Annotated in this window: 53 protein-coding genes and 3 riboswitches (1 of these 56 running past the window's edge); of the genes, 15 read left to right on the top strand and 38 right to left on the bottom strand. The window is 36.8% G+C overall.

Going from position 1 to position 57,671, the window contains the following annotated elements; translation table 11 throughout:
• Positions 1–1,074 carry the 5' portion of a transcriptional regulator gene (locus BAQ49_RS23235; RefSeq protein ID WP_071747227.1) on the bottom strand. It extends 204 nt beyond the left edge of the window, so only the first 1,074 of its 1,278 coding nucleotides appear in the window; its start codon is at positions 1,072–1,074; the stop codon falls past the left edge of the window.
• Between the two features lie 93 nt (positions 1,075–1,167).
• Between BAQ49_RS23235 and BAQ49_RS23230 the strand changes: the two genes are divergently transcribed.
• Positions 1,168–2,277 carry a mandelate racemase/muconate lactonizing enzyme family protein gene (locus BAQ49_RS23230; protein ID WP_071747226.1) on the top strand — a complete coding sequence of 370 codons (1,110 nt, stop codon included), beginning with the start codon at positions 1,168–1,170 and terminating at the stop codon, positions 2,275–2,277.
• 14 nt (positions 2,278–2,291) lie between these two features.
• A complete protein-coding gene (locus tag BAQ49_RS23225) occupies positions 2,292–2,987 on the top strand; it encodes an N-acetyltransferase (RefSeq protein ID WP_071747225.1) in 696 nt (231 codons plus the stop codon).
• Positions 2,988–3,239: 252 nt separating this feature from the next.
• Here the strand turns inward: BAQ49_RS23225 and BAQ49_RS23220 are convergent, their stop codons facing one another.
• Positions 3,240–3,947, bottom strand: a complete 708-nt coding sequence (locus BAQ49_RS23220; RefSeq protein ID WP_071747224.1) for a M48 family metallopeptidase — start codon at positions 3,945–3,947, stop codon at positions 3,240–3,242.
• A gap of 95 nt (positions 3,948–4,042) precedes the next feature.
• Positions 4,043–4,561 (bottom strand): YehS family protein, encoded by a 519-nt coding sequence (locus BAQ49_RS23215; RefSeq protein ID WP_071747223.1) that lies wholly within the window; start codon positions 4,559–4,561, stop codon positions 4,043–4,045.
• Positions 4,562–4,966: 405 nt separating this feature from the next.
• Between BAQ49_RS23215 and BAQ49_RS33755 the strand changes: the two genes are divergently transcribed.
• The gene (locus tag BAQ49_RS33755; protein WP_244159138.1) at positions 4,967–5,149 is read left to right on the top strand and encodes a hypothetical protein; all 183 of its coding nucleotides are present in this window, start codon (positions 4,967–4,969) and stop codon (positions 5,147–5,149) included.
• A 98-nt stretch (positions 5,150–5,247) separates the two neighbouring features.
• On the opposite strand, the gene BAQ49_RS23210 is transcribed toward BAQ49_RS33755, so the two are convergent.
• From BAQ49_RS23210 to rlmD, 3 genes are all read right to left on the bottom strand, one after another.
• Positions 5,248–7,266, bottom strand: a complete 2,019-nt coding sequence (locus tag BAQ49_RS23210) for a GAF domain-containing sensor histidine kinase (RefSeq protein WP_071747222.1) — start codon at positions 7,264–7,266, stop codon at positions 5,248–5,250.
• Between the two features lie 323 nt (positions 7,267–7,589).
• Positions 7,590–8,579 carry a tRNA dihydrouridine synthase gene (locus tag BAQ49_RS23205; protein WP_071747221.1) on the bottom strand — a complete coding sequence of 330 codons (990 nt, stop codon included), beginning with the start codon at positions 8,577–8,579 and terminating at the stop codon, positions 7,590–7,592.
• Between the two features lie 161 nt (positions 8,580–8,740).
• Complete coding sequence (rlmD, locus tag BAQ49_RS23200) at positions 8,741–10,117, bottom strand: 23S rRNA (uracil(1939)-C(5))-methyltransferase RlmD (protein ID WP_071747220.1); 1,377 nt, start codon at positions 10,115–10,117, stop codon at positions 8,741–8,743.
• Positions 10,118–10,238: 121 nt separating this feature from the next.
• A riboswitch (purine riboswitch) is annotated at positions 10,239–10,340 on the top strand.
• Positions 10,341–10,542: 202 nt separating this feature from the next.
• Between rlmD and BAQ49_RS23195 the strand changes: the two genes are divergently transcribed.
• The gene (locus tag BAQ49_RS23195; RefSeq protein WP_071747219.1) at positions 10,543–11,739 is read left to right on the top strand and encodes a NupC/NupG family nucleoside CNT transporter; all 1,197 of its coding nucleotides are present in this window, start codon (positions 10,543–10,545) and stop codon (positions 11,737–11,739) included.
• Positions 11,740–11,786: 47 nt separating this feature from the next.
• Here the strand turns inward: BAQ49_RS23195 and BAQ49_RS23190 are convergent, their stop codons facing one another.
• The gene (locus tag BAQ49_RS23190) at positions 11,787–12,494 is read right to left on the bottom strand and encodes a hypothetical protein (RefSeq protein WP_071747218.1); all 708 of its coding nucleotides are present in this window, start codon (positions 12,492–12,494) and stop codon (positions 11,787–11,789) included.
• Positions 12,495–13,034: 540 nt separating this feature from the next.
• Here BAQ49_RS23190 and BAQ49_RS23185 point away from each other — a divergent pair.
• Positions 13,035–14,117, top strand: a complete 1,083-nt coding sequence (locus tag BAQ49_RS23185; protein WP_071747217.1) for a polysaccharide deacetylase family protein — start codon at positions 13,035–13,037, stop codon at positions 14,115–14,117.
• Between the two features lie 116 nt (positions 14,118–14,233).
• A complete protein-coding gene (locus BAQ49_RS23180) occupies positions 14,234–15,463 on the top strand; it encodes an aminopeptidase (RefSeq protein WP_071747216.1) in 1,230 nt (409 codons plus the stop codon).
• Positions 15,464–15,594: 131 nt separating this feature from the next.
• Here BAQ49_RS23180 and BAQ49_RS23175 read toward each other — a convergent pair whose 3' ends face one another.
• From BAQ49_RS23175 to BAQ49_RS23130, 10 genes are all read right to left on the bottom strand, one after another.
• The gene (locus BAQ49_RS23175) at positions 15,595–15,918 is read right to left on the bottom strand and encodes a DMT family transporter (RefSeq protein WP_071747215.1); all 324 of its coding nucleotides are present in this window, start codon (positions 15,916–15,918) and stop codon (positions 15,595–15,597) included.
• Positions 15,919–15,965: 47 nt separating this feature from the next.
• On the bottom strand, positions 15,966–17,417 hold the full coding sequence (gene gabD / locus BAQ49_RS23170; RefSeq protein ID WP_071747214.1) for an NADP-dependent succinate-semialdehyde dehydrogenase: 1,452 nt from the start codon (positions 17,415–17,417) through the stop codon (positions 15,966–15,968).
• Entirely contained in the window at positions 17,410–18,777 is a 1,368-nt protein-coding gene (locus BAQ49_RS23165; RefSeq protein ID WP_071747213.1) for a sigma-54 interaction domain-containing protein, read from the bottom strand. Before BAQ49_RS23165 ends, gabD begins: the two co-directional genes overlap by 8 nt.
• Positions 18,778–18,892: 115 nt before the next feature.
• Entirely contained in the window at positions 18,893–20,257 is a 1,365-nt protein-coding gene (gene gabT / locus BAQ49_RS23160; protein WP_071747212.1) for a 4-aminobutyrate--2-oxoglutarate transaminase, read from the bottom strand.
• A gap of 154 nt (positions 20,258–20,411) precedes the next feature.
• On the bottom strand, positions 20,412–21,158 hold the full coding sequence (locus BAQ49_RS23155; protein WP_071747211.1) for an HAD family hydrolase: 747 nt from the start codon (positions 21,156–21,158) through the stop codon (positions 20,412–20,414).
• Between the two features lie 194 nt (positions 21,159–21,352).
• Positions 21,353–22,258, bottom strand: coding sequence for a diacylglycerol kinase (locus BAQ49_RS23150; protein ID WP_000977668.1), 906 nt, complete (start codon positions 22,256–22,258; stop codon positions 21,353–21,355).
• Positions 22,259–22,768: 510 nt separating this feature from the next.
• Positions 22,769–24,196 (bottom strand): Asp-tRNA(Asn)/Glu-tRNA(Gln) amidotransferase subunit GatB, encoded by a 1,428-nt coding sequence (gene gatB, locus BAQ49_RS23145; protein ID WP_071747210.1) that lies wholly within the window; start codon positions 24,194–24,196, stop codon positions 22,769–22,771.
• A gap of 14 nt (positions 24,197–24,210) precedes the next feature.
• Entirely contained in the window at positions 24,211–25,668 is a 1,458-nt protein-coding gene (gatA, locus tag BAQ49_RS23140) for an Asp-tRNA(Asn)/Glu-tRNA(Gln) amidotransferase subunit GatA (RefSeq protein ID WP_000051449.1), read from the bottom strand.
• 14 nt (positions 25,669–25,682) lie between these two features.
• Positions 25,683–25,973 (bottom strand): Asp-tRNA(Asn)/Glu-tRNA(Gln) amidotransferase subunit GatC, encoded by a 291-nt coding sequence (gene gatC, locus BAQ49_RS23135; RefSeq protein ID WP_000086999.1) that lies wholly within the window; start codon positions 25,971–25,973, stop codon positions 25,683–25,685.
• Positions 25,974–26,114: 141 nt separating this feature from the next.
• A complete protein-coding gene (locus tag BAQ49_RS23130; RefSeq protein WP_001254393.1) occupies positions 26,115–26,351 on the bottom strand; it encodes a YiaA/YiaB family inner membrane protein in 237 nt (78 codons plus the stop codon).
• A gap of 231 nt (positions 26,352–26,582) precedes the next feature.
• On the opposite strand from BAQ49_RS23130, the gene BAQ49_RS23125 reads away from it, so the two are divergent.
• From BAQ49_RS23125 to BAQ49_RS23110, 4 genes are all read left to right on the top strand, one after another.
• Entirely contained in the window at positions 26,583–27,065 is a 483-nt protein-coding gene (locus BAQ49_RS23125; protein WP_071747209.1) for a MarR family winged helix-turn-helix transcriptional regulator, read from the top strand.
• Between the two features lie 75 nt (positions 27,066–27,140).
• The gene (locus BAQ49_RS23120; RefSeq protein WP_084667546.1) at positions 27,141–28,322 is read left to right on the top strand and encodes an ArsA family ATPase; all 1,182 of its coding nucleotides are present in this window, start codon (positions 27,141–27,143) and stop codon (positions 28,320–28,322) included.
• Positions 28,315–28,506 carry a DUF3926 domain-containing protein gene (locus BAQ49_RS23115; RefSeq protein ID WP_071747207.1) on the top strand — a complete coding sequence of 64 codons (192 nt, stop codon included), beginning with the start codon at positions 28,315–28,317 and terminating at the stop codon, positions 28,504–28,506. The genes BAQ49_RS23120 and BAQ49_RS23115 overlap by 8 nt, the downstream gene beginning before the upstream one ends.
• A gap of 58 nt (positions 28,507–28,564) precedes the next feature.
• Positions 28,565–29,032, top strand: a complete 468-nt coding sequence (locus BAQ49_RS23110) for an HXXEE domain-containing protein (protein ID WP_071747206.1) — start codon at positions 28,565–28,567, stop codon at positions 29,030–29,032.
• A 170-nt stretch (positions 29,033–29,202) separates the two neighbouring features.
• On the opposite strand, the gene BAQ49_RS23105 is transcribed toward BAQ49_RS23110, so the two are convergent.
• From BAQ49_RS23105 to BAQ49_RS23095, 3 genes are read right to left on the bottom strand one after another with little or no spacing between them, the layout of a single operon-like run.
• Complete coding sequence (locus tag BAQ49_RS23105) at positions 29,203–30,057, bottom strand: MetQ/NlpA family ABC transporter substrate-binding protein (protein WP_071747205.1); 855 nt, start codon at positions 30,055–30,057, stop codon at positions 29,203–29,205.
• 21 nt (positions 30,058–30,078) lie between these two features.
• Positions 30,079–30,744 (bottom strand): methionine ABC transporter permease, encoded by a 666-nt coding sequence (locus BAQ49_RS23100; protein ID WP_001261864.1) that lies wholly within the window; start codon positions 30,742–30,744, stop codon positions 30,079–30,081.
• Positions 30,734–31,753, bottom strand: coding sequence for a methionine ABC transporter ATP-binding protein (locus tag BAQ49_RS23095; protein WP_071747204.1), 1,020 nt, complete (start codon positions 31,751–31,753; stop codon positions 30,734–30,736). The genes BAQ49_RS23100 and BAQ49_RS23095 overlap by 11 nt, the downstream gene beginning before the upstream one ends.
• A 123-nt stretch (positions 31,754–31,876) precedes the next feature.
• A riboswitch (SAM riboswitch) is annotated at positions 31,877–31,982 on the bottom strand.
• 229 nt (positions 31,983–32,211) lie between these two features.
• Here BAQ49_RS23095 and BAQ49_RS23085 point away from each other — a divergent pair.
• Positions 32,212–32,757, top strand: a complete 546-nt coding sequence (locus BAQ49_RS23085; RefSeq protein WP_071747203.1) for a cysteine hydrolase family protein — start codon at positions 32,212–32,214, stop codon at positions 32,755–32,757.
• A 308-nt stretch (positions 32,758–33,065) separates the two neighbouring features.
• Here BAQ49_RS23085 and pruA read toward each other — a convergent pair whose 3' ends face one another.
• The 6 genes from pruA to pcrB form a co-directional block, all read right to left on the bottom strand.
• Entirely contained in the window at positions 33,066–34,613 is a 1,548-nt protein-coding gene (gene pruA / locus BAQ49_RS23080) for an L-glutamate gamma-semialdehyde dehydrogenase (protein ID WP_071747202.1), read from the bottom strand.
• A gap of 153 nt (positions 34,614–34,766) precedes the next feature.
• Positions 34,767–35,537 carry a TSUP family transporter gene (locus BAQ49_RS23075; RefSeq protein ID WP_071747201.1) on the bottom strand — a complete coding sequence of 257 codons (771 nt, stop codon included), beginning with the start codon at positions 35,535–35,537 and terminating at the stop codon, positions 34,767–34,769.
• 95 nt (positions 35,538–35,632) lie between these two features.
• Positions 35,633–36,829, bottom strand: coding sequence for a CamS family sex pheromone protein (locus BAQ49_RS23070; protein WP_071747200.1), 1,197 nt, complete (start codon positions 36,827–36,829; stop codon positions 35,633–35,635).
• Positions 36,830–36,845: 16 nt separating this feature from the next.
• Positions 36,846–38,855, bottom strand: a complete 2,010-nt coding sequence (ligA, locus tag BAQ49_RS23065) for an NAD-dependent DNA ligase LigA (RefSeq protein ID WP_071747199.1) — start codon at positions 38,853–38,855, stop codon at positions 36,846–36,848.
• 15 nt (positions 38,856–38,870) lie between these two features.
• Positions 38,871–41,114, bottom strand: coding sequence for a DNA helicase PcrA (pcrA, locus tag BAQ49_RS23060; RefSeq protein ID WP_071747232.1), 2,244 nt, complete (start codon positions 41,112–41,114; stop codon positions 38,871–38,873).
• A 12-nt stretch (positions 41,115–41,126) separates the two neighbouring features.
• The gene (gene pcrB, locus BAQ49_RS23055; RefSeq protein WP_071747198.1) at positions 41,127–41,816 is read right to left on the bottom strand and encodes a heptaprenylglyceryl phosphate synthase; all 690 of its coding nucleotides are present in this window, start codon (positions 41,814–41,816) and stop codon (positions 41,127–41,129) included.
• A gap of 296 nt (positions 41,817–42,112) precedes the next feature.
• Between pcrB and BAQ49_RS23045 the strand changes: the two genes are divergently transcribed.
• The 3 genes from BAQ49_RS23045 (at position 42,113) to BAQ49_RS23035 (ending at position 43,740) form a co-directional block, all read left to right on the top strand.
• Positions 42,113–42,490: a YgaP family membrane protein gene (locus tag BAQ49_RS23045; protein WP_000812335.1), complete on the top strand. Its 378-nt coding sequence runs from the start codon at positions 42,113–42,115 to the stop codon at positions 42,488–42,490.
• A gap of 223 nt (positions 42,491–42,713) precedes the next feature.
• On the top strand, positions 42,714–43,559 hold the full coding sequence (locus BAQ49_RS23040; protein WP_071747196.1) for an SPFH domain-containing protein: 846 nt from the start codon (positions 42,714–42,716) through the stop codon (positions 43,557–43,559).
• A gap of 16 nt (positions 43,560–43,575) precedes the next feature.
• Positions 43,576–43,740, top strand: a complete 165-nt coding sequence (locus BAQ49_RS23035; RefSeq protein WP_001085172.1) for a type II toxin-antitoxin system antitoxin — start codon at positions 43,576–43,578, stop codon at positions 43,738–43,740.
• A 34-nt stretch (positions 43,741–43,774) separates the two neighbouring features.
• Here BAQ49_RS23035 and purD read toward each other — a convergent pair whose 3' ends face one another.
• From purD to purE, 12 genes are all read right to left on the bottom strand, one after another.
• The gene (gene purD, locus BAQ49_RS23030; protein ID WP_071747195.1) at positions 43,775–45,046 is read right to left on the bottom strand and encodes a phosphoribosylamine--glycine ligase; all 1,272 of its coding nucleotides are present in this window, start codon (positions 45,044–45,046) and stop codon (positions 43,775–43,777) included.
• Between the two features lie 221 nt (positions 45,047–45,267).
• Positions 45,268–46,803 carry a bifunctional phosphoribosylaminoimidazolecarboxamide formyltransferase/IMP cyclohydrolase gene (gene purH, locus BAQ49_RS23025; RefSeq protein WP_071747194.1) on the bottom strand — a complete coding sequence of 512 codons (1,536 nt, stop codon included), beginning with the start codon at positions 46,801–46,803 and terminating at the stop codon, positions 45,268–45,270.
• A gap of 24 nt (positions 46,804–46,827) precedes the next feature.
• Positions 46,828–47,415, bottom strand: a complete 588-nt coding sequence (gene purN, locus BAQ49_RS23020; protein WP_071747193.1) for a phosphoribosylglycinamide formyltransferase — start codon at positions 47,413–47,415, stop codon at positions 46,828–46,830.
• Complete coding sequence (gene purM, locus BAQ49_RS23015) at positions 47,412–48,452, bottom strand: phosphoribosylformylglycinamidine cyclo-ligase (RefSeq protein WP_071747192.1); 1,041 nt, start codon at positions 48,450–48,452, stop codon at positions 47,412–47,414. Before purM ends, purN begins: the two co-directional genes overlap by 4 nt.
• Positions 48,453–48,554: 102 nt before the next feature.
• On the bottom strand, positions 48,555–49,970 hold the full coding sequence (gene purF, locus BAQ49_RS23010) for an amidophosphoribosyltransferase (protein ID WP_071747191.1): 1,416 nt from the start codon (positions 49,968–49,970) through the stop codon (positions 48,555–48,557).
• Positions 49,955–52,174, bottom strand: coding sequence for a phosphoribosylformylglycinamidine synthase II (gene purL / locus BAQ49_RS23005; protein WP_071747190.1), 2,220 nt, complete (start codon positions 52,172–52,174; stop codon positions 49,955–49,957). The genes purF and purL overlap by 16 nt, the downstream gene beginning before the upstream one ends.
• Positions 52,158–52,841 carry a phosphoribosylformylglycinamidine synthase subunit PurQ gene (gene purQ, locus BAQ49_RS23000; protein ID WP_071747189.1) on the bottom strand — a complete coding sequence of 228 codons (684 nt, stop codon included), beginning with the start codon at positions 52,839–52,841 and terminating at the stop codon, positions 52,158–52,160. The genes purL and purQ overlap by 17 nt, the downstream gene beginning before the upstream one ends.
• On the bottom strand, positions 52,838–53,092 hold the full coding sequence (gene purS / locus BAQ49_RS22995) for a phosphoribosylformylglycinamidine synthase subunit PurS (RefSeq protein WP_000278821.1): 255 nt from the start codon (positions 53,090–53,092) through the stop codon (positions 52,838–52,840). The genes purQ and purS overlap by 4 nt, the downstream gene beginning before the upstream one ends.
• Positions 53,085–53,804 carry a phosphoribosylaminoimidazolesuccinocarboxamide synthase gene (gene purC, locus BAQ49_RS22990; RefSeq protein WP_071747188.1) on the bottom strand — a complete coding sequence of 240 codons (720 nt, stop codon included), beginning with the start codon at positions 53,802–53,804 and terminating at the stop codon, positions 53,085–53,087. Before purC ends, purS begins: the two co-directional genes overlap by 8 nt.
• A gap of 88 nt (positions 53,805–53,892) precedes the next feature.
• Complete coding sequence (purB, locus tag BAQ49_RS22985; protein WP_071747187.1) at positions 53,893–55,200, bottom strand: adenylosuccinate lyase; 1,308 nt, start codon at positions 55,198–55,200, stop codon at positions 53,893–53,895.
• Positions 55,197–56,348, bottom strand: coding sequence for a 5-(carboxyamino)imidazole ribonucleotide synthase (purK, locus tag BAQ49_RS22980; protein ID WP_071747186.1), 1,152 nt, complete (start codon positions 56,346–56,348; stop codon positions 55,197–55,199). The genes purB and purK overlap by 4 nt, the downstream gene beginning before the upstream one ends.
• Entirely contained in the window at positions 56,345–56,830 is a 486-nt protein-coding gene (gene purE / locus BAQ49_RS22975) for a 5-(carboxyamino)imidazole ribonucleotide mutase (RefSeq protein WP_002010008.1), read from the bottom strand. Before purE ends, purK begins: the two co-directional genes overlap by 4 nt.
• Positions 56,831–56,940: 110 nt before the next feature.
• Positions 56,941–57,042, bottom strand: a riboswitch (purine riboswitch).
• A gap of 265 nt (positions 57,043–57,307) precedes the next feature.
• Between purE and BAQ49_RS22970 the strand changes: the two genes are divergently transcribed.
• Positions 57,308–57,589 (top strand): hypothetical protein, encoded by a 282-nt coding sequence (locus BAQ49_RS22970; protein ID WP_071747185.1) that lies wholly within the window; start codon positions 57,308–57,310, stop codon positions 57,587–57,589.
• Positions 57,590–57,671 lie beyond the last annotated feature (82 nt).

The following is a 57,671-nucleotide window of genomic DNA, read 5'->3' as shown; positions in this document are numbered from 1 at the left end:
ACTAAATTGAATAATTTTTGACAAGTTTGCAGGACTAAGCTTCGTTTCCTTTGCTATTTTCATTAATTCAGGATTATCGTTTTTTAAACTTTGTACTCTCTGTTCTTTCGGGAACGGACCAAATAATTCTTTATCACTTGTTAGTATATAAAAACAGCGTTCTATCGGATTATTTTTTGCGAAACCTTGAGCAATTTTTGCATTTTGTTCCGCTTCATTTACTGTTTTTCCGTAACCAAATCCAATAGATACCGCTCCTTCTACACTTGTAAATACGTTATCTATCATATTTGTTTTTATAATCGATTCGATATCACCACGAGTTGTATACAAAATGAAAGTCATGTCATCAACTTGTTTGAATGAACCACGTAATTCTTTTGAAATAACATCTAGTTGTTCAATTAAATCTTTTCGTAGTTCTAAAGAAGAAATCATACAAGCACCAACAGTAGCTGAATGGCTTTTTGCTAACTCAGCTTTTATTTTTGCATCTTTTAACCCATGTATAATTGATTGCGTCGGATCTATCATACGCTCTGAGGGAATACCTATTTTTTGAAGTTCGTCGTAGACAGCATGAATACTAGTTAGAGCTAAATCAGCCTCTCCGGCTTGATATTTATCTACGTGAAAATCGATGATTCTACTTATTTCATCTTTACTCCATAACATATTTTCATAATCCAACACTTGTGGATTTTCTTTTATACCGATATCATGGAACACATTCGTAATAAACGAACGGTCTACTAAATCAATTGAAATTTTATGAGGTTGAATACTTTGATGATATATTATAGAAAGGAGTGAAGATGCAACAGTTGTCTCGTCTTGCTGTAAGTACGTACTTGGAATTCGTAATTGTTCTCTTATTTCTTTTGCCATATAATAAGGTAGGGCACCGGAGAAAAAGATAACATCACAAGGTTTTAAACGCTTTAATATTTCAGAAGATTCTGCCGGATGAAGGTAAATATATGGATCAATCTCTATCTCTTCTAGTTTATGAGCAATAGGTAAAAGATTCTCCATAAAATCTTTTGAACCGACAACTGCAATTTTTATTATCATTTTCTCTAACTCCTCATCATTAATTAACGACTATTTAACGTCAACTATATCAAATGTACAAAACTATTGTAAACAGGAAGGGGTCTTTATTCAATGAAAATTACAACTATTCATCTTTATGCAATTCGTTTACCACTTCGCGATCCGTTTGTTATTAGTTATGGTTCTTATTCTGATATGCCTTCTATTATCGTCAAAATGGAAACAGATGAAGGTATTATCGGTTACGGCGAAGGCGTTGCCGATGATCACGTTACAGGTGAATCATGGGAAAGTACTTTCCATGTTTTAAAACATATACTTGCTCCTGCTCTAATTGGGCAAAATCCAATGAATATCGAAAAAATACACGACATGATGGACAATACAATTTACGGTGTTCCAACAGCGAAAGCTGCAATTGATATTGCTTGTTTTGATATAATGGGCAAAAAACTAAATCAACCTGTATATCAATTAATTGGCGGGCGCTACCATGAAGAGTTTCCTGTCACTCACGTCTTAAGTATCGCCGATTCAGAAGACATGGCTGAAGAAGCTGCCTCTATGATTCAGAAAGGTTACCAATCTTTCAAAATGAAAGTCGGTACGAATGTAAAAGAAGATGTAAAACGAATTGAAGCTGTACGTGAACGTGTAGGAAATGATATCGCGATTCGCGTTGATGTAAACCAAGGCTGGAAAAATAGCGCAAACACATTAACAGCACTTCGTTCATTAGGACATTTAAACATTGACTGGATTGAACAACCTGTAGTAGCAGACGATATTGACGCAATGGCCCATATTCGTTCTAAAACAGACCTTCCGCTCATGATTGATGAAGGATTAAAAGGCTCTCGTGAAATGCGCCAAATTATTAAATTAGACGCAGCTGATAAAGTGAATATAAAACTAATGAAATGCGGTGGCATATATCCAGCTGTAAAACTCGCTCATCAAGCTGAAATGGCAGGCATTGAATGCCAAGTTGGATCGATGGTCGAATCATCTGTTGCCTCTTCCGCAGGATTCCATGTCGCTTTCTCAAAAAAAATCATTACTAGTGTCGAACTTACAGGTCCATTAAAATTCACGAAAGACATCGGAAACCTACATTACGATGTACCATTTATTCGCTTAAACGAAAAACCAGGACTCGGCATTGAAATAAACGAAAATACATTACAAGAATTAACCGTCTTTCAAGACGTTGTACGCTAAAGGAGGACTAACACATGACGATTCTTTACGAAGGAACATTAAAACAAAACAACGATCCATTTCACGTTACATTACTATCTTTAGAACATATGGAACAAATTTTATCATTACAAAACGTTGTAGTTGAAGCGCTAGAAGATAAAGGTCGTTTACAACCACTCTCGCTAGAAGAATTTCAATACATTCTAGAAGGAAATGGCATGATGATTGGTGCCTTTATAGAAAACGAGCTCATCGCATTTCGTGCCCTACTCGTCCCTCCTATCGATGATGAACATTTAGGGCTTGATATTGGCCTATTAGAAAGTGAACTACACCGCGTTATCTATCAAGAAATCTCAAACGTTCATCCGAACTGTCGCGGAAATGGTATGCAAAAAATATTAGCGGCAGTTATAATGGGTGAATTACAAAAAGAAGACAGCAAATACGATTACGTTTGCTGCACAGTTGCGCCTTTTAACATTCCGAGTTTAAAAGATAAGTTTGCGCAAGGAATGGAGATTGCTGCGCTGAAGGAGAAGTACGGCGGGAGTATGCGATATGTTTTTGTGAAGGAGTTGCGCGGGGATAAAGAAAGCAATTGGACGGATATTAAAGATGTTCCGATGAGTGATGTTAGTGAAAAGCAATCGTTACTTTCGGAGGGGTATCGCGGGTATGAGATGGAGAAAACAAACGATACTTTCATTGTGAAGTTTGGACGATAATTTATATACAAAAAGAAAAGGATGTCACCTATTCAAAAATTTGAATGGCGACCTCCTCTTCTCTTTTGATGAACTGTACCTTGGTAAATGAAATTATATGAGCGATTTTTTGAATATATCGACCACAACTTCAAATATATCAGCGATTTTTAAAATATGTCGACCACAACTTCAAATATATCAGCGATTTTTGAAATATATCGACTTACCGACAAAGATTGACAATAATCGCAACCTATATAATCCACATTACTAAACCGTCATCTTCCAACTCGATAACGCTAACCAGTTTTCCATTTCCTTATAATCAGGCATTATCTTCCCGACAAGACGCCAAAAAGATCGATCATGATTTAAATGGACCATATGACACATTTCATGAACAACTACATAGTCAATTACCTGCTGTGGTGCCATTGCTAGCTTCCAATTAAACGTTAACTGCAAGTTCGAATCACAAGTTCCCCATGTACGGCTACTATCTGTAATACGAATAGAACGCGGTTTTGTTTTAAAGTTATTTTGATGTGCTTTAATACTCTTCTCTACTAACGCCTTGCACTGCTTATAGTAAAATCGTTTTAAAGCTTGCTGTATTTTCTCATCCTTAAGCTCTTTCACATAAATGTGGAGCTTATCTCCTTCAAAAATCGCATTGTCTTGCTCAATACTTATATCCTGAGAAATCTGTATCGGATACGTGTTTCCTAAATACAGAAACCCCTCTCCTTGATCATAAGCCTTTTCCTGTGGACCACGCACTCTCTCTTGCATTTCCTTACGTGTTTTCTGAATCCAATCCCATTTCTCCTCTAGCAACTGGACTAAGTATTCAACAGGTGTACCTTTTGGAGCCTGCACTTCCACATTTCCATACGAATCTACAAAAAGACGCACGGACTTTTTCTTCTTATAAGTTATATGAAAATTAATTGTCTCACCTAAATATGTATGTACCATTTCATCACCTAGCATATTATTTTTACAAATAAAAAAGAGTAGGATACGAACGTCCTACTCTATCTATTATATCATTTACTGCTTTAACGAACTTATTATCCTCTATACTTTACACCTAATCCCTTAATGAAATTCCTTGCGTATCTATCGCCACACTCTTTGTAATTTTTATGGCCTTTTTTTCTTAACAGAGCGCCTAACTCTCCTTTTGTTACCGTAACGCCTACGCTATCTAATATATCAAGTACATCTTCACTCGTTAATGAAAGTGCAATTTTCATTTTCTTTAAAAGAAGGTTATTGGCACTCTCCTTGCTCTGTACAGGTGCCGGTTGTCCTGGTTTCGGATCTTGCTTTCCTCTTTTTAAAGTAATAAATCCATTTAAAAATGCCTCTAACATCATCATATCGCATGTTAGTATGTACTCATCTTCGATTACATCGTCATTTTCAACTTCATGTTGCGGCGCTCTCTTTATTTTTGTAAGCATATCAACTACATCTTCTTTCGTTACTTCCATCCCGCCAAGTTTAAAGATTTCCACCATATCTATATCTCTTATATCTAAAGCATATCTTACTCTTTTTAATATATCGTTGTTGCTCATTGCCATTGTTTTTCCTCCTGAAATGTTGATTATAATAATGCTTTTAGCATGTGTAAATTAATGTCGTTAAGTTACTACTTTAACATTTTAGGGGGAGGTTTTGTAGTCTTAGGTGGATTAATATACTTTTGGGGATGATTTTAAAACAGCAACATATGTTGTTTAGGCACTTTGAATTATCCATTTAAGCCCAATCGAATTATAATGCTACTAGAGTTAATATGGGAGTGAATCAATATTGAATTATCTAATTGGTTATAAAGATGCTGAATGAAACTTCGGACATGAGGATCCAATGCTAACAGAATATACATATGGAGAGTCAGGATCTGATACTTAAAAGTACAAAAGGGAGATTTTCTATCCTTTCATAAAACAATACATAACAAGCTCTATATAACCGCATATTATGTGGTCGAAGAATTCGCGCTTATAAAAGATATCAAACTATGTAAAGAAGAATTAAAATCAAATACCGTAAAAGGTATTTTAGTTGGCAATAGGATAACTCCTTCCTTTGAAGATGATATTAATAAAGCAAAAAAGGATGGGATAATCGTACGAAATTACGGATGGGGATTTACAATTAATTAACACACTTGAAAATGGACTAACCTGATATAGGTTAGTCCATTTCTTTTTATACAACTCTAAATTTGTGATACGGTTCACCTTAACTAATCTAAACGAGGTTATTGTTTATTATTTATATAATTAAATTTAACAAAAAAGATTGTGCCTTCCGATCCTGTTTGAATTTCTATTTTTGCATTATGACGGGCAGCAATGGCATAACATATGCCTAACCCCAATCCAGTTCCATTATCTTTGGTTGTATAAAATGGAGTACCCAGTTTCTCTAATACTTCAGGCTTGATACCTTTTCCTTGATCTCGCACTGCAAGCACCACACAATTTTGACCTTCCTTGTAAGTGCTAATGGTTAGTACTTTCCTTGTGCTCATCGCTTCTAAGCCATTACGATATAAGTTTATTAATAATTGCCGTATCTCATTACGGTTTAAAAGTAATTCCGGAATGTCATTTGTATCAACTTGAATATATTTATTTTGATTATACGTATCAACCTTTATTAAAGGAATAATGTCGTGAATAATTACATTTAAATCTAACATCTGCAAATCTGATTTCCTTGTATTACCCATTGAGAGAAATTCAGTAATAATAGAATTGGCACGATCAAGTTCTTCAATCATTAATTTAAAGTACTTATTATGTTTCTCATAGGTGTTCTCTTCTTTTAATAACTGCAAAAATCCCCGTACTGCTGTCATTGGATTTCTAATCTCATGACTGATACCTGCTGCCATTTGCCCTATTAACTCTATGTTGGATAACCTTTTCAATTCCTGCTCATATTGCTTTTTTTCCGTTATGTTTTTAAAAATACAACAAATACCATCATCATACGGGTATGCAATAACCTCGTGCCAATATTCATCAGAGGTAGAAAGAAATTCGAAATGAACTGTAGTTCGCTCTGACATTGCACGATGAAATTCCTTATACATAACTGTGTCGACGCTACTCCGGAAAATTTCCCATACATTCTTGCCTAATACATCTTTTGCTGTTTTTCTTTGTGGAAAATATTGATGCTTATTTACGTACGTAAATTCCCATTTATTATTCAAAGTAAAGAATCCATCCGTAATACTTTCAATCACACTTGTAACTTTTTCATTAGCAGCAGCTAGTTCTCTCGTTCTCTCTTCCACCATGCTTTCCAATTGATCCATATATAACAAGTTTGATAACGTAGGAGCTGTGGCATCAACGATAGATTTTGCCAGTTGAATTTTGGAATTATCGTAATTGTGAGTTTTTCCCTCTTTGCCAACGACGATTACCCCTAATACTCCTCCCATTGAAACCAATGGAATCATCAGTAGACCCTTACTATCTATATTTTTTGTTTGAATAACCTCTTGGATCTTGGCTTCATAGCTTTTCTCCATCCAATCCGCTTCTGTCCAATTGCAGTCCTTGCTTAACTTCGTTGTTTTAATCGTTGTTTTGTCTAGCGGGTCTAAAAGGTGGACGCCCATGTTTTTACTCTCTAAAATCTGTCCTAGGTAAAAAAAACATTTATCAAAACTCTCCTGTATCGAGGAACACATTGATAAATCACGGGTAACATTTAGTAACAGCTGCTTCTCGGCAATAAGGTTTTCCTTTTGTGTTAAATTATTTGCGTTTTGAATTGCGACCGCAGCCATATTTACATACGCTTCAACACTTTGAATTTCTGAATCTGTTAAGTTCATTGGAGCTCCATAATCAAATAAAAAAACCAGACCAAATAACTCCTGCCCAAATGAGATAGGCAGAGCTAATAAGGATTTAATTTTGAACGCATCAACTGGTCTCGGATCTGGTCGATGATCCTTTGAGGTATCAGGGATATAGATGGTTTTTTGGGTTTCAATAACCTCTTTTGCCAGTAAGTCTATTTCAGGATCAATTACCTGAGTATCGAGCGTTACGCCATTTATGGTCTCTGGTTTTCCTGCAAACCCTCTAAATGTTCCATCTTCCTGGGGTAAATAAATTCCAACAGCGTTGCACCTAACAATCTCCTCTGATATCGCCATTGTTACACGCTGCAATACTTCACGTAGTTCTAATTTTGTATTTATTATTTTTGTTATATTCGCGAGCCTAGAATATCTCGTCTGATCACTTAACATTCACATAGCCTCCAATTATAGGCATAATAAAGTAAAACTTTAATCAGCCCTCACCAATCGGGCTTTTACGGGTAGCACGACTCCCACCTAACTTCTTTGCACTAGCTGAATTTTGAGGTGGGAGTTTTACTACCCGGCAAATAGCGGGATAAAATAAACATGATAATATCAGTGAAAATCAAGACCAACCATTTTCTCCTGTATTCTTTGCTTACCCTTGTTTTACATAGAATACATCACTTACTTATGATACGGTTCACCTTAATTAAAATGAAACAAACACTAATTAAATCGCTATCCCCCATCCCGCTAACTTTCAAAAGTTACAATGTTTCACTATCTCCATCCTTATCAACACTAGCCTCAAACTTATCAAGCAACGCACGCACTTCATCAGTCGATTTCGTGCTCATCAATTGATTTCGTAGTTCAGCAGCTCCAGGGAAGCCTTTTACATAAATTTTGAAGAAGCGATGAAGCCCTGTAATTGAGCGTGGCAGTACTTCTGCATATTGATCTTGAAGATCAAGTTGTAGTCTTAGAAGATCAAGATGTTCTTTACTACTATGTTCTCTTGGCTCTTTTTCAAAGGCAAATGGATTTTTGAAGATGCCTCGTCCGATCATTACGCCATCAATGCCGTATTTTTCGGCAAGTTCCATTCCAGTTTGACGGTCAGGAATGTCTCCATTGATTGTTATTAACGTATTTGGTGCGATACGGTCACGTAATTTTTTAATTTCTGGAATTAGCTCCCAATGCGCGTCTACTTGGCTCATTTCTTCTCTTGTACGTAAATGAATAGAAAGGTTCGCAATGTCTTGTTTGAAAATATGCGTTAACCAATCTTCCCACTCACTTAACTCTTTAAAGCCAAGTCGTGTTTTTACGCTGACAGGTAGTCCGCCCGCTTTTGCTGCTTGAATAAGTTCTGCTGCAACATCTGGACGTAGAATAAGGCCACTACCTTTTCCTCTCGATGCTACATTTGGTACTGGGCAGCCCATATTAATATCGATTCCTTTAAATCCTAGCTCTGCCATGCCAATACTCATTTGACGGAAATATTCAGGATTGTCTCCCCAAATATGTGCCACAATTGGTTGTTCATCTTCTGTAAAAATTAAACGACCACGTACACTTTTCATACCTTCTGGATGACAATAGCTATCCGAGTTTGTAAACTCTGTGAAGAATACATCTGGACAACCAGCTTCACTTACTACGTGACGGAAAACAACGTCTGTCACATCTTCCATTGGTGCAAGTACGAAAAATGGTCGTGGTAAATCACGCCAAAAATTATCTATCATTTCAAATTCAAATCCTCTCACTATGAATACAATTTCAAACTCTCAATTTATAATTTTTGAAAATCAGCAATATTTATTTTAACTAAAATCGTTTCTAAATGGTATTTTTATAAACCAAAAAGCAGATGGTATAGATTTTTTCTATATCAACTGCTTTTTTATTATACCAACTTAAGCCAAGCCACACACTCTACATGAGTCGTATGCGGGAACATATCAACAGGTTGTACTTCCTGCGTTTTATATCCGCCTTCTTCTAGTACTTTTAAATCACGTGCTAATGTTGCTGGGTTACATGATACGTATACGACGCGTTTTGGCTTCATGTCGATGATTGTGTTTAGTAGTGCTTCGTCACAGCCTTTACGCGGTGGATCTACGACCATTGTGTCAGCAATTACGCCTTCTTTGTACCATTTTGGAATGACTACTTCTGCTTCTCCTACGCCAAATTCAGCGTTTGTCATGTTGTTTAGTGCTGCGTTACGGTTTGCGTCTTCAATTGCTTCTGGGACGATTTCAACGCCGTACACTTTTTTTGCTTTTTGCGCTAGGAATAAGGAGATTGATCCGATTCCGCAATAGGCATCGATTACTGTTTCGTTACCGTCTAACTTTGCGTATTCTAACGTTTTATCGTATAGTACTTTCGTTTGTTCTGGGTTTACTTGATAGAATGAACGTGCCGAAATCGCAAATTTAATGTCACCGATAAAGTCATAAATATATTCTGATCCGTACAGTACTGTCGTTGTGTCTCCGAAGATTACGTTTGTACGCTTCGGGTTTACGTTTTGAACAATTGATTTTACTTCTGGGAATTTCGCAGCAATTTCTTCAATGATTGCTTTTTTGTTTGGTAGTTCAGCTGTGCGTGTAATAAAGACAAGCATAATTTCCCCTGTTACTTGTCCGTAGCGAGCCATTACGTGGCGAAGTGTTCCTTTGTTACGCTCTTCGTTGTACGCCGAGATACCATGTTTCTCACAAATACGTTTTACTTCTTGAATTAATGTATCGTTTTCTTCCGCCTGAATTAAGCATGATTCCATATTAATGATGTCATGCGTTCCTTGACGATAGAAGCCAGCTACAAGTCCGCCTTCACGTTCCCCAATTGGTACTTGTGCTTTATTGCGGTATACCCACGGGTTTTTCATACCAAGTACAGGATGAACAGGAACATCGTTTAGTCCTCCGATGCGCTGCATAACGTCGCGTACTTGTTTTTCTTTCGCTTGTAATTGTCCTTCATATGTTAAGTGCTGAAGCTGGCAACCGCCGCACTCATTGTACACTGGGCATTCTGCATCTTTACGATATGGACTTTCTTGATGAAGCTTCATTAAACGACCAAACGCGAAGTTTTTCTTCACTTTAATAATTTTAATTTGCGCTTCTTCACCTGGTAATCCGTTTTTAACGAAAATAGGATAGCCTTTTACTTTCGCAACACCGGCACCATCATGTGTTAAATCTTCAAATACTACATCTATAAACTCGTTTTTTTCAACTGGTGGCGTCATTTTTGTACTCATTTTCCGACCTCTCTTTTTCATAACACTGCGTTACATTTTATCATACTTATATGGTCTATTTCTATTGGAAGAAAAAAAGCTATTGACGATAGTTCTCTAGTAATGTTACGCTACTACTAATTTAATACGGACGATGTTACCTCATATATACTTGATAATATGGATCGAGAGTTTCTACCCGGCAACCTTAAATTGCTGGACTATGGGGAAAACTAATGAATATTAGCCTATGCGCAAAAAAGGACTCATATTGATTAGCTTTCTCTCATAGATGAAAGTGAATCCATATGGGTCTTTTTTTATTTTCATTTTTCTAAAAGGTCAGACATCTTACGTATGACATAAAACCTCTTTGTTTTATTTTTAGTAATATAACGAGCGTTTTATGTACAAACTTTATACGAACTTCTGAAAGGGGCAACTACATGCAATATGTAATGAGCATTATCGGCATTCTTGTCGTTTTAGGTTTATGTTTTGCTTTGTCAAACAACAAAAGTAAAATCAACTTCCGTGCAATTGCTATTATGATTGGTTTTCAAATTTTAATCGGTTGGTTTATGTTTGGCACAAAGATTGGTCAACAAATCATTGTTTTCATTGGTAAAGTTTTCAACAAACTAATTAAACTTGGTACGACAGGTGTCGATTTTCTCTTTAATGGAATTCAAAGAGATTTTGTCTTTTTCTTAAATGTATTATTAATTATCGTATTTTTCTCAGCACTACTTTCTATCTTTAGTTATTTAGGTGTTTTACCATTCATCGTTCGCGTTATCGGCGGTGCACTTTCAAAAATTACTGGTTTACCACGTGTTGAATCATTCCACGCAGTAAACTCTGTATTCTTCGGTTCAAGTGAAGCGTTAATCGTTATTAAAAACGATTTACAGCATTTTAATAAAAACCGTATGTTTATCATTTGTTGTTCTGCGATGAGTTCAGTTTCTGCTTCTGTTACAGCATCATACGTAATGATGTTAGATGCGAAATATGTACTAGCAGCTCTTCCACTAAACTTATTCTCAAGCTTAATCGTTTGTTCGTTATTAACACCAGTTGATACGAAAAAAGAAGATGAAGTGATTCAAAAATTTGATAGAACTCTATTCGGAGACAGCTTTATCGGTGCAATGATTAACGGTGCGCTTGATGGTTTAAAAGTAGCTGGTATCGTTGCCGCATTAATGATCGCCTTTATCGGTGTTATGGAAGTTGTAAACTACGTAATTAGCGCTGCTTCAGGTGCAATGGGATATGCTGTTACTTTACAACAAATCTTCGGTTATATACTTGCCCCATTCGCATTCTTAATGGGTATCCCAGTTCATGATATTATCCCAGCTGGTGGTATTATGGGTACGAAGATTGTCTTAAATGAATTCGTAGCAATCCTTGATTTAAAAGGCGCTGCTGCAACATTAGACCCACGTACAGTTGGAATCGTTACTGTATTCTTAATTAGCTTCGCAAGTATTAGCCAAATTGGGGCAATCGTTGGTACAATCCGTGCCCTTTCTGAAAAGCAAGGAAGCATCGTATCAAAATTCGGTTGGAAAATGCTATTTGCATCAACACTTGCGTCTATTTTATCTGCGACAATCGCTGGATTGTTTATTTAATAAAAAATCACCTTACTTGTTTAAGTAAGGTGATTTTTTTGGATTCTTTATGAAACTGAACGAAATTCAACTACTTCCTCTTTACTAATAAGTTTTCCTTCGTGTATACCTTTTACTGAAATATCAATAATAGATTTATCCTCTCCTTCAAGCTTACCTAAGGAAAATAAATAGATTAAATCTTCTTTTTGTAACATCCATTGCTTTCCATTCAATGGACCTAATATTCTTTTTTCTGAAGATGGTTTTATTTCTCCAACATACTGACATTCTCCAAAAGAAGTTTTTATTATATTTTTCTCTGTATCAATTACTATATGCTGAAATAGCTCTAGATTTTTACTTGAAACAATTTCTATCTCATGGTTACTTTTTTGTTTAAATTGCAGCTTCCCATCACTTGTATTAGATAAACTACTATTCTCAACAGCGTTCCTAAAAAAATTATATTCTTCTTCCGTAACACCAAAATTCGGATGATAAGGCTTCACCTGCTTATCTATATGCCCCGATATGTAGTTTACATACCACTCTTTATCATTTTTTACATGATCACTCATTTTTTTAGTAATAACCTCTACTTTTTTACGGGTATCACGATCCATCTCAATCGTCATAATATCCGCCGTAACTTCCGCGTTCATCAGATGCTTTGGAATATACTCTTCCACACTATTCGCCTTACTCACTTCACTTTGACAACCGACTATGAATAACGATATGAGCAGAATATATACTATTTTTTTATATTTCATTTCTGTTCTCCACTCCGTACATCAGTATTACTTTCATTTATAGCGTTTCTTATTATAGTTTAAAATCCTGATATTTTAATAGAAACTACTCTAAATATGCAAAATTGCATATTAATAAACCTTCCTCTTACTTTAAAATTAGCTTAAATCATTTACCAAAATATACAAATTACAAATGTAAAATGTTATAATTTGTAAAAAACACATTGGAGGATACTATGAAAGCCCACGCTCTTTTCGACTTCTTACATTTACTAGTTTTAAGCATGAAAAGTTATTATGTATGGGGAATGCCGATCTATGTCTTCATTATTCCTCTTATTTTTGTAGTCGGTTATATTATTATCAATTCTAATAAGAAACGAAAGAATACCTCTATTCAAGGTCACTAATCTTTCGCTCTAATAGCTCCTCCTAAAAATCATATTCCCCTCATTTTCTTCAAATGATATGATGAACAAGGGTATATCCCCACCACTCTTATAGCGGTGGGGATTTTAATGTAAGCATGCACCATAATACACAATAGAAGGTGATTTCATGAAAAAATACGCAGCAATTGCTTTATGTACATCTGCCATTCTAGCAGGATGTAGTACTAGCAATGTAAGTCCAGAACCTAAAAAAGAGAAAAAGGTTCAAGAAGTTAAGAAACAAGAAGAGACCGTGCAAGAACAAGGTAAAATTTCTTATAATCCAATTACGCACGAATCTACAAACGTAAATATTCATATTACGGACATAAAGGATTCTTTAACCGAAGTACAATATAAAATTTGGCGCACTGCTGATGGAAAAGAAAATACTAAATCTTTTTCTTCTAAGGAAAAGGAGAAACAATTCACTATTCCTTTTGATATAAAGGAATTTGAAGGAAAACGTGGGGAATATCAAATTGAAGCATTAGGGATAAAAGAGGATGGGAAAACTATTCCGCTTACAAAGTCTACTATAACTTTCGAGCAAAAAATTCCTGTTCTTATGTATCATGCAATTGATGATTACCACGGACAAGGTATTAAAGATTTATTCGTATCTCCAGCTAACTTTGAAGCACAAATGAAATATTTAAAAGAAAATGGTTATACATTGTTAACGTTTGAACGCTGGGGCGATATTAATAAAGTAAACAAGCCGATTTTCGTTACATTTGATGACGGTATGAAAAATAATATGAATGCGTTTCATGTTTTACAAAAACTAAAAGACGATACATTTAAACCAGCGGCAACAGAATATATGATTGTTGATAATGTTGATGTAGAAGGAGCTCTTTCTACATCTGAAATAAAAGAAATGGTTGGTTCCGGCATTTTCTCTGTACAATCTCACACAGCAACACATGCAGACTTGCCGAAAATTACAAACTATGAAGAAGAATTAAAAGGATCGAAAGAGAAGCTCGAAAAAATAACAGGTAAGCCTGTTATCGCAATTGCTTATCCATTCGGTCATGTAGACGATAAAGTTGTCGCCGAAACAAAGAAATACTATCAATTTGCAACGACAACGAAGCCTGGACAATTCATTACGAAAGGTGAACCGGATGAGTTGTTAAAAATGAAACGTGTCCGTATACACCACACAACTACTGTGGAGCAATTCGCCTCTTCCATTAAATAAATGTGAGAGCTCAATACATTTTGAGCTCTCTTTTTACTTTATATTTATATATATTTTTAGAATTTTCTTGTATTATATATAGTAAGAAATCTTTCAAACTAAAGGAGATTATACATATGTCATTTGAACAAACGTTAGAGAAATATGCTGCTCTTGCAGTCAATGTTGGTGTTAATATTCAACCCGGACAAACTTTATCAATTAGTGCACCTCTTGAGGCTGTACAGTTTGTACGCATCGTTACAGAAAAAGCATATAAATCTGGTGCAAAACACGTATATGTTGATTGGAATGATGAGACGTTAACACGCTTAAAGTTCGATCTAGCTCCTGAAGAAGCTTTCTCTGAATTTCCTTCTTGGAAAGCGCATGCTCGTGAAGAATTAGCAAAAGAAGGCGCTGCATTTATGTCTATTTATGCAGAAAATCCTGATTTATTAAAAGGTGTAGAAGCAACACGTATCGCAACTGCTCATAAAGTAGCCGGTGAAGCGATGAAAGTATACCGTGATTACGTACAAGCGGACAAAGTAAGCTGGTGTGTTATTTCTGTTCCTACGAAAGAATGGGCTGCGAAAGTATTCCCTGATGTAGCACCAGAGGAACAAGAAGCTAAACTATGGGATGCTATCTTCAAAGCTACTCGCGCTGATTTAGAGAATCCTGTGGAAGCATGGAAAGAACATGATGAAACGCTACATACAAAAGTTGATTACTTAAACGAAAAGCATTATAAAGCTCTTCATTATACAGGTCCTGGAACAGACTTAACGATCGAACTTCCAGAAAAGCATATATGGGCTGGTGCTGGTAGCCTAAATGAAAAGAACGTACCATTTATGGCTAATATCCCAACTGAAGAAGTATTTACAATGCCACTTAAAACAGGTGTGAACGGCCAAGTGTCTAGCACAAAACCGTTAGCATTTGCAGGTAACATTATCGATCACTTCACGTTAACATTTGAAAACGGACGTATCGTAGACTACAAAGCTGAATCTGGTGAAGAAGCTTTAAAACATTTAGTAGAAACAGATGAAGGCTCTCACTTCTTAGGAGAAGTAGCTTTAGTGCCTCATGACTCACCAATTTCAAACACAAATATTTTATTCTACAATACGCTATTTGATGAAAACGCATCTTGCCACCTTGCAATCGGAAGCGCTTATGCATTTAACTTAGTTGGCGGAAAAACAATGTCTAAAGAAGAACTTGCTGAAAATGGTGCAAACGCTAGTATTACACACAACGACTTCATGATCGGATCAGCTGAGCTTGATATCGACGGTATTACAGCTGATGGAAGACATGAGCCGATTTTCCGTAAAGGTAACTGGGCGTTTTAATATAAGAGGAGGCTACCCCAATGGGCAGCCTCCTCTTATTATGTCGTTTTTTCCGGCACATCAATATATTTCAAAAATCGCTGATATAAATTGTGACAAAGAAAAAAGCTATCTTCTACAAAAGATAGCTTTCATGATGCCGATGACACCTTAAGTCCAATTACTCCTAGAACAATAAAGAGAATACAACACGCTTGGAATAAGTTAATATGCTCTTTAAAGAAGTACACACTAATAATTGTAATAAGTAGTGTCCCTAGGCCGGACCAGATCGCATAAGCAATACTTAAGTTAATCTTCTTTACAACGATAGCAAAGATACTGAAGCAAATACCATAAAAAACGAAAATAAGGACACTTGGAACAAGCTTTGTTAAACCGTTCGATAATTTCATCGCAATCGTTCCAGCTACTTCAAAAATAATTGTTACGAGTAATAATAGCCAATATATCATACTAGAATCTCCTTCTCTGTTACCTTATAGAGATTCTAGTATACTACTTATAGCCCTAACGAAATATATTTAATTTCTAAATATTCCTCGATACCGAAATGGCCTCCTTCACGGCCGATACCACTTTCTTTAAAGCCACCAAATGGTGCCTGTGCAACTGATGGAAGTCCATCATTTAAGCCGATAATTCCGTACTCTAATGCTTCGCTAATTTGGAATGCCTGACTAATATCTCTTGTGAAAATATAAGCAGCCAAGCCATATGGTGTATTATTTGCACGTTCGATTACTTCTTCAACCGTTTTAAATTTCGCAACTGGTGCAACCGGTCCAAATGTTTCTTCATTCATACAAAGCATCGTGTCATTTGCCAACCCAATTACTGTCGGCTGAATGAAATATCCATCTAACTCTGTAAATTTATGGCCACCGTATAAAACTTCTCCACCCTTTTGAATTGCATCTTCAATATGTTCTTGTACTTTCGAAATTGCATTCGCATCAATAAGTGGCCCTACAGTTGTTCCTTCGCCGAATCCGTCTCCAACTTTAAGCTGCTCTACAGCTTTTGTGAACTTTCCTGCAAATTCCGCGTACACTTCTTCTTGAACGAAGACGCGGTTTGTACATATACACGTTTGTCCTGCGTTACGGAATTTCGAACCGATTACCGCTTCTACCGCCTTATCTAAATCAGCATCATTCATAACAATAAATGGAGCATGACCACCTAACTCAAGTGAAACCTTTTTCATCGTTTGTGCAGCGCTAGCCATTAATTCTTTCCCAATTTCAGTTGATCCTGTAAAGGAAACTTTTCGGACACGCTCATCTTCCATCCACGTATCAGCAATTGCTTTTGCACTACCTGTTACAATATTTATTACACCTTTTGGAATGTCTGCTTCATGTGCTAATTCAACTAATTTCAATGCAGTTAATGGCGTTTGACTCGCTGGTTTCACAACTGCCGTACAACCTGCTGCAAGCGCCGGTGCTACCTTTCTCGTAATCATAGCGGCTGGGAAGTTCCACGGTGTAATAGCTGCCATAACCCCAACTGGTTGCTTCATAACTAAAATGCGCTTATTCGGATGAGAAGCAGGAATCATTTCACCGTATATTCTCTTTCCTTCTTCTGCGTACCATTCAACAAAACTATTTGCATAATTCACTTCACCAAGTGCTTCTGCAAACGGCTTCCCTTGCTCTCTCGTCATGATTGCTGCAATTTCTTCTTTATTTTCATCAATGAGTGTGAACCACTTTTTTAACTTTACTGCACGATCCGCTGCCGTTAATTTTGACCATAATTTAAAAGCCTCATGTGCAGCATCAACTGCTTGCTTTGCCTCTGTAATCCCGCCCTTTGGTACCGTTGCAAATACTTCCTTTGTCGCTGGATTATTTACTTCGATTTGTTCTTGCAGTGTAATCCACTCACCATTTATATACATCGCTTTTTTCTCTAAGTTTACGAACGTCGCTTTTTTATCCAATGTTTTCTTCCTCCTCTATAAACTTCTTAATTTTCCTAGTAGCAGCAGATTGACTTATTTGCAAAAACTCAGCCACTTTATAACTTGATCCATACGTTTTATACGCTTTAAGAATAATATTTCTCTCTACCTCTTCCAGCATTCTATAAAGACTTTGTCCGGATTGTTCAACTGTTGCCTCTTGCATAGATAGTGGCAAATCTTCTACCGTTACAAAATCATCAGCAGTGATAACAATTCGTTCAATTACATTTTCAATCTCTCTATTATTTCCTTCCCAAGGGTACCCTACAAACATTTGCAACGTACTAGGAGCTAACTTCACATCACGTCCGTACTTTTTATTAAAATGCTGTAAATAATGATAAATGAGCGGCAAAATGTCTTCTGTTCTCTCCCGAAGTGGCGGAATTGAAATTGGAATGACATTCAGACGATAGTATAAATCTTTCCGGAATGTTCCTTGTTTCACCATCGTACTTAAATCTCTATTTGTTGCCGCTACAATTCTAACGTCCACCTTTTTTAACTCTCTTCCGCCTATAGGACGAAACGTTTTTTCTTGCAATACTTGCAAAAGCTTCGCTTGAATTTCAAGCGGCATTTCACCAATTTCATCTAAGAAAAGAGTTCCTTTATGCGCTGATTCTAATAGCCCCTTTTTCCCTTCACGATTTGCACCTGTGAAAGAACCACCTGAATATCCAAAAAGCTCTGATTCAATTAAATTTGTCGGTAATGCCGCACAATTAATTTCATAGAAATTTTCATTCTTCCGGTGACTTACTTCATGCAAATGACGTACTAATCGGCTTTTACCCACTCCAGTCTCACCTAAAACGAGAACTGTACTATCTACTACAGATACTTTTTTTATTGTTTCGACTATTTTTTGCATAGCGCTACTTTTAAAAATAAGACCTTCGTGTTCATATGTTTCTCTTAATTCTTTTTTATATGTTTTTAACTGATTATCCATCTCCTCTACCTTTTGACGTAATTGATAGAGTTCTGTAAGATCACGAGAATAACTAATCACTCTTCTTAAATTTCCTTCATCATCAAAAACAGGTCTTGTACGAACATGCAAATACTCTCCTGATTTTGTTGTTTGAACAAGTTCAACTGGCCTTTTCTTTTCAATTACTTCTAATGTTGCAGACGGATAAAAAATTCCTTCTTTCTGTAGTTCTTTTACATGCTTTCCTACTAATTCCTTAGCAGAGAGTTGGTAATGTCTTTCACACATACTATTTACACGCACAACGATTCCTTTATCATCTGTAACAAAAATTTCGTCAAATGCATATTCAAATACATCTTGTAAATCCATCAACACTCGTTCCTTTTCTGCAACCATCCTAGCCACTCCCTACTTCATATCCATCGATTCACTTTACTACCTTTATTATAAAGTGAATTTTCTGCATTTTATATAGAGTAAGCTAGAATGTTTGCGATTTATAATTCAGTTTTTAAACACGAGCGATGTTTGCTTGCTCATAACAAGCTTGCAATGATTCTTCAATTATTGTTAAACCTTCCTCTAGCTGCTCATCTGTAATAACTAATGGCATTAACACGCGAATAACATTTCCATATGTTCCTGCTGATAGTAGAAGTAATCCCCGTTTATTTGCTTCCGCACATAAATTAGCTGCCAATGTTTTGTCAGGCGCTTTCGTCTTACGATCTTGAACGAGCTCAAATGCACACATTGCCCCTAAGCCACGCACATCACCAATGCAATTATATTTATTTTTCATCTCTTCAAATCGGTTCATTACGACTTTTCCTAATTCTATCGCTCTATCATTTAATTTCTCTTTTTCAATTACATCAAGCACAGCTAATGCAGCCGCACATCCTAGTGGGCTTCCTGCATACGTTCCTCCCAGCTCTCCCGGTGCAGACTCATTCATAATTTCTTTACGGCCAATAACACCACTAATCGGTACACCAGCACCTAGTGATTTAGATACTGTAATTAAATCCGGAACGACATCATAATGATCAATTGCAAAGTATTTTCCGGTACGACTAAAGCCTGTTTGAATTTCATCCGCTACAAATAAAATACCGTGCTCTGAACAAATACTGCGTACTTCTTGAACAAATTTCTTACTTGGAACGATAAATCCACCTTCCCCTTGAACAGGTTCCATCACAACGGCTGCAATTGTTTCTGGTGCTACTTCTGATATGAAGAAGTTCTTAAACTCTTCAATGATAAAATCATCATACTGCTCTTCTGTTAACCCTTCTGGACGACGGTATTCATATGGGAATGGTGCCTTATAAACTTCTGGAGCGAATGGACCAAATCCAAATTTATATGGTTTTACTTTACTTGTCATCGTCATTGTCATTAATGTACGCCCATGAAACCCTTTAGAAAATGCGATAATCCCAGGTCTCTTCGTATATTTACGAGCGATTTTCACCGCATTCTCAACTGCTTCTGCACCACTATTTAAAAACAGGACTTGTTTATCAAAACTTCCTGGCGCTAATACAGCAAGCTTTTCCGCTAATTCAATATATGGCTCATACATCATGACATTAAATCCCGTATGAATATATTGATCTACTTGTTTATGAAGTGCTTCTTTAACAGCTGGATGACAATGTCCTACGTTAATCGTCCCTATTGCTCCTGCAAAATCAATGTACTGATTACCATCAACATCTGTTACAAGAGCTCCATCTGCAGACTGTACGAATGTTGGAATACCATTACTTACTCCTTTTGGTACTATATTTTGGCGGCGTTCTAATAAAGACGCTGCTTTCGGTCCTGGAATTTGTTCATTTACTTTAGCAAATTTTTTTGTGTTCATTGTGTACCCCATCCTTTTCTATACAATGTTTTCTCTTTATATTGCAAGATGTATGCCAACTTCCCCTTTCTAGTATTCATCCCATCCTCTTAATATCTCAGCATAAAAAACAAGTCTATATAGACTCATAAAGAGTCTTTATAGACTTGTTCGTTTATACATTAGACTTTCCTTGTTTCCAAATAAACTCACCTGAATGAGAAATTAAACCTTCAACAGATTGTAACACTAAATCTGCAAGTGGTTCTAACGTTTGACGATCACCCGTACCAGATAGTACACCAATGGCATAGCAGTCGCCACCATTTTTCGCTAAATGTAAATCCGTCGGTGTATCCCCGACGACCGCTACTTCACATGTTTCTAAATTAAATCTCTCACAAAACGATTCTATAATTCTTTTATCTGGTTTCTGTGCCGGAAAAGTATCTGAGGCTATGACACAATCAAAAAAGGGTTCCAATTGATACTGCTTTAAAAATAATTCTGTCGGTGCAAAATCATCAGCTGTGACGACACCTAAAATAAGCCCTCTATCCTTTAATGCTTGTAAAACTTTTGGTAAATCTGCCGTCATCCTCATATGTTCTCGATACTCATACATAAGAGAAAACAACTTTTCACTTACCCATTCATGCATCTCTTCTTCTCTAGATGATACGATATACTTACAAATCCCCTTCGCTACATCAAGGCTCGTTCCAGCTGCTAGCGCACTACGCGGATGAACAACTGCTCCGTCTACGCCAATCTCTTTTAATATAACCTGCTGCATTGATTCTGGTAATTGATATAAATTTATACATTCAGCTACAAGCTCTTCAGCTACTTTTATCCAAATTGAATGAAAATCCATTAATGTCCCATCTTTATCAAATAGTATTGCTTTTACCTTCTCCATAGCACCCTACCTCTCATTTCTTATCTCTTCTAGTGTATCAATAAAATATGGATATAAAATAAACGGATTGTAAAAATACCATAAAAATCAAACTAACTTCCAATTTACAATTCACCTGCATAAAGTGAAACTTTAATCAGCGGGAGAATCTTATTACTCGCAAATAGTGAGGTAAAAGCAAAAAAAAGATGCCTTTACAGGGCATCCTCTTGGTGTTCTGGAACAAATAGTTCCAGACAATGATATATATTTTCGAATTCCATCGGTGCATCTCCACCATATTCACCATCTAAATTAATCATTAATTTATCTGGTGAATGCACTTTAATTCGATTCGCTTGTGTATATAGCACTTTTGGATTGTTAATATGTTCCCCTCGCTGCGCTTGTGTTGCTGCTTTAATTAAATCAGCGATAGAACCTTTTTTCAGCACTAATAAATCAAATAACCCATCGTTAATAGACGCATATGGTGCTACCTTTTCAAATCCACCAACTGAACGAGTATTTGTAATTAAAAACATCGTAATTTCTTCTTGTAGTAACTTCCCATCATACTCGATTTCAACATATGTTGGATGTAATGATGGTAACATTTCGATTCCTTTTAAATAGTAAGCAAGTTGACCTAATACCGTTTTCAGCTTACTTGGCACTTCATATGTTAATTCTGTAATACGGCCGCCACCAGCAATATTAATGAAATATGTATCATTCGCTCTACCAAGATCTAACGGAACTGTTTTCCCTTCACAAATAATATCCGCAGCCTCTTCAATAGCACGAGGTACACCAATCGCACGCGCAAAATCATTTGTCGTTCCAACTGGAATAATTCCAAACTTTGGACGATGTTCATGTCCTACTAAACCGTTCACCACTTCATTTAACGTACCGTCACCACCAGCTGCGATAACAACATCAAACTTACGATCCGCAGCTTGCCTCGCTGCCACAGTCGCATCTCCAGGACCAGTTGTCGCATGACAAGACGCTTCATATCCAGCTTGTTCTAATTTTTGTAATACTTCTGGTAAGCTCTTCTTAAATAGCTCACGTCCAGAAGTAGGGTTATAAATAATCCTTGCTCGCTTCATCATTTATTAGCACAGGAAATTTCTTTATGTATCGAAAAAGAACATACCGAACTTCTATTCAGTATTCCCATGCCTACCTCCTCTCATCTTCCTATCCTTCTTTTATCCCGCTCAAACAGGCAGTAAGAACCCGATTCGTGTAGCCCATCAAAAGTAAATATTCATTTCAATGGTTTTGTTTTATTTTACAAAAAAAATTTATGTCCATCTATTTCCTCACATCAATTTACATATAACGAATAATAATTATCTATTATTTCATGAGATGAAAAAAACCTCTATGTCTAGATTTATCATTATTCCCACCTTTTTGCAACTATCATACCATAGTTGCTATACAAACATTTTTTCACTTTTGACAGTTAATCAAACGTTTATTTAAAATATTTTTCACCATTTAAACAAACGTTTGATTAACTCAGAAAAAACACCCAAATACGGGTGTTTTTTCTGTTTAATCTTTAAAAATCTATACTATTTTAGCGCTCAAAAATAAGAATTCCTCTTTTATTTTTATCGCTTATTAATCTCTTCAAGTAAGATTTTGTTAACAAGTGGTGGGTTGGCTTGTCCTTTTGTCGCTTTCATAATTTGACCAACTAAGAAGCCAATTGCACGGTCTTTACCGTTTTTAAAGTCTTCGATAGATTGCTCATTATTATCAAGAATTTCTGTTACAACTTTACGAAGTGTACCTTCGTCAGAAATTTGAACAAGACCTTTCGCTTTAACGATTTCTTCTGGGTCTCCACCTTTTTCAATTAATTCGTTAAATACTTTCTTCGCGATTTTAGAAGAAATTGTACCTTTTTCAATTAATTGAACCATTTTAGATAAACCAGCAGGCGTTAATGCAACGTCTTTTAATTCTTTTTGTTGTTTGTTTAAGTATGCAAGCACTTCACCCATTAACCAGTTTGATGTTAATTTCGCATCAGCACCGTCTGCAACAGTTGCTTCAAAGAAATCAGACATTTCTTTCGTTAATGTTAATACGTGTGCATCATAAGCCGGCAAGCCAATTTCTTCAACATAGCGAGCTTTACGTGCATCTGGAAGTTCTGGAATCGAAGCACGTACTTTCTCTTTCCACTCATCGTCGATGTAAAGTTCAACTAAGTCTGGCTCTGGGAAGTAACGGTAATCGTCAGATCCTTCTTTTATACGCATTAAGATTGTTTTCTTCGTTGCTTCATCATAACGACGTGTTTCTTGTTGGATGATACCACCAGATAATAATTCTTTCTCTTGGCGCACTTGCTCATGCTCAAGACCTTTTTGCACGTAAGTGAAAGAGTTTAAGTTTTTCAGTTCTGCTTTTGTACCGAACTTCTCTTGTCCAACTGGACGAAGTGAAATATTCGCATCACAACGAAGAGAACCTTCTTCCATCTTACAATCAGATACACCTGTATATTGAATGATTGATTTTAACTTCTCTAAGTACGCATATGCTTCTTCTGGAGTACGCATATCTGGCTCAGATACGATCTCGATTAAAGGCATACCTTGACGGTTGTAGTCTACTAATGAACCATCAGCTGTATGCGTTGATTTACCAGCATCTTCTTCTAAATGAAGACGTGTAATACCGATACGTTTCTTTTTACCGTCTACTTCGATTTCAATCCAACCATTTTCACCAATTGGCTTATCAAATTGAGAGATTTGGTAAGCTTTCGGATTATCTGGGTAGAAATAGTTTTTACGGTCGAACTTCGTTTCCGTTGCGATTTCACAGTTTAATGCCATTGCAGCTTTCATTGCAAAGTTAACTGCTTCTTTATTTAAAGTAGGAAGTACCCCTGGGTATCCTAAGTCAATTACACTTGTTTGTGTATTTGGCTCCGCTCCGAATTCTGTTGGACTCGCAGAGAAAATTTTCGAATTTGTTTTTAACTCAACGTGAACCTCTAAACCAATAATTGTTTCTAAATTCATCTATGCTCGCCTCCTTACAGACTTGCTTTTTTTGTATGATAGTCTGTTGCTTGCTCAAACGCATGTGCAACGCGGTAAATTGTCGCTTCATCGAAGTGTTTACCAATGATTTGTAGACCAAGTGGCATGTTGTTAGCACCGAATCCACATGGAACAGAAATCGCTGGAACACCCGCTAAGTTTACTGGGATTGTTAAAATGTCATTTGCATACATTGTCATTGGATCGTCCACTTTTTCGCCCACTTTAAATGCCGGAGTTGGCGTTGTCGGTCCAATAATAACATCATAGTTAGCAAATACATTTTCAAAGTCATTTTTAATTAATGTACGTACTTGTTGTGCTTTTTTGTAATATGCATCATAGTAACCAGAGCTAAGTGCAAATGTACCAAGCATAATACGGCGTTTTACTTCATCTCCGAAACCTTCGCTACGTGTGTTTTTGTAAAGATCTAATAAGTTATTTACATTATCAGAACGAACACCGTAACGTACACCATCAAAGCGTGAAAGGTTAGCTGATGCTTCAGAAGAAGATAATAAGTAATACGTTGCTAGAGCGTATTTAGAGTGCGGAAGAGATACTTCCTCCCAAGTTGCGCCCATACCTTCTAACACTTTTAATGCAGCTAGTACTGACTCACGAGCTTCTTCGCCAACACCTTCGCCTAAGTATTCTTTCGGTACAGCAATGCGTAAACCTTTAACGTCGCCTGTTAAACCAGCTAAGTAGTTTCCTACTTCAACGTTTGCAGAAGTTGCGTCCATGCGGTCAATACCTGAAATAGCTTGTAATAGGTATGCATTGTCTTCTACTGTACGTGTAATCGGTCCGATTTGGTCAAGTGAAGATGCGAATGCTACTAATCCGTAACGAGATACGCGTCCATAAGTTGGTTTTAAACCTACAACGCCGCAATATGCAGCTGGCTGACGGATAGAACCACCCGTATCAGAACCTAGAGAGAATAATACTTCTCCTGCTGCTACAGCTGCTGCAGAACCACCACTAGATCCGCCTGGAACGTAATCTAAGTTCCATGGGTTTTTCGTAGCATAGAAACCTGAGTTTTCATTTGAAGAACCCATTGCGAACTCGTCCATATTTAACTTACCGATTGTAACTGTGTCAGCAGCTTTTAGCTTTTGTACAACTGTCGCATCGTAAATTGGATCGAAGTTTGCTAACATTTTGCTCGCACAAGTTGTACGAAGACCGTTAGTTACAATGTTATCTTTTACACCGATTGGCATACCGAATAATAAACCATTATCTTCAGCACCAATCTTTGCATCTAATTCTTTCGCTTTCGCGCGTGCATTTTCTTCATCTAATGTAAGAAAAGCTTTTACGTTATCTTCAACATCCGCAATACGTTTGTAAGATTCTTCTACTAAATCCGTAACGGAAATTTCTTTGTTGTTTAACTTCTTATGTAACTCTGATACCGAATGATCAAATAATGACATCGAAATTCCCTCCTCTATTCTAATACTGCTGGAACACGGATTTGATTATCTTTGTGATCCGGTGCATTTTTTAATACTTCTTCTACTGGTAAACCTTTTTCTGGTACATCTTCACGCATAACATTTTTCATAGTTAATACGTGAGTTGTTGGTTTTACATCAGTTGTATCTAATTCATTTAACTGTTCTGCAAATGTAACAATTGCATCTAGTTGTTTTTGAAATTTTTCTGCTTCTTGATCAGTAATTGCAAGACGTGCTAAATGTGCTACGTGCTTTACATTCTCAACGGAAATTCTTGACACGGCTAGGCCACCTCCATAATATATCGTTCAATCTACAATACTATTGATGATACCAAATTTTCAGTACTTCAAGCAAGTCAACACACGGTACTTACGGTATTTTTACATAAAAAAAGAAAGGCAAATGCCTTTCTTTACGATTTACTCTTTATCTAACGGTTTATTTTTCGGAAATCTCTCGTTATCCTCTTCATTGTCACGAATTGTTTTTTGTAATACAAAACAAGACATCGTTAAAAATAATGTTCCAATTAAATAGTATCCTTTTACACTAAGCGTTTCATCTAACGTATAAATCCCAATTAGCATACCTGAAAGCGCGCAAACAAATGAAGTCCATGCTAAAAACGTGAACGCTTGCGTATTTCGTCTTCTCATCGTTCTCCCCCTCGTTGGCTGTACACCCATTATAGATAAATATATTTATCATGATGGATTTTTATGTAAATTCTATTTTGCTATTTATAAATCTATCATAAAAAAATATTATTTTAAAGATAGTTTTCTGTCTAATCCGAAAAAACAGTTAAAATTATTGACATTTATTTCAATTCCACATAAAATAAAAACAAATATTACGAACCTCGAAATATACGGGAGTGGAAATAATTGTTGCAATATGAACATTTTTTAGACTTACTGCTAGATAACGCCAAGAAACTTTTCTATCCTGAAGAATGGGTCAGTCTAGATTTAACACTTTCTAAAACAGAAGTATTTTGTTTGCTTTGGATGGAGCGAAACACAGATATTACAATGACAAAAATTGCCGATCTTCTTGATATACCGATGAGTACAACGACAGGTGTTGTAAACCGTCTTGTAAAAAAGGAGTATATTGAGCGCTACCGGAATGAAAGCGATCGACGTATCGTATTAATTCGCTTAACAGAAAACGGCGTAATGCTCGTTCAAGAAGTAAAACAAAATGCAGCCCATTACTTTAGCCTAGTGACAGAAGCATTATCAGAAGAAGAAAAAGCATTTCTACTACAAATCTTCCAAAAGATCATGAATCACATCGCTACGTCACAGCAAAAAACAGAAGAAAAAGTTTCTACACCTAAAATGAAGAACATTCCGATTGAATAAAACCCTAGCTGGGTTTTTATTCAATTAAATATTTCGACACTCGTAATATTCGATATCCGAAACAAAGGGGATAGAATGATGAGAATGATTTTGTATACAGGTAAAGGCGGCGTAGGAAAAACTAGCATTTCAGCAGCAACAGCACTTCAAAGTGCAAAACAAGGATTAAAAACATTAGTAATGAGCACAGATCCTGCTCATAGTTTAGGAGATTCATTTGGCATAAAACTATCTTCTGAACCATTAGAAATTCGAGAAAATTTATGGGCACAAGAGATTAATACGATTTATGAAATGGAAAAAGGCTGGGGAAAGTTACAGAAATACATTACACTGCTCTTCACTTCCAAAGCAGCTGATGATATTACGACAGAAGAATTAACGATGTTTCCTGGTATGGAAGATTTAATTAGCTTACTTCGAGTACTCGATTATTATAAAAAAAACACATACGACGTTATCATCATTGATTGCGCTCCAACAGGAGAAACATTAGCAATGCTTAGTTTTCCTGACATGCTCGGTTGGTGGATGGAAAAATTATTTCCTATTAAAAGAAAAGTTTTAAAAGTCGTTCGTCCTGTAGCTCAACCACTTCTTGGTGTCCCCCTTCCAACCGATGATATTATGGACGAATTAACAAATACACTTGAACAGCTTGGAGAAATGAGAGATATTTTATCGAACCGAGAAATAACAAGTATCCGCATCGTTGTAAATCCTGAAAAAATGGTCATTAAAGAAGCTCAGCGTAGTTTTACTTATTTAAATTTATACGATTATAACGTAGATGCCATCATGATTAACCGTGTCATCCCTCACACTGTCACCGATCCTTATTTTCAAGCATGGAAAGATACGCAAAAGAAATATAAAACATTAATTCAAGATAGTTTTCAGCCGCTTCCTATTTACGAAGCTCCCATGTTTGAACAAGAAGTTGTTGGTTTACCTATGTTAGAGCGTGTAGGCAATGCTTTATTTAAATCCGATCCTTCCCCTACTGAAGTGAAATTCAATGGTCGCACACAATATGTGAAAAAAGATGGCGATGAGTATATTTTCGTTCTGTCCATTCCCTTCTCAAACAAAAGTGAACTTTCATTAAATCAAAAAGGTGATGAGCTTATTATTCGAGCCGGCTCTGTTAAACGGAACATCACATTACCAAAAACATTAACACACCTTTCTATTCAAGGAGCCAAGTTTGAAGAGGATGTACTAAACATTCGATTTGGAGGTGTGGTGCATGCATGAGGAATTACTACGAAAATTAATTCGGACAAAAGTAAGAGTCGGTATGTTTATATTAGAAGAGCTACCTACTCCAATCCAGCAATCAGCTAAACAAATGCTAAGTATTTTGCAAGAGGAGCTAGCTGCTTATCCGAAAGAACGAGACCATCATGAAGATAATTTAAAAAGTATCATAATTGAATAATCATCTCTGTATAGAGGGCCTTTTTTAGGCTTTCTATACTTTATTGGAGTGATATAAGTTGATGAAAAAACATTCCACTATTACGCTTTGGATCATTCCATTATTATTTTTCATTCATAACCTTGAAGAAGCTTTCCAAATGCCACAATATCTTGCTAATCAATTTTCAATTCATCTTATAACTAGCCAACAATTTTTCATTGCCATTTCCATATTAACAATCTTCGTCGTACTTATCGTCTTTCTATATCAACTAAACTTCTTGTCTTCTATATATTGGATTATTTTTATACAAGGAGCCATTTTCTTTAACGCTGTGCAACATATTATTTTGTTTTTGATTTATCGCTCCTATAATCCTGGCGTAATATCCTCAGTTTTCATTGTTATCTTTTCTATTTTCTTTTTTTCATCCAAAAAACAATTAATTCATAAAAAGCAATTCGTAATTACACTCATTTTCAGCTTACTTTCTTATCCTATTATAATTTGGATTACCTTACTATTCGCTAGCTGCTTTCAGTAATAAAAAAAGACCAGGAAAACTCCCGGTCCATCACTCTACTTAACAAACATTGGATTCTATGTTATACAAAATTGGAAGGTACAGAATTAGGGTTTTGTTTGTTAAGTAGATTATATGTTGAACGAGCTAACAGCGGAGGGGTTCCTACTGTTAGTCGTTAAACTCAATAATTATTTTACGATTTTTTCAAGCTCATCAAGTGAAAGATCTACTGAAATTGAACCATCATTTGTTTCTTTCTTAATTGCATCTGTTACTTCTTTTGAATGATATAGTTCAATTACTTTTTTCAGTGTTGGATCATCTTTATCTTTCGTACGAGCTGCGAAAATATTAATATATGGCTTCGCATTTTCATTTTTCGGATCTTCTAAGAAGATTGGATCCTTCGCTGGATCTAATCCAGCTTGACCAGCAACACCGTTATTAATAACTGAAGCTGCTACATCTTTTAATACACGAGGTGTTTGCTGTGCGATAACCGGTGTAATTTTTAACTTCTTCGGATTTTCAGCAATACCACTTGGATCTCCAAATAATCCAAAGTCTTTCTTAAGCTTTAATAATCCAGCTGCATCAAGAAGTTTTAATGCGCGAGCTTGGTTCGTTGGATCATTTGGAATAGCAATTTCTGAACCATCTGGGATTTCATTTGCTTTCTTATATTGTTCAGAGTATAAACCCATTGGTGCAATTTGCGTTGTACCGACAGCTGTAATATCTAACTTATGCTCCTTTTTAAATTGCTCTAAGAAAGCGATATGCTGGAATGAGTTTAGTTCAATATCTCCATCAGCTAACGCTTTATTTGGCGTTGTGTAATCAGAGAACTCAACTAGTTTAATTTTAATCCCTTCTTTTTCAGCTTTTTTCTTCAAAATTTCCCAAGCGTCTCCATCTGTTCCAGTTACACCGACGCGAACTACTTTCTCTTTCGCTCCTGCACCTGTATCTCCACCTGAGCAGCCGCTTAAAGCTGTAATTCCTACGATTGCTGATAATGCAAATGCTAAAATTTTCTTCATTTTCTTTTCCCCTCTTCCTTTTTATGATCTGCGTAAAAAGACTTTTGCAAAGTAGTTTCCTAAATTTTGAGCTATTTGTACGAGAATAATAAGTAAAACAACCGTTACGAACATAACTGACGTATCAAAACGTTGATAACCATATGTCATTGCTAAGTCACCAAGACCGCCACCACCGACAAGCCCAGCAACTGCAGAAAATTCAATTAAACCAACTGTCATAAACGTAACACCTAAGATTAATGGCGCTAACGCTTCTGGCACAAGAATTTCAAAAACAATTCTAATTGGTGAAGCTCCCATTGCTTGCGCTGCTTCAATTACCCCTTTCGGAACAGAAACAAGATTTGTTTCAACCATTCTAGCAATACCAATTGATGCAACTAACGTCATTGGGAAGATTGCTGCTGCTGTTCCAATCGTCGTTCCGATAACACTTCTTGTTAGTGGGCTTAAAGCTACTAAAAAGATAATGAATGGAACCGGACGAATTGTATTAATTATGATATTAAGAATAGAAAAGACCCATTTATTTTCTAAAAAGTTTCCTTTTCTTGTTACATACAATAGTAAACCTAGAGGTATACCAAGAATTGTAGCAAATATAAGAGTTACAATTACCATTAAGAGGGTATCCCCCGTCGCATCTAATATGCGGGGCCAAAATATACTCCAATCAACTCGCATGAGCTTCTACCTCCTTCAGCTGCACTTGCAGTCTTAGATGTTGTAACGCTTTTTGAATTTCCTTCTGTTCACCTTGCAATTCTACAAGAAGATTTCCAAATAGCACATTTTGAAGTTCAATAATATTTCCGTACAATACATTTACATCGACGCTATAGTTCTTCGCGATATAAGATAGTACTGGCTGCCCTGTCTCCTCACCAGTAAATGTTAAGCGATAAATTTGTCCACCATTTTGAATTTTCGCTAGAACACTGTCTGGTAAGTGATCATTAATAACAGAACGTACAAAGTTTTGAGTTGTTTTTGTTTTTGGTTGTGTGAAAACGTCAAATAGTTTTCCTTCTTCAATAACTTTCCCCTTCTCCATTACAGCTACACGGTGACAAATTTCTTTCACTACGTGCATTTCATGTGTAATAAGTAGAATCGTTAAATTATATTCTCGATTTACTTTCTTTAATAAGTTCAGAATTTCTGTCGTTGTTTCTGGATCTAAAGCTGATGTTGCCTCATCACATATGAGAATATCCGGTGATGTCGCCAGTGCTCTTGCAATCCCAACGCGCTGTTTTTGTCCGCCTGATAACTGCTCTGGATAATAGTTTGCTTTATCTTCTAAACCAACAAATTTTAGTAATTCAGTTACTCTTTCTTTTATTTCATTCTTTGGCAATTTCGCCAACTTTAATGGATATGCAATATTTCCAAACACTGTTCTTGAATTAAATAAATTAAAGCTTTGAAAAATCATCCCAATTCTTTGTCTTAATTTCCGTAATTCTTTCGTCGATAATGATGTAATATCTTTATCATCTATTGAAATCGTTCCCGCAGTTGGTCTCTCTAGCATGTTTACTAGACGTAATAACGTACTCTTTCCAGCACCACTAAATCCGATAATGCCAAAAATTTCGCCCTTTTCAACTGATAGCGTTACATCCTCCACTGCATGAACAGATTGCCCACCTGATTCATATACTTTACTTACATTGTTAAAAGAAATCATTTTCTTCCCTCCTATATGCTGTAAAACTTGAAGTAGAGTTTTCGAGGTAAAATAAAAAGTGCTCCCCTTCTTATCACTTGTAAAAGATAAGAAGGAGAGCACTTATATGTACTCGTTCACATCTTCTCATCTTCCAAGCTTACTTTAAGCTTGCTGGAATTAGCACGGTATTAAAAAATCCGTTGCTGAGGTATCGTAGGGCCAGTCCCTCCACCTCTCTGGATAAGAGTGTATCGATTTAATTATCATTTAATTAATTCTCATTATAGAACTCAGAATAATAAGAGTTAATACATTTTTCGGAAAAATATTAATTATTTCTCTATTAAAATTTTCAAATAAAAATTCACAATACAATGTTATGTTAAATTCTCCTCCCTCATATTTTTTAAAAGGAGAATCCTCTCTATGAATTGAATAACATTATTTGAATATGAAACTCGGAGGAAGATGAATATATGAAAACAGCCCTTTTGCTCGTCGATATTCAAAATGACTATTTTCCAAATGGAAAGATGGAATTACGTAATCCAGTAGAAGCAAGTGAATATGCTAATCAGCTACTGCAACATTTTAGAATAAGAAACGAACCTATTTTTCATATCCAGCATGTAGCTATAAAAGATAACGCTACTTTTTTCCTACCCAATACAGAAGGTGTCCATATTCACGAAAATGTCCGTCCACTTAGAGAGGAAACCGTTATCCTTAAACATTATCCAAATAGCTTCCGAGAAACTAATCTTCTAGAACGATTACAACATTCAGGAATTGAGCACGTCGTAATATGCGGGATGATGACCCATATGTGTATTGATGCTACGGTAAGGGCTGCTTTTGATTTTGGCTTTCACTGTACCCTAATACACGATGCTTGTGCTACAAAAGATCTTTCATTTAAGAATGCTACTATACCAGCTGTTTATATTCATAATACAATTTTGGCGAGTTTAAATGGAGTATATGCAAATGTAATGAGTACAGCAGAGTTTTTAGCGACCTAAAAAAACACTCCTTTCAGTGAGCAAAACCGAAAGGAGTGTTCTCTTGTCTAACCATAGATTTTCTTTCAAATTGTATTATACAGGAAATTCTCAAAATGAATACTAAAAAATATGACTAATAAGTCAATTTTTCTCGCTGTTTTATTTCTATTTACATGTTTATCCCACTATTAATAGGGTTTAACTAATCCTAAAGAACAAATAGTAATATTTGGTAAAACATTCTTAATTGAAACTAGCTTCTATTATAGAGAATTTCTCAAAAAGAAAAGATCTTCACAGTCTGTGAAGATCTTTTCTACTATTTCTTATAAAGTTTCAGAAGTAGTTTTTGCTTGCATGTGAAGTGCTAAGTAATCAGGACCACCAGCTTTAGAGTCTGTACCAGACATGTTAAAGCCACCGAATGGTTGGTAACCTACGATTGCACCAGTACATCCACGGTTGAAGTATAAGTTACCAACGTGGAAGTCTTCACGTGCTTTTTCAATATGGTCACGGTTGTTAGTAACAACTGCTCCTGTTAAACCGTATTCTGTATTGTTTGCAATTGCAAGTGCATGATCAAAATCTTTTGCTTTACAGAATGCTACTACTGGTCCGAAGATTTCTTCTTTCATTAAGCGAGCATCTTCTGCAACGTCAGCAACGATTGTTGGTTGGATGAACCAGCCTTTAGAATCGTCTCCTTCGCCACCAGCTAGGATTCTACCTTCTTCTTTACCAATTGCAACATAGCTCATTACTTTATCGAATGCAGCTTGGTCATTAACAGGACCCATGTTTGTACCTAATACAGCTGGGTTAGCAACTGTTAATTCTTTTGTTAATTCAACTGCACGATTTAATACGTGATCGTATACATCTTCGTGGATTACTGCACGAGAACATGCAGAACATTTTTGTCCTGAGAATCCGAATGCTGATGCAACGATAGATTTAGCAGCTAATTCAAGATCTGCTTCTTTATCAACAACGATTGTATCTTTACCGCCCATTTCAGCGATAACACGTTTTAACCAAATTTGTCCTGGATTCACTTTTGCTGCACGCTCATAAATACGAATACCTACATCGCGTGATCCAGTGAAGCTAACAAAGCGTGTACGAGGGTGATCTACTAAGTAATCACCAACTTCAGAACCGTTACCTGGAACGAAGTTAACTACGCCAGCTGGTAAGCCAGCTTCTTCTAATACTTCCATAAATTTCGCTGCTACTACAGGAGTTGTACTAGCTGGTTTTAGTAATACTGTGTTACCAGAAACTAAAGCAGCTGTTGTCATACCTGCCATAATTGCGAATGGGAAGTTCCAAGGAGAAATGATAACACCTACTCCTAATGGAATGTAAGAGAAACGATTATATTCAATTGGACGGCTTTCTACTGGAATACCATCTTTTAATTTCAACATTTGACGAGCATAATATTCCATAAAATCGATTGCTTCTGCTGTATCAGCATCTGCCTCATTCCATGGTTTACCTGCTTCTTTTACAAGAATAGCAGAGAACTCATGTTTTCTACGACGAACGATTGCTGCAGCACGGAATAAAATGTCTGCACGCATTTCTGGTTTTGACTTTCTCCAAGTTTGGAATGTTGCATCCGCTACTTGCATTGCTTTTTCAGCTAATTCACGGCTTGCTTTTGAAACGCGACCAACAAGTTCCTCTTTATTTGCAGGGTTTACAGAAACAATTTTGTCTTCTGTAGTGATCTTTTCTCCCCCGATAATTAATGGATAGTCTTGTCCAAGATAAGATTCTACTTTCTTTAAACCTTCTTCAAACGCTAATTTGTTAGCCTCTACTGAAAAATCTGTAAATGGCTCATGTTTGTATGCTACTACCATTTTTTTAGCCTCCCCTTAGAAAAACGTTTACATTTTACAACATTATTCTACACGATAATTTAGATTTATTCAAATATTCCTAGACTTATATTTTAAAAATTAATTAATTTTTAAAATATAATAAAAAAAAGAGATTCATACATACGTATGAATCTACAAAATATGAGTATATTCCAAAACATTTTTCCCTATTAATAAAATAGTAACTAATAAAAATAAAGTCCTTACATATCCAACACCTTTTTGAACCGCAAACTTCGATCCAAAATAAGCACCTAAAATCATTGATAACCCCATAATAATACCGTATTCAAAATGAATCACATCTAAAAATAAAAAAGTAATTAAAGATACGATATTACTAACGAAATTCAAAAGTTTTCCAGATGCTGCCGCTTGAATAAAATCCAAACCAATTAATAAAAATGCAAAAATTAAAAAGGATCCTGTCCCAGGTCCAAAAAATCCGTCGTAAAACCCTATCATTAAAATAACAAAGAAAAACATTAATGTTTTCCCTTTTGTCATCTTTTTATAGGTAGATGCACTTCCCCAATCTTTTTTCGCAATAATATAAATGGCAATAAAAACCAACATTACGAGTACTAGTGGACGCAAAATATCAGGTGGAATAAACTTTACCACTAAAGCACCTGCGACTGCTCCAACAATAGTTAATGGGATTAACTTTCCTACAATTCGAAAATCAACCTTACCTGATCGAATAAAATAAATTGTACTCGTAAGCGTCCCCATCGTTGCAGCTAATTTATTTGTTGCAATTGCCGAAGCTGGTGATAAACCAACAAACATAAGCGCAGGAAGCGAAATTAACCCTCCTCCTCCAACAACCGAATCAATAAAAGCAGCTAAAAACCCGAATGCAATTAATAAAATAATGACTTGAAAGCTTAGTTCTTCCATGATTTTACCCCTTACCCCTTTATTTGTAACATTTAAAATTATAACAAAATTTTTCAAGAAAAAAAGCTGTTCCTTTATAGAAACAGCTTTCATCTTTAATCTAAAATTTTCACAAGTGGTTCATCTTGCTTCGCTTCACGTATAATAATTGCTTCTGGGCGTTCCACTGATTTAATTGTTACTTGTACTTTCATATAATTAGGGAAGTATTCCATAACAAGTCCAGCTACATATTGTGTAAAACCAATGACTTCAGCTTTCCCATTGAATTGGACAGGAATATCGAGCTTCATTTCTTTTAATTCATCATCTCTATACATTCCAGTACCAATAATAGCTGTATAATCGCCTTGGAAATACTCACTTAATTTTGATTTAAAGTTTGACACCCTTGCAAGGTCTTCACGTTTATTATCCGCTTTTGCTTGTTCAGACGGGAACAAATAATATTTCTCATTGATCGGCTTCCAATCCTCAACCGTTTCACTGCCTTTTTCTACCTTAGCATAAGAAACAAAATTCCCTGATACAAGCGAAGACTGTGGACCTTGACGATAAATTGCAAATGTAACCGGAACATCTTTTATTCCAGGCCTTTTTTGCTGCATGACTTTCAAGATTTCTTGTGCCATTTTTTTCCCTTCAGCTAACATTTTTTCTTGCTCAATTTTAGCCTCACGCGGATAACCATGCTCTTCCTCGTAATAATGAACCGAATTCATCGCTAATCCAACTACAACACCATCAGGCTCAGTACCTTTATCACCATTTTGTAAGTAATAGTCATGTTCTAAAATATTTGAGATATACATTGGATTTTTTGTATTTTTTACTTCTAACGATTCTGATCCTTCACCTAAGGCAGGGTTTAACCCTATATTTGGAAATTTAACCGCATCTTTTTTCAACTTATCCTCTAGCTCTTTTTGTTGAGCATCTGTACGCTTTCTTTTCACAAGCATTTGAATCGTTTGTGTGTCTAAAACGTCTCCACCTTTAAAGAAATAATCTTTCGTGCTAAATGATTCTTTCGCAATGCGCATTAGTCCCGTTTCAAATTCATCTATATCTAGACGATTGTTCAAACTTTGTCCAACTAAACCACGTGCACTACCTGGATCAAATGGAAATGTTGTCTTATAATATTCATCCGAAATGGAGTATTTTGAGATAACAGCTTGCTCTTTCGCTTTCCCTGATTTCTCAACTGTTTTTTCATCTTTGTTAGAACCCATGCTACACCCACTTACAAGTAGGCTAAGACTTAATACCGCTAACGCTATTTTTTTCATCGTAAGTTTGCACCTCTTACTTATTCAGCTCTTGTAAGAACCTCTCTTCATTCCAAACTTCAACATTGTGCTTCTCTGCTTGTGCTAATTTCGAACCAGCAGCTTCACCAGCAACAACTAAATCCGTACTTTTACTAACACTTCCTGTTACTTTTCCACCTAATGCCTCAATTTTCTTCTTCGCTTCACTGCGGCCCATAACTTCTAATTTCCCTGTTAAGACGACAGTTTTTCCTGCGAAGTACGATTCAACATTTTGTAAATCAGCAATTTTTATCCCTTTGTATGCCATGTTCACGCCATACTCTTTAAATTGTTGTAATAGCTCTAATACGTCTTCATTATCGAAATACGTTACAACGGATTGAGCCATTTTTTCACCAATCTCATTAATTGTTTTTAGTTCTTCTTCCGTCGCTTTCACAAGCTCATCCATCGTTTCGAAATGCTCAGCAAATGTACGTGCCGCTTTCGCACCGACATGACGAATACCCAGACCGAATAATAATCGCTCTAATGAGTTTTCCTTAGAATTCTCAATTGCTTGAACTAAATTTGTTGCTGATTTTTCACCGAATCGTTCTAGCTGTAATAATTGCTCTTTCGTCAATGAATATAAATCAGCAAACGTACGAATATAATCCGCATCAAAGAGTTGTGTAATTACACGTTCTCCAAGTCCGTCAATATTCATTGCATTTCTTGAAACGAAATGGATTAACCCTTCACGAATTTGAGCTGGACAAGTCGGATTTATACATCGAAGTGCTACTTCTTCTTCTAAACGAACAAGTTCACTCTCACACGCTGGACAATGCGTTGGCATATGATATTCTTCTTCCTCACCAGTACGCTTATCAAAAATAACGTTCACAACTTCAGGAATGATATCTCCAGCTTTTTTCACAACAACGTAGTCACCGATTCGAATATCTTTTTCACGAATTAAATCTTCGTTATGTAAAGAAGCACGACGAACAATAGTTCCAGCTACTCGCACTGGCTCTAGCTCTGCAGTTGGTGTTACAACCCCTGTGCGGCCGACACTTAATTCAATCCCTGTTAATCTCGTAACAACTTCTTCAGCCGGGAATTTATAAGCAATCGCCCATCTTGGACTCTTTGCTGTAGTTCCTAAGCTTTCTTGAAGAGCAACATCGTCTACCTTTATAACGATTCCATCAATCTCATAATCAAGATGCGGGCGTTTTTCTTGCCATTCTTCTACATAGGCTATTACATCTTCGATTGTTTCACATGTACGACGATTTGGATTCGTCTTAAATCCAAGCTCCCCTAAGAAATCCAGTGATTCACTATGGGATGGAATTGTTTTTTCTTCTACATTAGCAAGACCATACACAAACATAGATAAATTACGCTTCGCTGCAATTTTCGGATCAAGTTGACGTATCGATCCTGCTGCCGCATTACGTGGATTCGCAAATACATCTTCACCATTTTGTTCTTTCTCTTCATTCAACTTAACGAATGAACGCTTCGGCATATAAGCCTCGCCTCGTGCTTCTAACGTTACTTCTTCATTTAAACGCAGCGGGATAGCTTTAATCGTTTTTAAGTTTTGGGTAATATCTTCACCCGTTATACCATCACCACGTGTTGCTCCTTGAATAAAGCGTCCTTTTTCATAATGAAGTGAAACAGCAAGTCCGTCAATTTTTAATTCGCATATATATCTTACATTCGCATCATCAATTCCCTGATGTACTCTTCGATCAAAATCACGCAAATCTCCTTCATTAAACGCGTTTCCTAAACTTAACATTGGTGATTTATGCGTTACCTTTTCAAATATATCAAGAACAGTCCCCCCAACACGAATGGAGGGAGAGTCTTCACTCATAAACTCTGGGTTCTCTGCTTCTAATTTTATAAGCTCCTGCATATTACGGTCATACTCCGCATCAGAAACAGAAGGATTGTCTAATACGTGATATTGATAGTTAAATGTATTTAACAAATCACGTAGTTCTTCTATACGTTTTTTTGCTATCTCTTTTGACATATCCTCATTCCTTTCCTATTGTTTCGTCACAGGTGCGAATTTTGCTAATAAACGTTTAACACCAATTGGGCTTTGGAACGCAATATCTAATTCTTTTGCATCACCTTCACCTTTTACACTTACAACTGTACCGACTCCCCATTTTTGGTGGGAAGCTTTATCGCCTACTGCCCAGCCAATTTGTTCGCCACCCGTTGTCTTAGCTGCAGGACGTACGAAAGCTGAACGAGAACGGGTTGTAGTTGTACTTGTTGTTGTACTTTTCGTTCTTCCCTTTGCCCCAAACGAAGTTTCACGCTTCGGCGCTGTTTCATTTAATGATTCCACTAGTTCTGCCGGGATTTCTGTAATAAATCGAGATGATGCGTTCATACTTGTTCTACCAAATAAAGTACGCATTTGTGCATTGGATAAATATAATTCTTCTTCTGCACGAGTAATACCTACATAAGCAAGACGACGTTCTTCTTGCATTTCATCTTCTTCCATCAGAGAACGAGTATGCGGGAATATCCCTTCCTCTAAACCAACAATAAAGACAACTGGGAACTCTAATCCTTTTGCCGAGTGCATCGTCATCAAAATAACTTCTTCACCAGCAGTTGGATCTTCATCTACACGATCAATATCCGCAACAAGAGCTAAGTCTGTTAAGAATGCAACAAGGCTCTTATCTTCACTTTGAGATTCGAATGTTTGTGTAACAGATAGAAACTCGTCTAAGTTCTCTAGACGACCTTCTGCTTCTAAAGTACGCTCATTTTTCAGCATGTCGCGATAGCCTGTCTTTTCAATAACTTCTTCAACCAATTCTGTAACAGATAAATACTCTTGCATATTTACCCAGTTGTGTAATAAACCTGCGAATTCTTTTACTGCCTTTGTAATTTTCGCACTTACTCCAACATGCTCAATCTCATCGAATACAGCAGTTAATGAAATTCCATTTTGTACACCGTAATTAATAATTTTATCGATAGAAGTCGCACCAATTCCGCGCTTCGGCATGTTAATAATACGTGCGAAACTAATTTCATCATCTGGATTCCCAATTAAACGTAAGTACGCCAAAATATCTTTAATCTCTTTACGGTCGTAGAACTTAGTACCGCCGACAATTTTGTAAGGAATATTAGATTTCAGGAAAATCTCCTCGACCATACGAGACTGAGCATTTGTACGATATAACACTGCAAAATCAGTATATTTTCGTTTTCCCATTTGAATATCGTCACGAATTTTTTTCGCAACAAAATACGCTTCGTCTTTTTCCGTTGCAGCACGGTAATACGAGATTTTGCTTCCAACTTGATTGTCTGTCCATAATTTTTTCGGTTTACGGTTTGAATTTTTTTCAATAACAGCATTCGCTGCATTTAAAATATTTTGTGACGAACGATAATTTTGTTCTAACAGGATAACTTGCGCATTCTCATAGTCTTTTTCAAATGACAAAATGTTAGAAATGTCAGCCCCGCGCCAGCGGTAAATAGACTGATCAGAATCACCTACAACGCAAAGATTTTTAAAACGTGCTGCTAAATGTTTAACAAGAAGGTACTGCGCTTTGTTCGTATCTTGATACTCATCCACGTGAATATATTGGAACTTACGCTGATAAAACTCTAGTACTTCTGGAACACGTTCAAATAGCTGAATCGTTGTCATAATTAAATCATCAAAGTCTAATGAATTATTTTTCAAAAGACGTTTTTGATATTCTGTATATACATCGCTCGTTAATTTTTCATATGGATCAGCGATTGTAATTTTTTTCGCATATTTATCTGCAGATAACAATTCATTTTTCGCATTACTAATACCAGCTAAAATAGAGCGCGGCTCAAATTTCTTCGGATCAATATTGCGCTCTTTCATAATTTTTTTGACTACAGTTAACTGATCGCCTGAATCTAAGATTGTAAAGTTACGATTAATACCAATACGATCGATATCGCGTCGTAAAATACGTACACACATAGAGTGGAACGTCGAAATCCAAATATCTTCTGCTTCTGGTCCGACAAGTGTATCAATACGCTCGCGCATTTCACGAGCTGCTTTATTTGTAAAGGTAATAGCTAGTACATTCCATGGTGCTACACCTTTTTCACCAAGTAAATACGCAATACGATGTGTTAACACACGTGTTTTACCACTACCTGCGCCTGCCATTAATAGAAGTGGTCCATTCGTTGTTTGTACTGCTTTTTGTTGTTGCGGATTTAAACCATTTAATAACCTATCTGTCGTACTCATATACGCCTGCACCTACTCTCCTTTTACTGCTTTAACTGTTTTTAATGCCGATTTTATATCATCATAAATAATATTTCCAACAACTACCGTATCAGCATACTGCGCCATTTCTTTCGCTTGTTCTGCATTAGAAATACCGCCGCCATAATACAACTTCGCTTGTTTTAATTCTGCTTTTACATTTTTAACAAGTTCAATGTCGCCATACGTACCGCTATATTCTAAATAAAATATCGGTAAACGTAATAGCTTGTCTGCTAAACGCGCGTATGCAATCACATCTTCTTCTGTTACATCACATTTCGCATCTGTAAGCTGGGCTACTTTCGCTTCAGGATTTAAAACACAATACCCTTCCATGAAAATTTCGTCCCAGTCCATAATATCCCCAAATTCTTTCAAAGCCTCATGATGAACACCTGTTACCCATTCTACCTTTCGGCTATTTAAAACACTTGGGATATAATAAAAATCAAATCCTGGTGTAATTGCTTCCACATCAGAAACCTCTAACACACAAGGAACTGCATATCTACGAATGCTTACTAGCATGTGTAGTACATTATCAATTGTTATGCCATCACTTCCGCCTACAATAACAGCATCTGTTCCAGACTCACAAATCATTTCTAAATGTTCATCGCTTAGCTCCTTATTTGGATCTAGCTTAAATACATGTTTCCATTTGGAAATATCGTACATGAAAACACCCTTTCTTTTTTCTAATCATATCTATATCCCTGCTCAAAAAAGCAGTTAGTTTTTATTAGGATTTTTGAAATTCTTCTACTACATCTGTTCACAAAGGCGAGTCGAGTTTCGCGCTCCCTTTTATGCATTCTTTCATTATAACAAAAAAAGCTACTTACACACACGCCCATTCCAACATCTTTTTTAACGTCAAATGTTGGATTACATATCATCAAAAGCACACGGGATACTAATAAAAGAAATAGTATTTGCTATTTCGAAGTTCATCAAAAAGGAGTGTTTTTCAAATGAAGCAAAACATCGGTACAATCAATGCTCTAATTCGAATTACACTCGGACTTATCCTCTTCGGTTGTAGTACCGCTAAACTCGTACGCAAACCTTGGTGCACTTGGTCTAAAGTTTTACTATGGTTTGGTGCAATGAAAATTGCAGAGGGGATTGTTCGTTTCTGCCCTATTGCTGAAGTATGTAAATTTGGAAAATTCATGAGTATGGGCGCATTTAAAATGCCTAGCATGAATTTTGCTGAAAAAGGACATGCTAAAGAAGAAGTGAACCAAACTTCCAATCATGACAAACCACAGTCAAATGGAAGTTATGACGCTTCTGACAAAGAGATTGAGTCAGCGATTGAAGATATAATCCTGGCAAAACCGCTTTGAATCATTTGTCACGACGCAAGATGCTCTCAAAGAGACTTAGCTGCTGCAGTGGGCGGTTAAGTCTTCTTTATTTTACCACAAAACAGAACGTACATTCTTATATTTTAGAGTTACATCCCTGAAACGTACATAAATCAATCAATAAAATTCAGAAAATTAGGTGTAAACCCCTTGCATAGAATGATATAAAAGTGATATCATTTTTATATCAGGAGGCGATCATATGAAAGAAAAACAAGTATTTTATGTTAATGGATTTCTCGGCGTTATTGGAATTTTAGTTTTAGCCGCTATCGGTGTATTTTGCCTTGTCCAAGAAATTTTCATAGTAGCAGCATTAACAATTATTTTAGCAGCGGTTCTCGCTACAGGTATTGGTATTGTTCAACCTAACCAAGCAAAAGTCATTACGTTCTTCGGTAATTATTTAGGAACAATTCGTCAAAACGGTTTATTTTTAACAATTCCGTTTGCATTCCGTCAAACTGTATCTTTACGTGTTGAAAACTTTAATAGTAAGAAATTAAAAGTAAATGATGTTGAGGGAAATCCAATTGAAATTGCAGCTGTTATCGTATATAAAGTTGTTGATTCTGCAAAAGCAATGTTTGGCGTTGAGCATTACGATCGATTCGTAGAAATCCAAAGCGAAACGGCAATCCGCCACGTTGCAACAAAATATCCTTATGATAATTTCCAAGATGAAACTTGTATCACGTTACGAGGAAACACTGAAGAAATCTCTGAAGAATTAAAGCGTGAGCTAGAAGCACGCCTTGAAATTGCTGGTGTAGAAGTATTAGAAACTCGTTTAACGCATTTAGCTTACGCAACAGAAATTGCCCATGCAATGCTCCAACGTCAACAAGCAAAAGCAGTATTAGCTGCTAGAAAAGAGATTGTTGAAGGTGCTGTGAAGATGGCGAAAGATTCAATCCACATGTTAGATGAAGAAGGCGTACTGGAACTCGATGACGAGCGTAAAGCAAATATGGTGAACAATTTATTAGTTGCCATCGTTTCAGATAAAGGTGCGCAACCAGTTATTAATACAGGAAGCCTATATTAAAAGGTTGTAAATAATTATGGCTAAAAAGAAAAGCTTTCCATTACGTATTGATCCTGAATTACACGCAGTCATCGAAAAATGGGCGAATGATGAGTTTCGTAGCGTCAATGCACACATCGAGTATTTGCTTCGAGAAATGGCAAAGCAAAAAGGAAAATTAAAAAAAGATAAAGATGAATAAAAAATCCCGCTGAGAAATCAGCGGGATTTTTATATTAGCTTCTCGTCATCTCATGCCCAATTGCACGATATCCTATATCACTTCGATAAAATAGACCATCACTCTCAATTTTACCGATTTCTTTATATACTTTGTCTTTCGCTTCTTGTAAACTATTCGCCTTACAAGCAACAAATAGTACACGGCCACCGTTTGTTACAAAGTCACCATGTTTCATCGCTGTACCCGCATGGAAAACAATCACATCTTGCAGCGCATCTAGTCCGCTAATAATATCACCTTTTTTATATGCTTCTGGGTATCCTTTAGAAGCCAGTACGATACCGATTACCGCTTCTTCTGACCATTGTAATTTTAATTCACTTTCATCTAATACAGCATTACATACATCAACTAAATCGTTTTCTAAGCGTGGTAATACAACTTCCGTTTCAGGATCACCAAAGCGCGCATTAAATTCAATTACCTTTGGACCATCATTTGTTAAAATAAGACCTGCATATAAAATACCTGTAAACGAACGGTTTTCTGCAATCATCGCCTTGGCAGTTGGGTGTAATACTGTTTGAATCGCTTCTTGAACTGCTGATTCTGGAATTTGTGGTACTGGAGAATATGCACCCATTCCGCCTGTATTCGGACCTTTATCCCCATCAAAAGCGCGTTTATGATCTTGAGCAATTACCATCGGATGTACGGTTGTTCCATTCACGAATGCCATTAATGAAAATTCTTGTCCATCTAGAAACTCTTCAATAACGACCTTCTTGCTTGCTTCACCGAATTTCACATCTTGCAGCATTTCTTTCACAGCTTGTAATGCATCTTCAAGTGTCATTGCTACTGTTACACCTTTACCAGCAGCTAATCCATCAGCTTTAATAACAATTGGCGCACCAACTTTTTGAATGTACTTTACTGCTTCTTCATAGTCTGTAAAAGTTTCATATGCCGCAGTTGGAATATCATACTTTTTCATAAGCTCTTTTGTAAAAGCTTTACTACCTTCAATAACAGCAGCCGCTTTATTAGGACCAAATACGCGAAGTCCCTCTTCCTTAAAACGATCCACGATTCCGTTCATAAGTGGAATTTCTGGTCCAACGAAAGTTAATTCAACATTATTCTCTTTTGCAAATAAGACTAATGCATCGAAATCATTCTCATCAATATCAACTGGTGTTGCAACATCTCGCATACCTTCATTACCTGGCGCTACATATACTTTTTCTACCTTTTCAGATTGTGCAAATTTCCAAGCTAAAGCATGCTCACGCCCACCGCGACCAATTACTAAAACATTCATATTTCATCCCCCAATACTTAAATAAGTACAAACTAGAAGCTATGCTCCTAGTTTGCTTTCATATCAATAGAAGTTTAAAAGGGAGGATCAAGAGAACCGAGCAGATCGAGGCGCATTCGCCAGGAGGACACGGAGTGTAGTTTCCGTACATGAGTACCGCACTGGCATTGCAACGACGACATGCGAAGGTTATCTCGACCGGACCTTTTAAACATCCTCTATTAGTGTTTGAAATGACGTACGCCAGTGAACACCATAGCAATCCCATACATATCTGCCACTTTAATAGAATCCTCATCACGAATTGATCCACCTGGTTGGATAATTGCTGTAATACCAGCTTTTGCTGCTTCTTCTACTGTATCTGGCATTGGGAAGAAAGCATCAGATGCAAGTGCGCTACCTTGTGCTTTTTCGCCAGCTTGTGTAATTGCGATTTTTGCAGAACCTACACGGTTCATCTGTCCCGCACCTACACCAACTGTCATGTTATCATTCGCTAAAACAATTGCATTTGATTTCACATGTTTTACAACTTTCCAAGCTAGTTTTAAATCTTTCCATTCTTGCTCTGATGGTTCACGTTTCGTTGGAATTGAAATTGCGTCCTCATCTAATGATAACGTATCTTCCTCTTGAATAAGAAGTCCACCTTGTACAGAAGTTAGTTTTTTGCTTGCACTTGTCGCTTTTTCAATATTTACAGTTAGTAAGCGTAAGTTCTTCTTACTTTGCAACACTTCTAAAGCTTCTTGCGAGAACGAAGGTGCGATAACAATTTCTAAGAAAATTTCATGTAACTTTTCAGCTGTAGCTTTATCAATTTCACGATTAGCTGCAATAATACCGCCAAAAATTGATACTGGATCTGCCTCATAAGCACGTGTGTATGCTTCATGAATATCAGTTCCTACTCCAACACCACATGGATTCATATGTTTTACCGCTACTACTGCTGGTTCTGTAAATTCTTTTACGATGCTAAGCGCTGCGTCTGCATCGTTAATATTGTTATAGGATAATTCTTTACCGTGTAATTGTTCTGCGTATGCAACAGAAGAAGTTGCAGCGAATGGCGCTTTATAGAATGTTGCTTTTTGATGTGGATTTTCTCCATAGCGTAAATCTTGTTTTTTCTCAAATGTCACCGTTAATGTTTCTGGACTATCTTCACCCATTTGCTCTGTTAAGTAGTTAGAGATTAACGCATCATATGCCGCTGTATGACGGAATACTTTCGCTGCTAATTTACGTTTCGTCTCTTCTTTTACTTCGCCGTTCTCTTTCAGTTCCGCTAATACAACATCATAATCTACTGGATCTACAATTACCGATACAAATTTATGATTTTTCGCAGCAGAGCGAATCATTGTCGGGCCACCGATATCAATATTTTCAATTGCATCAGCAAATGTTACATCAGGCTTAGCGACTGTTTCTTTAAATGGGTATAAGTTAACAACAACAAAGTCAATTGGTTGAATGCCTAATTCATTCATTTGCGCTACATGCGTTTCATTATCGCGAACTGCTAATAGACCACCATGAATGTTTGGATGTAATGTTTTTACGCGACCATCCATAATTTCTGGGAAACCAGTTACTTCAGAAATACCAATTACTTGTAAGCCGTTTTCTTCTAGTAATTTTTTCGTACCACCTGTTGAGATAACTTCGATCCCTTGTTCAAGTAAACCTTTAACAAATTCTACTACTCCTGTTTTATCTGAAACACTTACTAATGCACGCTTTTTCATTTATCCTTCACCCCTGGTTGTATGTTAGTTAACAGTTGTTTCTTTCACAGACTGAACAATTTGATTCACTGTATTTACGTATAATTTATGTTCAACTTGTTGAATTTTCTTTTGTAAGCTTTCTCTCGTATCCCCTTCAGAAACAACTACTGCTTCTTGCGCAATAATCGGACCTGTATCCATACCTGCATCTACATAATGAATCGTTACTCCAGTTACTTTCACACCCGCTTCTAACGCTTGACCAACAGCATCTTTACCCGGAAAACTCGGTAATAGTGATGGATGAATATTAATAATCTTCCCACCATACGCTCCCAGTAAAGTCGACCCAATTAAACGCATATATCCAGCTAAAATAACATAATCAATTTCATACTCTTCTAGCTTCTTTAATATCTCTTTTTCAAATGCTTCTTTTGACTCATATGCTTTCGCTGAAAAGGCAAAACACGGGATATGATGATAATGTGCCCGTCCAACAGCACGTGCTTCTGGTTTATCACATACTAATAAACTAATATCTGCATCCAATCTTTTTTCTTCTAACGCGTTAATAAGAGATTGGAAGTTCGATCCGCTTCCAGAAGCAAAGACTGCTAATCTACTCATAGTTCTGTGCTCCCGTTAAAAGTAACGCCAGCACCTTGTACAGTGCGTCCAATAATACGAGCTGTTTCTCCTTGCTCTTCAAGAAGACGAACAATATCTTTTGCATCTTCTTCCTTCACCGCTACTACCATACCAATACCCATGTTAAAAATATTGAACATTTCTTTCTCTTCCAGTTTTCCAACTTCTTGAAGCAAACTGAAGATCGGCTGAATTTCCCAAGCTCCTAGCTCAATTTCAGCACCAATTCCCTCTGGCAACATACGTGGAATATTTTCAATGAATCCGCCACCTGTAATATGCGCCATACCGTATACTTCATGTTTCTTCAATAGTTCTAAAATAGGTTTGACATAAATTTTCGTTGGTTTTAATAATTCTTCACCAAGAGGTAGCTCTAAGCGTCCGTAAATGCGATCTAAAGATAGTTCTCCATCTTCTAGTAACACTTTTCGTACTAAAGAGTAACCATTACTATGAATACCGCTAGATGCTAATCCAATTAATACGTGACCAGCTTCAATTTTCTCACCTGTTACAATTTTCTTTTTATCAACAATTCCAACTGTAAAACCAGCTAAATCGTACTCTTCCGTAGAATACATTCCTGGCATTTCAGCTGTTTCTCCACCAATTAATGCACAACCAGCTTGGCGACAGCCCTCTGATATACCTTTGACGATGTTTTCAATTTTACTAGGTTCAGCTTTACCACAAGCAATATAATCAAGGAAGAAAAGCGGTTCTGCTCCTTGGACAACAATATCATTTACACACATTGCTACTGCATCAATACCAATTGTGTCATGTTTATCTGCCATAAAAGCGAGCATCAATTTCGTTCCCACGCCATCTGTTCCAGATACTAATACAGGTTCTTCTAATGCAAATTTTGATAGATCAAACATACCTCCAAAACCGCCTAAACCGCCTAGTACTTCTTTTCTCATTGTTGTTTGTACGTGTTTTTTCATGCGAGATACCGCTTCATATCCAGCTTCAATATCTACTCCTGCTTGCTTATATGCATTCGCCATCGTTATTTACACCTCGTCTTTTAATTTCTCCCCATCCAGGGCGGCCGTTTTAAGAAAGAAGCTAGCTTCTACATCAAAAGAAGTAGAAGCTTTTCCACTTTCTTATTTCATACTTTCTAAAAGCTCTTGCTCATAATCATAAAGAGCTGTTGGATAGTCTCCATTGAAGTAAGCCATACATAGGCCGCCATATTTCCCTTCATACGGACGTCCAATTGCATCTACTAATCCATCTTCGCTTAAAAATGTTAAAGAATCTGCTCCGATTATTTCACGGATTTCTTCTACTGTATTATTTGCTGCAATTAATTCTTTTCTCGTTTGAATATCAATGCCATAGAAACATGGATACTTAAGAGGTGGTGAAGCGATTCTTACATGAACTTCTGTCGCTCCAGCCTCACGAAGCATACGAACAATTCGTTTACTTGTCGTTCCCCTTACGATAGAGTCATCAATCATGACAACTCGTTTCCCTTCAACTACACCTCTTACTGCAGAAAGCTTCATCTTTACCCCTTGCTCGCGCAGTTCTTGAGAAGGTTGAATAAATGTACGTCCAACGTAACGATTTTTAATTAATCCTAACTCATACGGAATGCCTGTTGCCTCCGCATAGCCGATCGCAGCTGAAATACTAGAGTCTGGTACACCAGTAACAACATCAGCTTCAATAGGAGCTTCTGCCGCTAAGCGTTTCCCCATGTTTTTACGTGCTGCATGAACGTTAATACCTGCAATATTAGAATCCGGACGTGCAAAGTAAATATACTCCATACTACAAATTGCATGATCTACTTCATTTGTAAAACGATCTACGTGAATTCCTTCATCATTGATGATCAGTAATTCACCTGGTTCTACATCACGAATGTATGTTGCACCTACTACATCGAAAGCACATGTTTCTGATGCTACAACATAAGCATCCCCCATCTTTCCAATTGAAAGAGGACGGAATCCATTCGGATCTAGCGCAACGATCATTTCATTTCCAGTTAGTAAAAGATATGCAAACGCACCTTTCACTTTATTTAGGGCCTCTTTTACACTTTCAATTAAAGAATCTTTCGTACTACGTTTAATGAGATGTAAAAGTACTTCTGTATCTGAACTTGTTTGGAAAATACTTCCCTCTGCCTCTAACTCACGACGAAGCATCTTTGCGTTAATTAAATTTCCGTTATGAGCTAATGCCATACTATGATCAGAAAAACGGAATAATAATGGTTGAACGTTAGCAACTTCACTTCCACCAGCTGTCGCATACCGTACGTGTCCAATTGCTGATTTTCCGTTTAAGCCTTCTAGCTCACCTCTTGAAAACACTTCTGATATTAAACCTAACCCCTTGTGACCGACGATTTTCTCACCATTATTTACAACGATGCCTGCGCCTTCTTGTCCACGGTGCTGTAAACTATGCAATCCGTAGTACGAAACTTGTGCTGCATTTTCATGCCCCCAAATTCCGAAAACGCCACATTCTTCATTTAACCCCTTTATTTCAGCAAGCATGGGATTGCCCCTTTCCAAGCCTTTCTCATTTCATCTACATTTGCTGTAAGTAATACTTCATTTTCTTCATTATGAATTGTTACTTCATTTGTATTTGTCACTTCGCCAACTTGAATTGCTTCTACCGCTTTCTCGAATGCTTCCTTATTTTCACGTTTTACAGTTATAACGAAGCGAGATTGTGATTCTGCAAATAATGCTGCTGTTGCTTCTCCATCTAATTTCACAGTAGCACCTAAACCTTTTGCACCAATTGCACTTTCAGTAATTGCAACTGCTAAACCACCTTCTGCAACATCATGTGCAGATTGAACAAGGCCAGCTTGAATCGCTTCTAGTACTTGTTTTTGGCGTTTTAATTCTACATCTAGATCGATGCTTGGTGATTGACCGAAAATTTTGCCGTGGACCATTTTCTGTAATTCACTTCCACCAAACTCAGCTTTCGTCTCTCCGATTACGTAAACTAAATCGCCAGCTTGCTTAAATTCTTGTGTTGTTACGTGTTTTAAATCATGTACAAGACCAACCATACCAACAGTCGGTGTTGGATATACCGCTTCACCACTACGCTCGTTATACATCGATACGTTTCCGCCGATAACTGGCGTTTGTAATGTGCGACAAGCTTCACTCATACCGTCTACTGATTTCTCAATTTGCCAGAATATCTCTGGTTTTTCTGGGTTACCAAAGTTTAAGCAATCTGTAATTGCAAGTGGCTCTCCACCAGAACATACGATATTACGTGCTGCCTCTGCTACTGCAATTTTACCGCCCACTTCTGGATCTAAATAAATGTAGCGAGAGTTACAATCTGTCGTCATTGCTAATCCTTTTTCTGTACCGCGTACACGTACAACCGCTGCATCTGAACCTGGTGTAACAACTGTGCTTGTGCGTACTTGATAATCATATTGATCATATACCCACTCTTTACTTGCAATCGTCGGTTGCTGTAATAAAGCGAATAACGTTTCTTTATAATTATCTACTTTCGGTGTTTCCATTTTCATCTGCTGGAATTCAGCAAAGTATGCTGCTTCTTTTGATGGTTTATGATAAATTGGTGCTTCTTCTGCAAGAGCATCTGCTGGAACTTCAGCTACCATTTCACCTTTATGGAATAAACGAAGCATTTTGTCCTCCGTTACTTTCCCCATCGTAACTGCTGCAAGACCATACTTCTCAAATAAATCTACTATTTCTTGCTCTCTACCTTTTTTTATAACAATTAACATACGCTCTTGTGATTCAGATAGCATCATTTCATATGGTGTCATTCCCGTTTCACGCTGTGGTACATCATCTAAGTACATTTCAATACCCATTCCTGCTTTACTTGCCATTTCTGCAGAAGATGATGTTAAACCAGCTGCGCCCATATCTTGAATTCCAACAAGTGCATCAGACTGAATAAGTTCTAAACACGCTTCAATAAGAAGTTTCTCCATAAATGGATCTCCTACTTGAACTGCCGGACGTTTCGCTTCTGAGCTTTCAGATAGCTCTTCAGATGCGAATGTTGCACCGTGAATACCATCACGACCAGTTGATGCTCCTACGTACATTACTGTATTACCAGCACCGTGCGCTTGCCCTTTTTTAATATCTTCATGGTTAATTAAACCTACGCACATTGCATTTACAAGTGGATTTCCTTCATAACATGGATCAAATTGTACTTCGCCACCAACAGTAGGAATACCAATGCAGTTACCGTATCCTGCAATTCCTGCTACTACTTCTTCGAATAAATATTTCACACGTGGTGATTGTAATTCACCGAAGCGAAGTGAGTTTAATAGAGCTACCGGACGTGCTCCCATAGAGAATACATCACGAATAATACCGCCAACGCCTGTTGCTGCTCCTTGATATGGCTCAATTGCAGAAGGGTGGTTATGGCTTTCCATTTTAAATACAACCGCTTGATTATCACCGATGTCTACAATTCCAGCACCTTCTCCAGGTCCTTGCAGAACGCGCTCACCCGTCGTTGGGAATTTACGAAGTACTGGCTTCGAATTTTTATAACTACAATGTTCAGACCACATAACAGAGAATAATCCTGTTTCTGTATAATTTGGCAGACGGCCTAAAATCTTTTCAACCATGGCAAACTCTTCGTCTGTTAGCCCCATTTCCGCATATATGCGCTCTTCTTTAATTTGTGTTGGATTTGGTTCAAGCATTAACGACATATGTTTCCCTCCACTGTTTTAAGATAGATTGAAAGACTTTTAACCCTTCAGCACCACCAAGCAATACATCTACAGCACGCTCTGGGTGTGGCATCATACCAAGTACATTTCCCTTTTCATTTACAATACCAGCAATATCTGAAACGCTACCATTCGGATTTTCTACATAACGGAATGCGATTTGATTATTCTCTTCTAATTGTTTAAGAGTCGCTTCATCACAATAGTAATTCCCTTCACCATGTGCAATTGGAATATTGATTACTTCATCTTTTTCATATTGTGATGTAAACATCGTTTCGTTATTTTCAACACGTAACTGAACAGTGCGACACATAAATTTTAAGTTTTCATTTCTCATTAGTGCTCCTGGTAGTAATCCTGATTCAACAAGAATCTGGAATCCATTACACACCCCTAAAATTGGTTTTCCTTGCTCAGCAGCTTTTTGCACTGCTTTCATTGCGTTAGCAAAGCGAGAAATAGCACCACAACGTAAATAGTCACCGTAAGAGAATCCACCAGGTAGTAAAATTGCATCATATTCATCTAAATTCTCTCTATCGTGCCAAACGTAATCTACTTCTTCACCAAGCTCATCTTTAATTGCATGGAACATATCGACATCACAGTTCGAACCCGGAAATACTATTACGGCAAATTTCACTGTGCGACAACCTCCTCAACTTCATAACGGAAGTCTTCCATTACAACGTTTGTTAATAGTTTTTCACACATTTCTTTTACCTTTGCGTCAAGGTCAGATACTGATTTATCAATTGTTAGTTCCATGTACTTTCCGATTCGAACGTCTTGTACTTCTGTAAATGAAAGACTATGAAGTGCCCCTTTTACTGCTGTTCCTTGTGGATCTAATACACTTTCTCTTAACGTTACATATACCTTAACTTTATACATGTGAAATTCCCCCTAAACGTTTTAAAATTTCTTCATATGCTTCTGTTAAATTCCCAAGATCACGACGGAATACGTCTTTATCAAACTTTTCATTGCTCGCTTCATCCCATAAACGGCAAGTATCTGGTGAAATTTCATCCGCTAAAATAATTTCTCCCTCATCTGTTACACCAAACTCTAATTTGAAATCTACTAATCTTACACGACAGCTTGCGAAATGCTCAATCAATACTTGATTGATTTGTAGAGCCATATCTCGTAATACGCTTACTTGCTCTGGCGATGCAACGTTTAATACACGAATATGATCTTCCGTTACAAGCGGATCTCCTAAATCATCATCTTTGAAGTAAAATTCTACGATTGGTTCTGCAAGTACAGTTCCCTCTTCCATTCCTAATCGTTTTGAAAGACTTCCTGCAATTACATTTCTTGTGACAACTTCTAGAGGAATAATACTCACTTTTTTAACAAGTTGCTCTGTTTCAGATAACTTCTCAACAAAATGTGTTTTAATTCCTACTTCTTGTAACTTTCTGAACAATAAAGTTGTAATCTCATTGTTCAAACGACCTTTTCCTGTAATCGTCTCTTTTTTCTCCCCATTGAAAGCAGTCGCACTATCTTTATACTCTACCCAAACCATATCTGCTGATTCTGTACGATAAATTCTTTTTGCCTTACCTTCATACAGCAATTCTAGCTTTTGCATTTCGCAAGCCCCCTGTAGTTTGAAAAATGTGAATAATATTTTTATAAAGAATGGCACAGAATGACTCTATTCTGTGCCATATGAAATTTTACGCTTCGTTTAATCCAAGGCGTTCAAAGATTGTATCAACATGTTGCATGTGATGCTCATAGTTGAAGCATTCATTAATTTCTTCTTGCGTTAACTTGCTCGTAATACGCTCATCGCCTTCTACAAGCTCTTTAAATTGTACTTGTGTTTCCCAAGCTTCCATCGCTTTAGGCTGTACGATATCATAAGCTTCTTCACGTACCATACCTTTGTCGATTAGTGTAAGCATTACGCGCTGAGAGTAAATTAATCCGTATGTTCTTGTCATATTGCGTTTCATATTCTCTGGGTATACAGTTAAGTTTTTAACGATATTACCAAAGCGATTTAACATGTAATTTAACGCAATTGTAGCATCTGGTAAAATTACACGTTCTGCAGAAGAGTGAGAGATATCGCGCTCATGCCATAATGGAACATTCTCGTAAGCTGTCATCATATAACCGCGGATAACACGAGCTAAACCAGTCATATTTTCAGATCCAATTGGATTACGTTTATGTGGCATTGCAGAAGAACCTTTTTGGCCTTTTGCAAAAGCCTCTTCAACTTCACGTGTTTCACTCTTCTGTAAACCACGAATCTCAACTGCCATCTTTTCGATAGATGTTGCAATTAGTGCAAGTGTTGACATGTAATGAGCATGGCGATCACGTTGCAGTGTTTGTGTTGAAATTGGTGCTGCTTCTAATCCTAAGTTTTCACAAACATACTTTTCTACGAATGGATCGATATTTGCATATGTACCAACCGCACCAGATAATTTACCAACGCGAACTGTATCAGCAGCTTGCTTAAAACGCTCTACGTTACGTTTCATTTCTTCATACCAAAGACCAAGCTTTAAACCAAATGTTGTTGGTTCTGCATGAACACCGTGTGTTCTTCCCATCATGATCGTGTATTTATGCTCTTTTGCTTTGTTAGCTAAAATGCTTACAAAGTTTTCTAAGTCTTTTAATATGATTTCATTCGCTTGTTTTAAGATGTAAGATAGCGCTGTATCTACAACGTCTGTAGATGTTAAACCGTAATGAACCCATTTACGTTCCTCGCCTAATGCTGGTGTTTCTGATACAGCACGAGTGAATGCCACTACGTCATGACGTGTCTCTTTTTCAATTTCATAAATACGATCAATATCAAATGATGCATGCTCACGAATTTTTTTAACATCTTCTTTTGGAATATCGCCAAGCTCAGCCCATGCTTCACAAGCTAAAATCTCAACTTCTAACCATGCCTTAAATTTGTTTTCTTCCGTCCAAATTGCACCCATTTCAGGGCGTGTATAACGATTAATCATCTTTTTCCCTCCAACAGTTGTTCTTGATGGTCCCAAATATGCAAACTCTTTGCTTTTTCTAGAGCGACTTCAATATTATCATTTAAAATATTAACATGCCCCATTTTTCGCTGCGCTTTTGCTTCTTCTTTTCCATACAAGTGTAAATAGCACCCGGTTAATCTATTCACTTGTCCTAGGACCCCTTCTATATGTTCGCCTAAAATGTTTACCATGACAACTGGTTTTAACAAATTTGTTTCTCCAAGAGGTAAATTACAGATTGCTCGAATATGTTGACCAAATTGACTCGTTTCACATGCATCCTGTGTATAGTGTCCTGAATTGTGAGGTCTTGGTGCTAATTCATTAATGTAAATCTCACCGTCAGCTGTAGCAAACATCTCTACCGCTAGTGTTCCCACAAGTTCTAGTTCATCTGCGAGCACTTTTGCATAAGCAATTGCTTTTTGAGAAAGTTCCTCTGTAATGCGAGCTGGAACGATAGATTCATGCAAAATGTTATTTACATGAATATTTTCCGCTACCGGAAATACTTTCGTTTCACCACTTACACTTCGAATTACAATAACTGATACTTCTTTTTCAAAAGGCACCCATTTTTCTAAAATGCACTCCGCTGCATTCGCAAGCTTTCGCGCTTTATCAACGTCAGCTTCACTTCTTAAAACAACTTGCCCTTTCCCATCATATCCACCTGTCGTTGTTTTTAAGACGGAAGGATATGATAAATCGGCGATTGCTTCAGTAAGCTGCTCTTGAGTTTGAACCAATCTATACGTTGCTACTGGTAATCCCGCTTTTTCAATTGCATTCTTTTCTGTAAAACGATTTTGCGTTTTACTTAACAACTGACTACCTTGTGGTAAGTAAGCATGTTTTTCCAACCATTGCAAACATCTATAATCAATATTCTCAAATTCATATGTGACAACATCACTGATCTCTGCTAAATGCTGAATTGCTTTTAAATCGTCATATGGTGCAACAATTTCAATATCAGCAACTTGTGCACATGGTGAATTCTTTGTAGGATCTAAAACAGCAATTTTATATCCCATCTCCTTAGCTGCCAATGCCATCATTCTTCCTAGCTGGCCGCCTCCAATAATACCGATTGTTTTTCCAGGTAAAATGATTCTCGTCATACTAGCTCACTACCTTCACGCACAGTTTTCTCAATAGCTTCTCGTCTCAGTTCTAATGCATCATGTATGTCATCATGAAATGATCCAAGTATTTGTGCAGCAAGTAATCCAGCATTTGTTGAACCAGCCTTACCAATTGCAACAGTTGCAACTGGAACCCCTCCTGGCATTTGGACGATGGATAATAATGAATCTAAGCCGTTTAACGCTTTTGATTGAACTGGAACTCCGATTACAGGAAGATTCGTCTTCGCTGCAACCATTCCTGGTAAATGTGCTGCCCCGCCAGCTCCAGCAATAATAACTTTTAATCCACGTTCACGAGCTGTCTCTGCATATTCAAACATATAATCCGGAGTCCGATGAGCCGATACAACTTTTTTCTCATACGGTATATTTAATTCATCTAAAATGTCACAAGCATATTTCATTGTTTCCCAGTCTGACGTGCTTCCCATTATGACTCCAACTAGTGATTTCATATTAGAATCCCCCCGATTCAAATAAAAAAAGCCTGAAATAGAACAGTTTCTCTTTTACTATGAGAGAAAGCGCTCTACTCAGGCATACGTATCCCTTGTGAATAGAAAAATACCGAGTGACTTTCCCTCATAGTCTAACGAATAACGGTCGTTAGGTAGAGACTTGCAGGCCATATCCCCGCGATTATATGAGGTCTTATATTATTGTTTCTATGGCTATATTAACAATATTCCATAAACAATGTCAACAAATAATCGAATGTTTTTTTATTAGTCTCTGATAACGTTCGTGTTTTAGTTATATTCAAAAGGAGAATTGCAACTATATGCAAGAAGGAAAGGGAATTAGAATATATATTTCTAGAGATCTATTTTACGTATAGCTGTTTATATAGTACTTTAGTATGTTTTAATCAAAGTATATACACTCTTGTGAACTTATTATTGTAGCGAATTAATTTCTAAGGGGGAATAATCTTGAAAAAAATAACTATGCTATTATCCTATTTATTTTTCTCTATCGCAGTAATTGCTGTAATGATTGAATACTTATTTATATCATCCCATTTTTTCTACTCTCATTATTTTAAATATATACTTGCGCTAGAAATAATGTGTCCTATCATAGGGGTTATTTTAGGAGTACTCGGAAAACCTGGAAAACCAAAAATCATTGCTATTACTTTGAATAGCCTTATTTTCATTCTTTTTTCTTCTTTAGCGTTATTCAATTTATGGATTTTAACATTTGGTAAATAAAAATAAACACAAAAAAACCTAAGTCGAAACGACTTAGGTTTTTGCTTGGCGACGTCCTACTCTCACAGGGACAAGGTCCCAA

The organism is Bacillus proteolyticus, assembly GCF_001884065.1.
Lineage (GTDB): Bacteria > Bacillota > Bacilli > Bacillales > Bacillaceae_G > Bacillus_A > Bacillus_A proteolyticus.
This window is presented reverse-complemented; position numbering and strand designations above follow the sequence as displayed.

What these genes read in the sequence shown, in the direction of transcription:
- BAQ49_RS23230 (WP_071747226.1), top strand. Translation starts at nt 1,168, where the DNA reads ATGAAAATTACAACTATTCATCTTTATGCAATTCGTTTACCACTTCGC.
- BAQ49_RS23225 (WP_071747225.1), top strand. Translation starts at nt 2,292, where the DNA reads ATGACGATTCTTTACGAAGGAACATTAAAACAAAACAACGATCCATTT.
- BAQ49_RS23220 (WP_071747224.1), bottom strand. Translation starts at nt 3,947, where the DNA reads ATGGTACATACATATTTAGGTGAGACAATTAATTTTCATATAACTTAT.
- BAQ49_RS23215 (WP_071747223.1), bottom strand. Translation starts at nt 4,561, where the DNA reads ATGGCAATGAGCAACAACGATATATTAAAAAGAGTAAGATATGCTTTA.
- BAQ49_RS23210 (WP_071747222.1), bottom strand. Translation starts at nt 7,266, where the DNA reads ATGTTAAGTGATCAGACGAGATATTCTAGGCTCGCGAATATAACAAAA.
- BAQ49_RS23205 (WP_071747221.1), bottom strand. Translation starts at nt 8,579, where the DNA reads ATGATAGATAATTTTTGGCGTGATTTACCACGACCATTTTTCGTACTT.
- rlmD (WP_071747220.1), bottom strand. Translation starts at nt 10,117, where the DNA reads ATGAGTACAAAAATGACGCCACCAGTTGAAAAAAACGAGTTTATAGAT.
- BAQ49_RS23195 (WP_071747219.1), top strand. Translation starts at nt 10,543, where the DNA reads ATGCAATATGTAATGAGCATTATCGGCATTCTTGTCGTTTTAGGTTTA.
- BAQ49_RS23190 (WP_071747218.1), bottom strand. Translation starts at nt 12,494, where the DNA reads ATGAAATATAAAAAAATAGTATATATTCTGCTCATATCGTTATTCATA.
- BAQ49_RS23185 (WP_071747217.1), top strand. Translation starts at nt 13,035, where the DNA reads ATGAAAAAATACGCAGCAATTGCTTTATGTACATCTGCCATTCTAGCA.
- BAQ49_RS23180 (WP_071747216.1), top strand. Translation starts at nt 14,234, where the DNA reads ATGTCATTTGAACAAACGTTAGAGAAATATGCTGCTCTTGCAGTCAAT.
- BAQ49_RS23175 (WP_071747215.1), bottom strand. Translation starts at nt 15,918, where the DNA reads ATGATATATTGGCTATTATTACTCGTAACAATTATTTTTGAAGTAGCT.
- BAQ49_RS23165 (WP_071747213.1), bottom strand. Translation starts at nt 18,777, where the DNA reads ATGGTTGCAGAAAAGGAACGAGTGTTGATGGATTTACAAGATGTATTT.
- gabT (WP_071747212.1), bottom strand. Translation starts at nt 20,257, where the DNA reads ATGAACACAAAAAAATTTGCTAAAGTAAATGAACAAATTCCAGGACCG.
- BAQ49_RS23155 (WP_071747211.1), bottom strand. Translation starts at nt 21,158, where the DNA reads ATGGAGAAGGTAAAAGCAATACTATTTGATAAAGATGGGACATTAATG.
- BAQ49_RS23150 (WP_000977668.1), bottom strand. Translation starts at nt 22,258, where the DNA reads ATGATGAAGCGAGCAAGGATTATTTATAACCCTACTTCTGGACGTGAG.
- gatB (WP_071747210.1), bottom strand. Translation starts at nt 24,196, where the DNA reads ATGAATTTAGAAACAATTATTGGTTTAGAGGTTCACGTTGAGTTAAAA.
- gatA (WP_000051449.1), bottom strand. Translation starts at nt 25,668, where the DNA reads ATGTCATTATTTGATCATTCGGTATCAGAGTTACATAAGAAGTTAAAC.
- BAQ49_RS23130 (WP_001254393.1), bottom strand. Translation starts at nt 26,351, where the DNA reads ATGAGAAGACGAAATACGCAAGCGTTCACGTTTTTAGCATGGACTTCA.
- BAQ49_RS23120 (WP_084667546.1), top strand. Translation starts at nt 27,141, where the DNA reads ATGATGAGAATGATTTTGTATACAGGTAAAGGCGGCGTAGGAAAAACT.
- BAQ49_RS23115 (WP_071747207.1), top strand. Translation starts at nt 28,315, where the DNA reads ATGCATGAGGAATTACTACGAAAATTAATTCGGACAAAAGTAAGAGTC.
- BAQ49_RS23105 (WP_071747205.1), bottom strand. Translation starts at nt 30,057, where the DNA reads ATGAAGAAAATTTTAGCATTTGCATTATCAGCAATCGTAGGAATTACA.
- BAQ49_RS23100 (WP_001261864.1), bottom strand. Translation starts at nt 30,744, where the DNA reads ATGCGAGTTGATTGGAGTATATTTTGGCCCCGCATATTAGATGCGACG.
- BAQ49_RS23095 (WP_071747204.1), bottom strand. Translation starts at nt 31,753, where the DNA reads ATGATTTCTTTTAACAATGTAAGTAAAGTATATGAATCAGGTGGGCAA.
- BAQ49_RS23085 (WP_071747203.1), top strand. Translation starts at nt 32,212, where the DNA reads ATGAAAACAGCCCTTTTGCTCGTCGATATTCAAAATGACTATTTTCCA.
- pruA (WP_071747202.1), bottom strand. Translation starts at nt 34,613, where the DNA reads ATGGTAGTAGCATACAAACATGAGCCATTTACAGATTTTTCAGTAGAG.
- BAQ49_RS23075 (WP_071747201.1), bottom strand. Translation starts at nt 35,537, where the DNA reads ATGGAAGAACTAAGCTTTCAAGTCATTATTTTATTAATTGCATTCGGG.
- BAQ49_RS23070 (WP_071747200.1), bottom strand. Translation starts at nt 36,829, where the DNA reads ATGAAAAAAATAGCGTTAGCGGTATTAAGTCTTAGCCTACTTGTAAGT.
- ligA (WP_071747199.1), bottom strand. Translation starts at nt 38,855, where the DNA reads ATGTCAAAAGAGATAGCAAAAAAACGTATAGAAGAACTACGTGATTTG.
- pcrA (WP_071747232.1), bottom strand. Translation starts at nt 41,114, where the DNA reads ATGAGTACGACAGATAGGTTATTAAATGGTTTAAATCCGCAACAACAA.
- pcrB (WP_071747198.1), bottom strand. Translation starts at nt 41,816, where the DNA reads ATGTACGATATTTCCAAATGGAAACATGTATTTAAGCTAGATCCAAAT.
- BAQ49_RS23045 (WP_000812335.1), top strand. Translation starts at nt 42,113, where the DNA reads ATGAAGCAAAACATCGGTACAATCAATGCTCTAATTCGAATTACACTC.
- BAQ49_RS23040 (WP_071747196.1), top strand. Translation starts at nt 42,714, where the DNA reads ATGAAAGAAAAACAAGTATTTTATGTTAATGGATTTCTCGGCGTTATT.
- BAQ49_RS23035 (WP_001085172.1), top strand. Translation starts at nt 43,576, where the DNA reads ATGGCTAAAAAGAAAAGCTTTCCATTACGTATTGATCCTGAATTACAC.
- purD (WP_071747195.1), bottom strand. Translation starts at nt 45,046, where the DNA reads ATGAATGTTTTAGTAATTGGTCGCGGTGGGCGTGAGCATGCTTTAGCT.
- purH (WP_071747194.1), bottom strand. Translation starts at nt 46,803, where the DNA reads ATGAAAAAGCGTGCATTAGTAAGTGTTTCAGATAAAACAGGAGTAGTA.
- purN (WP_071747193.1), bottom strand. Translation starts at nt 47,415, where the DNA reads ATGAGTAGATTAGCAGTCTTTGCTTCTGGAAGCGGATCGAACTTCCAA.
- purM (WP_071747192.1), bottom strand. Translation starts at nt 48,452, where the DNA reads ATGGCGAATGCATATAAGCAAGCAGGAGTAGATATTGAAGCTGGATAT.
- purF (WP_071747191.1), bottom strand. Translation starts at nt 49,970, where the DNA reads ATGCTTGCTGAAATAAAGGGGTTAAATGAAGAATGTGGCGTTTTCGGA.
- purL (WP_071747190.1), bottom strand. Translation starts at nt 52,174, where the DNA reads ATGTCGTTAATGCTTGAACCAAATCCAACACAAATTAAAGAAGAGCGC.
- purS (WP_000278821.1), bottom strand. Translation starts at nt 53,092, where the DNA reads ATGTATAAAGTTAAGGTATATGTAACGTTAAGAGAAAGTGTATTAGAT.
- purC (WP_071747188.1), bottom strand. Translation starts at nt 53,804, where the DNA reads ATGCAAAAGCTAGAATTGCTGTATGAAGGTAAGGCAAAAAGAATTTAT.
- purB (WP_071747187.1), bottom strand. Translation starts at nt 55,200, where the DNA reads ATGATTAATCGTTATACACGCCCTGAAATGGGTGCAATTTGGACGGAA.
- purK (WP_071747186.1), bottom strand. Translation starts at nt 56,348, where the DNA reads ATGACGAGAATCATTTTACCTGGAAAAACAATCGGTATTATTGGAGGC.
- purE (WP_002010008.1), bottom strand. Translation starts at nt 56,830, where the DNA reads ATGAAATCACTAGTTGGAGTCATAATGGGAAGCACGTCAGACTGGGAA.